Genomic DNA, 55,612 nt, shown 5'->3' on the forward strand with positions numbered 1-55,612 from the left:
CGACCTCACACATCCCTGGGGTTCATGACACCGACCGAATTTGCTTCATCGGCCGGGGTTAACCCCGGCCGATGAAGCGCCAGATCTCTCCTTCTGGCCGGATACAAATCGGGACCAGGGTCAAAAATCGTGCGCGGCTTGAAGGGCTGGTGCGTCAAGCCGTTGCCCGGTTTGAAACCGATGACGATGAGGGGCGGCAGGAAGAGTTCCGCCAGCTTCTGCGCAGCTACATGCGCTTCTACAGCTTCGTCGCGCAGGTGATGAAGTTGGAGGACACGGGCTTGGAGAAGCTTTATTCCTATGCGGCATGGCTCGCGCGCCTGCTTCCCAACCGGCAGATTCCGCCGGAAATCGAAATCACCGACGACATGCTCAGGCTACAAAAGTTCAAAGTTGAACAGAAGGAGCACGGCAACGCCTCGCTCGTTGCAGGCAACACGGCGGCGCTCGAAGCGATCAGTGAGTTTGGAGCTAAGCCCTACACCGAGGACGAGAAAAAAGAGCTTTCAGAGATTGTTAAGGCGTTCAACGAACGTCACGGAACGCAGTTTACCGAAGCCGACATGCTTCGTTTCGAGCACGTGAACGAAGAGATTTTGGGCGATGATCTTGCAGAAATGTTGCGCAACAACCCCCCAGATGTCGTTTACACCGCCTTTGCCCAAGCCTTCTTCCAGGGTGCGATCCGCATGTTCCAGCGTGACAACGAAATGCGGAATATTGTTCTTACAGACGCGGATGCCCGGGAAAGGGCTACTCGTCACTTCTTCAACCGCGCGCTGAGGGAAGTTCGTCAATCAGCATAAACCACAGTCGGCTTACGCCCTGCCGTACCAAGTACCCTTGCCGGTTCCGTGCTGAATCAGATGGCTAGCTGACACGAGCGATTGCAGATGCTTTTTCACTGTGTTGCGGTTCGCCCCGGTGAGGCTGACGATCTGACTGACCGTAAGCTTTCCATGCTCTTTTGCGAGGTCGAGTATCTGTAGCGACAGGTTGGGCAGCGTATCGATCATGATCCGCTCTCGTTCGATCTTGCCCTCTAGGCGCTTCTTCTGCTGTTGCAGCGCGCGCAGGAAGTACTCAACCCACGGCTGCCAATCGGGCGTGTCCGTGCGGATTGTGCCCTGGGTCCGGCGCAGCGCGAGATAATAGCCTTCCTTGCTTTGCTCGATGACGCTTTCCAGCGAACTATACGGCACATAGGCATAGCCGCTGCGCAGCAGCAGGAGTGTCGTCAGCACGCGCGAGAGCCGCCCGTTGCCGTCCTGAAACGGATGGATTTCAAGGAACACGACGGCGAAGATCGCAATGGCGAGCAGCGGGTGCAGGCTCTGTTCTTTCAGCGTCGCATCGAGCCAGCCAACCAACTCCGTCATGAGACGCGGCGTGTCGAACGGCGTTGCCGTTTCGAACACGATGCCGATTTCCTTTCCATCGGCATCGAACGCGCTGACATGATTGATGTTGGTCTTGTAGCTGCCGCGATGGTGCTCGTCCTTGGCGCTATGCACCAGCAGATCGCGGTGCAGCTGCCGGATATGGTTTTCCGTGGGCGTGATCGCGTCGAAATGCGCGAACACCGTCTCCATGACCTCGGCGTAGCCCGCGACTTCCTGCTCGTCGCGGCTGGCGAACTTCCTGATTTCGAGGTTCGACAGGAGGCGCTCGACCTCCTTGTCGGAAAGCTTGCTGCCTTCGATACGGGTCGAGGAACCGATGCTTTCGATGGTGGCGACGCGGCGCAGAGCCGACAACCGCTCGGGAGCAAGCGTGCCCAGTGCGCGCCACGCGCCCTTGAACTCATCGATCTCAGCGATGAGTGAAAGGATTGCGGGCGTGATGGTCAGGGTATCGGTGTTGAGACTCATACCCAAAAATATACCCAAAAATATCCATAAAGGCAATTGGAGGCGGCAAATAGCCAAAAACTTACCCGAAAATATCCATATCAGCCCGCTCGTCCCTACCGATCTACGCCTCGATCCTTGCCCTGCGATGGTCCGGCTAGTGACTTGAACTCCTTGTTTACGTCGCTGGGTTTGCCAAGTTCGCGGTTCAGCGAAGGGCGCTGTGACGGCGCGTTGTTTTGCTCCCGCGCGGGTGGCGGATTCAAGGACGGGCGAATACCGCTCATGCCTGGCGGGGCTAGACGCGGATTGTCGATGTGCATCAGCGGTTTCGGGCGCGGCTGGGCATTGTCCTTGTCGCGGATCGTCTACTCCGGCTGGCGCTCCGGTGATGGTCTCGTTTTGTCGAATGACTGATCGCGGGCCTGCTTCAGATCGGACACCGCGAACGATGTCCGATCCGGGGCCAGCGAGAACGGATTCTTGGGCCGTTCGCTGCTCATGCTGTTTCACTCCGTAGATGCGAGCGACTAGGTGCGGTGCAGGTTGTGGCCGAGGCATTTCAGCTCGGCATCCTCGAACCACGGCACCTTGGTGCCGATGATCGGGTTGAGGCTTTCGATGAAGATGATCTGCTTGGTCTTGTGCAGCCGCATCAGTTCGTCGGCATAGGCAAGCTGGCGCTGCGCCGCCGCCGCGTTTTGCGTGTGCGTCGTTGAACGATTGGAGGAGATGCCGCCCTTGGGATCGCTCGACGTGCCGAACGCGGTGGCGATGGCGGTGGAGAGATTCCAAACGGTGGTGACGCCGCACAGCGCCTGAAAATACTCCGCCGTCAGCGGACACTTCCCATCCTTGGCGGGAAACACCCCCAGCCGAATACCGGAGCTACCCGTGATGCCGTGCTCTTCGAGATAGGGAAGGCTCGCCCACTCGGCGGAGCCGAAGGTTGTGGGCTTCTGGGCCAGCGCGCGCACCGCGCCGCCGATCCAGTAGAACAGGGCCACGAAGAACGCGGCGAACGAGAAGAGCGAAGTCAGCGTGATGCCGGCGGGACCGGCATCACCGATGGCAATCACCACCAGCAGGGCGAGCGCGGCAATCGCCGCGATCAGGCGAAGCGACAAGGGCGCTGCGCGCCTCTTGTGCTTGCTCACAAGCGCGGCGCTCATGCCGCTCAGGGCCTCAGACTGGCAGCTTGGGCGGCGGCGCGAGGTGCGCCACCATCCTTCCTTTCTTTAGCGGTTAGAGGATCGTCCCTGCCAAGGCTGGTATGCTGGAGAACGGCGTTCCATTCCTCCAAGATACTGAATAGTGAGTTTGAAGGCGCTCCTACAGGGCGCGCCATTATCTGCTTGGGCCTCACGCGCCGGCGCGGGCATCCGCCCGCTTGGCTTTCCTCGCGTAAGTCCGGACGCGCGGTGAAATAGAACAGGCCGGTGACCGCGCCGGTCTCCGCCACGTTCCAGCCCCACAGGCGCTGGAACAGCGGAATGTTCCAGAAGGCCAGCGTGCTGATCGCGAAGTTGCATGACGATCCGGACTATGCGCTCAACAACCAGCGCGTGCAGGCGCGCGACGTGATCCTGCCGCGGGTACGCGCGCTGTTCGCCGGGACGCCGCGGGAGACGCTGATCGCCACGCGCGACCGGCTCGGCCTGCCCTTCGCGCCGATCGCACGCCCGGACGAGCTGGACCGCCGCCGCATGGGCCTGCGCCACGACATCCCGGCAGCGGGGCGCGGACGGCGAGGCGATTACGGCGGAGGCCGGCCCGCTCGCCTGAACGGCTGTGGACCGGCCGTTCCGTCAGGCCGCGACGGCAGCCGCCCCGGGCACCCGCTCGCCGGGCGCCCCGGGCAGGTGCGCGACGGCCCAGTCGAGCGCAAGATCAGCGACCGCTTCCCAGCCCGCGTCGATGCAGGTCCAGTGCGAACGGCCCTTCAGGATGCGCAGCTCGGTCGCGCTCGGCGCGCGCTTCTGGTGGTTGTAGATGGCGCGCGTCATGCCGGCGTCGGCGATCAGATCCTTCTCGCCGCCGATCAGCAGCAGCGGCGGGCGCGCGGGATTGTCCCACCGGATCTTCATCGCGTTGACCACGCCGTTCCAATAGACGCGCCCCGGGGTGGGCACGATGTAGCGGTCGTAGAGCGCGTCCGCCTGGTCGCTGGGCGCCGTCTGGGCGAAGCGGCGGCGGAAGAAGCGGCGCGACATCACCTTGGACTTTCGCCAGCTCAGCGGATCGAGGAACACCGGCAGCGCCGACCAGATGGCATGCGGCCCGAGCGGCACCCCCGGCGTGGGCGCGGGATCGATCGCCACGCCCGCCGCGCCCAGCCCGCGATCCAGCAGGTGCTGCACCGCCACGCCGCCCAGCGAATGGCCGATCAGGATCGGGGGTTCGGGCAGCGCGCGGATGATCGCCTCATAATGCGCGACGATCTGGCGCTGGCTCAGCCGCGCCAGCTCGGGCAGCGGCGACGCGCGCAGCGCCTCCGGCGAGCGATCGTCATAGGGCCAGTCGGGCGCGAGGACGGTGTAGCCCGCCGCCTCATACCGCGCCTTGAATCCTTCCCAGCTCCGAGAATTGAGCCAGGCGCCGTGGATCAGCAGGATGGTCCGGGTCATGGGAACATCTCCTTGATTCGAGGGGATGGCTTCACGCCTTCGCGAAGGCGAGCAGATCGGGGTTCACCACATCGGGGTGGGTGGTGCAGAGCCCGTGCGGCAGGCCCTTGTAGGTCTTGAGCGTGCCGTTCTTCAGCAGCTTGGCGGATAACGGCGCGCTGTCGGCATAGGGCACGATCTGGTCGTCGTCGCCGTGCATCACCAGCGTGGGGACCGTGATCGCCTTCAGGTCCTCGGTGAAATCGGTCTCGCTGAACGCCTTGATGCAGTCGTAATGCGCCTTGGCGCCGCCCATCATGCCCTGGCGCCACCAGTTCCAGATCACGCCCTGATCCACCTTCGCGCCCGGCCGGTTGTAGCCGTAGAAAGGCCCCGAGGGCACATCGAGGAAGAATTGCGCGCGGTTCGCCACCAATGCCGCGCGGAAGCCGTCGAACACCTCGATCGGCAGCCCGCCGGGGTTGGCGGGCGTCTTGAGCATGATCGGCGGGACGGCGCCGATCAGCACCGCCTTGGCCACCCGGCCCGGCTTTGCGCGGGCGACATAGTGCGCCACCTCCCCGCCGCCGGTGGAATGGCCGATATGGATCGCGTCCTTCAGCCCCAGATGATCGGTCAACGCCGCGACGTCGGCGGCATAGGTGTCCATCTCATTGCCTTCCCAGGTCTGGGTGGAGCGCCCATGGCCGCGCCGATCGTGCGCGATCACGCGATAGCCATGCGCCAGGAAGAACATCATCTGGCCGTCCCAATCGTCCGCTGTCAGCGGCCAGCCATGGTGGAACATCACCGGCTGGGCGGTCTTCGGCCCCCAGTCCTTGTAGAAGATCTCGGTGCCGTCCTTGGTGGTGATCGTGCCCATGGTCATGGTTCCTTCCTTCAGGGTGGCTGCAACGAGTTGTGGGGGAAGCGCCGCGATCCCGGCCGCCATGAGGCCGCCGGCAAGCATCGTGCGCCGTGCAAGGGGCAATCCGTGGTCCTGCTGCATCGCTTCGCTCCTGGCTGGGCTCCGGTACGCCCTGTCTGGCACTCCGGACCTGCGCTGCGCCATCACACCTGGGGCGGGCGGCACCATACCTTGGTATGGTGGCTCAGCCCGCCAGCACCGGCACCCAGGCGGGCGGCACGGGCGCCGCAGGCACGGGCCGGACATGCCGGGCCAGCGCCTCATCGATCCAGGCGAGCGCCAGATCGGCCACGGCCTCCCATCCGGGCTCCGCGATCAGCAGGTGCGAACGCCCCGGGAGTAGCACGAAATCGGTGGGCGCGGGAGAGCGCCGCTGGATGCGATAGGCCGCGCGCGAGAGATAGGGCGACACCAGCCGGTCGCGATCGCTGCCGGTGATCAGCAGCGGCTGGCGGCGGCGCGCGGGATCGATCCGGTTGCCCTGCCAGGCGGCGACCTGATGGAATATCCGGCCAGGCGCCGGGATCACATATCCGGCGTAGGCGGCATCGACCAGCGCCTCTGGCGCACCGGTGGCATAGAGCGCGCCGAACCGGCGGCGGCCAAAGGCATAGGGGCGCCGCCACCCTTCGCGCCGCAGCACGATCGGCGCGATCGCGCGCAGCGCAGCCGGCCCAGGAACGATGCCACCGATCGGAACCGGGTTGAGCGCGACGCCCGCCGATCCCAGCCCGCGATCGAGCAGGAGCTGGATCAGCAGCCCGCCGACCGAATGGCCGATCAGCACCGGCTGCTCCGGCAGCGCGGCGATGAAGGCGGCAAGATGATCGACGATCTCGCCCAGCGCCAGCGCGCCGAATCCGGCAGGCACGGCGGCGTTGATCGTCCGGGCGTCCAGCCCCTCGATCAGCGGCCAGGAGGGCGTGTGGACCACATGGCCGGCAGCCTCGATCCGTTGCCGGAACGGCTGCCAGCTCGCGGGCGTTACCCATGCGCCGTGGACGAGCACGATCGTGCGCGGCATGCCAGCGCCTCCGGTCAGGCCGCCACGTCCGCGCGCTGGCGCGTGCGGACGAAGCTCTTGATGAGGTCTGCCACGAATTCGGGCGCCTGGTGCTGGGGGCCATGACCCATCTGGGGCAGCACCATCAGGTGCAGGCTCTTCCACACGCGGTTCAGCGCGAACCAGTTGGGCGTGGGGAACACGATCTCGTGATCCCCGGCGATCACCAGGATCGGGATGCCGCAATTCGCCAGGAAATCGCGATAGCCGCCGGCATCGGGGAACAGGTCCTCCGCGTGGCGATCCTGCAGCAGCGCCAGATAGGTCTCCGGCGCGATCGGCGGGCTGCGGTCTGCCGAGCGCGCGGCGATGCGGGCGTTCGATGCCGCAGCCGCCGCACGGCTGGAGGCGCTGGCGGGCTCGAAGAACAGTATCTCCTCGTCCGCCAGGTCGTTCACCGGCTTCAGCGCATGTTCCAGGAACGCCGCCTCGGACGGATGCTCGACGCGGCCCGGCGGGGTGGTGCCGATCAGCACCAGATGGGTGACCCGTTCGGGCACCATCGCGGTCACCACCTGCGCGGCCATCCCGCCCAGCGACCATCCGCCGACGGCGAAACTCTCGATGCCGAGCGCATCGGCCAGGTCGATCGCGTCGCGCGCCATCACCTCGGCGCGATAGCTGGCCGCGCCGCCAGACTGGCCCAGGCCCGAATAGTCGAAGGTGATGACGCGGAATTCCGCAGCCAGCGCGTCGAGGAACGCCGGGTCCCAGCTATCCAGCACGCCACGAAAGCGCAGGCACAGGATCAGCGGGGTGCCGCTGCCCGTCTCGCGATAGGCGATGCGGCGGCCGTGGCGCTCGACGAAGCGCGTGGGCGCCTCGGCGGCGGCGGGAGCGAGCAGTTCGATGGTCATGGGTGGCCTCCTTTCAGGCGGGTTCGGCGATAGAGAGCGCGGCGATCAGGCCGGCGGTAGGCAGGATCGCGTGCGCGAAGGTCGGGCCGTTGATCTCATGCGCGCAGTGCAGCGCCTCCGGGCTGGCCGCCGCGGTGGCGTCACGCACCAGCGTGACGTGATAGCCAAGCTCGGCCGCGAACCGGCCCGTTGTCTCGATGCAGGTGTTCGCGATCAGGCCGATCAGCACGACATGGGTGATCCCGCGCTGCTTCAGCAGCATGTCCAGATCGGTGTTGGCGAAGCCGCTGCCGCCCCAATGTTCCTTGACGATCGTATCGCCGGGCAACGGCGCGAAATCGGGATGCCATTGGGCGCCCCAGCTTCCCCGCGCGAACGCCTGCGCCCCGGCGGCGCCCAATTGATAGGGCGTGGGATGATCCCATCCGGCGAAGTCGCCCGGCTCCCACTGGCGGTGGGGCACGATGAACACGGCGATGCCCGCGGCGCGCGCGGCGGCCAGCGTGGCGCGCAGGTTGGCGTGCAGGTTCGTCTGCTCGGCCGTGGCGGCCACCAGCGGCCACAGCTTGCCCGCGGGATCGAGGAAGTCGTTGTAGGGATCGACGAACAGCAGCGCCGTGCGCTGCGGGTCGTAAATGGCGGTCGGCGGGGCGTTCATGGCCGGGCTCCGTTGCTGATGCCCCCAAAGCCTATGCCTCGCCCGGCCACTGCGAAATTCAACGATCGCCTGCCCGGGCTATACCTTTGGATGGTGGCAGGCCGATGCTGACGGGATAGCGGGGAAAGACGGGCGGGCCGGCGCCTTGGGGGGGAAAGGCTGCCGGCCCGCCCGGCGGGTGGCATCGGGGGGCACCGATGCGCGTCACGCCCGGCTGGCTTGGGGGTTGGGGAACCAGGCGCGGCGCCCTTGTCGCGCGGCCCCGGCGGCGGCGCCATTATCCGTTCGTATCCCCTCCCCGGGCAGAGCGCGGAGGGCCGCACCAACCTTCGTATAGTTGCCGCGCACGCGCAGGTGCGGGAAACCCCGGGCACCGGCCCCGCCAAGGGCCGGATGGAGCCTTGAACTTGAACATGATTGCCGCCTGGAAGCGAGCTTGACCGATCCGCCCATCATCGCGGTGGTCGACGACGATCGTTCGATCCGAACCGGTGTCGCTCGCCTGTTGCGTTCCGCGGGCTATCACGTCCGCCTGTTCGATTGCGCCGAGGCGTTCCTCGACGACGCGAGCCTGCCCCTGCCGTCCGCGCTGCTCACCGACATCCATATGCCGGGGATGAACGGCCTGGACCTGCAGGCCGCGCTTCGCGGCAGGAATCCCGCGTTCGAAGTGCTGGTGATGACCGCCTATCCCGATCCCGGCGACCTGCGCCGCGCGATCGCCGGGGGTGCGCGGTGCGTGCTGAGCAAGCCCTTCGACGCCGACGAACTCCTCGCCCACCTCGAAGCAGCGACCGGAGGAACCTGATGTATCGCAACATGGATCATCGGCCGGCTTTGCCCGCGTCCCGGCCAGGGGATAGAGTGATGGCGATGGAAGCGACCGCGATGGTCCATGTGATCGATGACGATCCCTCGATGCGGCGCGCGGTATCCGCGCTGCTGCGATCGGTGGGCATCGGAGCAGAGGTCTATGAAAGCTGCGCCGCCTTTCTGGCGACGGTGCCGGCGGACCTGCCGTCGTGCCTGCTGCTCGACGTGCGGCTGCCGGGGATCAGCGGGCTGGATTTCCACGCCCAGCTCGAATCGCACGGCATCCGCATGCCCGTGATCATGATCACCGGCCATGGCGACGTGCCCATGTCGGTCCGCGCGATGAAGGCAGGGGCGATCGACTTCCTGACCAAGCCGTTCCGCGACCAGGACCTGCTCGATGCGGTGGCCGTCGCGATCGAGATCGACGCCCGCCGCCGCAAGGCCGACGGCGAACTGGGCGCCCTGCGCCATCGCTACGACGCGCTCACCCAGCGCGAGAAGCAGGTGATGGCGCTGGTCACCGCCGGGCGGCTCAACAAACAGGCGGCGTTCGACCTGGGGCTGAGCGAGATCACGGTGAAGCTCTACCGCGCCTCCGCGATGAAGAAGATGGAAGCGCGCACGCTGGCCGACCTCGTCAAGATGGCCGAACGGCTGAAGGTCGATTAGATTCCGTCCGCCCTTGGCGGCATCGGCACCAGCGCACTCCCCCGCCCGGCCACCAATAGAATAGCCTGCCGGTGGGGGAGCAGGCCGCGACTAAACAGGTCAGACTCTATCCGCCTGCCAGCGGCAGGGTGACGCGGAAACAGGCGCCTCCAGGGACATTCTCCGCGCCGATGCTGCCGCCGTGCGACTGGACGATCGAGCGGCAGATCGCCAGCCCCATGCCCATGCCGCTCTCCTTGGTGGTGAAGAATCCGGTGAACAGGTGGCCCAGGTCCGTGGGCGCTATTCCCGGCCCGCTGTCGCGCACCAATATCTCCACCGTATCGCCCGCGCCCGCAGCGGTGGAGACCGAGACGCGCCGCTCCTCCCGCCCCGCGCCAGCGATCGCCTGGATCGCGTTCAGCGCCAGGTTCACCACCACCTGCTGAAGCTGCACGCGATCGCCCGAAACCGGCGGCAACCCCTCCGCGAAGCGCGTCTCGATCGCCACATCGCGGCCCAGCGCCTCGTGCCGGACGATCAGCAGCGCTTCCTCCACCATCGCGTTCAGCGCCAGCGGGCGGGGATCGGGATCGCGCTTCATCGCCATGCCGCGGATGCGCGCGATGATGTCGCTCGCCCGGTTCGCATCGGCCACGATATCGCCCGCCAGCGCCACCACCTCGGCCAGATCGGGTTCCGCCCGGTCAAGCCAGCGCAGGCTGGCCTGCCCCGAAGCGGCGATCGCGGCGAGCGGCTGGTTCACCTCATGCGCGATCGAGGCGGTCAGCTCGCCCAGCGTCGATATGCGCGATGCGTGCGAGAATTCGGCCTGGATCGCGCGCAGACGCTCCTCGCTCCGCCGCAACGCCTCGCCCGCCCGTTTGCGCTCGCTGATGTCCACCAGCCCGACGACGTTGAAGCCGCGCTGCATCAGCGCAGGCGGGAAGGCCATGGTGTAGATCACGTCCACCGGGGTGCCGTCCGGCCGGGTGATCACCGTCTCCTCCGAATATTGCCGTTCGCCGCGCAGCCGCGCCGCCAGCGATCGGCGGATCGTCTCCGGCCGTTCGCGCCAGGCCCAGACGATTGGCCCGCGCAGTTCCTCCACGCTGTCCACGCCCAGCAGGCGCAGCCCCTCGATATTCGCCTCCTGGATCTGCGGCAGCATAAGCACCTCGTCCAGGAAGCCCGGCGTATCCTCGACATAGGCGGCAAGATCGGCGACGCCCGCGCGCGCCAGCTCCCCCAGCCGGTCGTACAGCGGCTGCATGTCGAGCTGGAGCAGCGCCACGGGCATATGTTCGAACAGCGTGCGATAGCGCTCCTCGCTCGCCTCCAGCTCCTGGAACGCGCGCTTGCGATCGGTGATGTCGATCACGCCGACCAGCACGGTGCCGCGCGCCTTGTGGTCGGTCGGCCAGCAGACGGTGAACAACCCGTCGATGCGGCGCCCGTCCCAGGTATCGAACGCGGTCTCGACGCTGAAGCTGTCGCGGCGCTCGGCGGCGGCGACGAGCGATTCGGCGAAGACCCAGCGGCTCTCGCGCGGCCAGGCCCAGTCCATCGGCCCGGCCAGCGCCACCTCGCGCGAGGGCAGGCCGTACATCTCCAGCACCTTTTCGTTCACGTCGATCACGCGCACCATCCGGATCGCACGATCGATGAAGTCCGGGTTGGCGCGCAGATAGGCGGGGATGTCCGTCTCCCCCGCCGCGACGAGGCCGCCGATCGCCTTGCGCACGTCCGAGAAATCGAGCTCCCAAAAGGCGGCGGCCATCGCGTGGAACAGGTTGGAGAAGCGATGCGCGGAAATCTCGCCCTCGCTCACCTGATGCGCATCGCGCGCCCATTCGATCGTCAGGGCGCCCCGGCCGTGCGCATCGCGGCGCAGGATACGCCGCACCGACAGGTAGAGCTCCCGCCCCCCGGCGGTGGTGCGGAACAGCTCACCGCTCCATTCGCCATCGGCGGCCAGCGCGTCGGCGATGAAGGACAGCCCGAACGGATGGCTCGTCGCCAGCAATGCGTCCGCAGGCTGGCCGATCGCCTCTTCCGCCATCCAGCCGAAGAGCTGTTCGGCGCCGCGATTCCACAGGCGGATGATGCCGTCCGCATCGAACGCGATGATGCTGTCCGGCACCAGATCGGCAAGCCCGTCCCCAAGCGGCATGCCCAGCCCGTCGAGCGCCGGCGTTGCCATCAGGCGGGCAAGCGCGCGCGGCTTGCGAAAGGCCGGGGACTGAGCAGCATGCCGCGATGATGGCACAGCATGCCTGTCGCGCAAGCCTCAATCGGGGCGTCAGCGGCAGCGGAAGCTGGACGCGAGCGCGGGGTCGCCCCGGCCGCGGTAATAGGGCAGCGCGGGATAGGCGCAGACCGGGCGCGAACCGCCCCGGCCGTCCTTGGCGGCGCGCTCGGCGGTCAGGCCCTGCGGCGGAGCGGCCTTCTCCACCCAGTCCACCAGCGCGTCGAGCATCCGCTCGACCGGCGGCTGCGCCCCCTCCCCGCCCCCGCAATGGCCGGTGCCGGGGAACAGATAGAGCTGCATCCGCGACTGGATGCCGCGCCGCGACAGGCGCATCCGCCGCGCCACCGCCTCATACCAGGCGATCGAACCATGCGGCAGGATGCCGGCGTCGTTGAACCCGTGATAAAGCATCACCCGCCCGCCGCGCGCGAAGAAGCGGTCGAGATCCGGATCGTCCGCGGCCATCACCGGGTTCACCGCCGCCACGCTGCGCGCGAAGAATTCCGGATAGCTCCCGATCGTGACGCCGCGCCAGTCCCAGGCGGGATCGAGATAGACCCAGTAGCGCGGCTGGGCCACGGCATAGGGAAAGGGTGCAGTACCGGCGAGCAGCCCCAGCGGCGCGCCCCGCTCGATCCCGCGCCAAAGCAGCTTGCCGCCGCCATCCTCCGGCCCGCGCCAGATCGCGTCGATCGCGCCTGCCTCAACGGGGCTGAGGCAGGTGCCGTCTCCCGCTGCGCAGCGCTCGCGCACCACCGCGCGGTCCCCGGCCGCGCGATAGCGGCAGCGCCGGGGATCGGTGAGGATGCCGTCCGCCAGCCCGTCGCGCATGTCGCACGCCGCCACCGCGCGCGCCGTCGCCAGTTCCAGCTTGGCGGGCAGCATCGGTCCGCCCAGCCGGTCCTTCATCACTACCTGCGGCCAGAGCTGAAAGGCCATCACCTGCCCGAAATGGATCGCCGGATCGCCCGCCAGGATTCCGTCATAATCCTCCGGATGCTGTCGCGCCGCGCGCAGCCCGTGGCTGCCCTGGGTCGAACATCCGCTCCAATAGGCGTGGCGCACCGGGCTCCCGTAAAAGGCCTGCACCACCTGCCGCGCCACCACCGCCATCAGATGGGCGGAGCGGTGCGCGAAATCCTCGCGGAGCGCGATGTCCGGCACGCCCGGCGCGCGCATCGCAAAGGCGCCGCTGGTCTCGCGCCAGTCATCGGCGGGCGTATCGTCCAGGTCGCGCCGGCCCGCGGGATGGCCGGTGTCGGTCTCCACACCGGCATAGCCCCTGGCAACGGCACGGACGGGCGGCCGTGCCTGCCCGGCATAGCCCCCAGCCCCGCCCGCCAGCAGCCGCCCGTTCCAGCGCCCGTCCATCGGCAGCCCGATCGCGATATTGACGTTGCCCCCCACGCGGACGCGGACCAGGCAATAGCGTCCCGCGCCCTCCGGCAGTTGCTCGATCGCGGCGGACAGGATCGCCACCGGCGCATCGGCGGCGATGCGGCCGATCGCGGCGGGGCTGCAATCGTCCGCCCGCGCCGGGCTCGCGATCCAGCATGCCGCCGCGGCGAGCAACCAGCGCAGGCGCATCAGCCGCGCCGCCGCCGCACCGCGATTCCGTTCACCTCGAACCGCGCCCCACCCATCAGCCCGGCGACGCCCACGAAGCTGCGCGCAGGCAACGGCCCGGTGAAATAGCCGCTGTAGACCGCGCCGAAATCATCGAAGCTCGAAAGATCGGTGGCAAAGACCTGGACCCAGACGAGATCGTCCATCGTCATCCCCGCCGCCTCCACCGAACGCTTGAGCGCCTCCATCACCAGACGGGCGCTCTCCGGCGCGTTGGTGCCGGGCCTGCGCGTCGCGGGATCGAGATCGAGCACGCCCGCAAGATAGAGCGTATCGCCGGCCAGCACCGACGCGCTGAACGGCGCGCGCGCATCGGCGGCGATCCCGGCGGGCTTCGGGCCGGCCGGATCGAAATGGGTGACGCGGGGTCCGGAACAGGCGCCCAGCAGCATCAGCGCGGCGATCGCCGGGCCGCGCATCACCGCTTCTTCGCCAGATAGGCGGACAGCTCGGCCAGGTCCGCGTCGCTGATCTCGGTCTTGCGGAACGGCGGCATCAGCGCGAAGCCGTGGCGGACGAAGGCGGCCGTCGTCTCGGGCGCCAGATCGGTGCGGTCCTCCAGCGCGCCCGGCGGATCGCCCTTGTAGCGAAGCTCCAGCGACTGGGTGCCCGGATGCCCGGGTCCGCGGCCGTGGCAGGCGGCACACCATTTGTCGAACACCTGCTGCCCGCGCGAAGCGGCAGCCACGCCCTTGGCGGCAGTCTGCGGCCCGGCGGCGCGCGGCGCCGGGCGGCTGTACTGGTAGATCGCGATGACGGCGAGGAAGATCGCCCCGGCGAGCGGCAGCAGGCGGTTCATGCGCCCCCTCCCGTGCGATTGCGGCGCGGCCAGATGCCGTAGCGGCCCGGCGAGAGAATGCCGTTCGGATCGATCGCGTCCTTCACCGTCTCATGGAAGCGGCGGAGCGCGTGGTCACCGAACGAATAGGTCTCCATCACCGCGTCGTAATAGGTGACCGGGGTGCGATACTCGCCCCAGCCGCGCTTGGCCGATTCGGCGATCAGCCGCCGCATCGCGCTGCGATATTTACGGTTCGTCTCCGGATCGCGGGTGACCGGGAAGATCACGATCAGCATCGCGGTGCGTTCCCACACGCTGCCCGGCAGGCTGAACGGCGGCACGGGCAGCCCCTCCTCCTTCAGCACGCGCGCGAACAGGCGGTTCGCCTCGATGATCGCCTCGCCCGTGCGCGGGATGACGGGGGAGAAGGCCTGATGCCCCACCAGCGGCTCGGGACGGTTCGGGGTGCGGATGCCGAAGTTGAACACGCTCAGGCTGGGGATGCCGAAGGTCGGCTTGTGGACCTTCTCAAGCTGCGCGTCGGTCAGGGGGAAGCCGTAGATCTCGGGCTTGCCCGCCCGCGCGCCGGGGATCGCGGCGAAATGGCGCTTGGCGATCTGCCATTGCAGCCGCACCAGCTTCTCCGGCCCATAGAATTTGACGAGCGCGCTCCAGCAGGCCCGGCCGGTCTGCCGCACGCGATCGGCGATCAACGCCGAATCGCCCGCGTAGAAGGCGTCGTGCAGCGCCTGGTCCACGGGCGCGGCGCCGTTCGGGTTGTCGCCCTGCGGATCGGCGGGCACGCGGCGCTGGAGCAGCGGACTGCCCAGCCCCGGCATGCCGTTGACGATCCCGGCATTCTCCAGATGCGTCAGGATGCGCACCAGCGCGGGCAGATCCTCATAACGGTCGGCATAGATGCGGCCGATCAGGCACGCCTCGGGCTCGGGCATCATCCAGAAGCCCATCTTGGTGACGATGCCGAAGTTCGATTGCGAGAACAGCCCGTCGATCCACGGGCCGAAGCCGGGCTTGTACTGCTGCCACGTCTTCGCCCCGGGCATCGCGCCCATGCCGGTGCGCAACAGCTCGCCGCTGGGCAGCACCACCTCCATCCCGCAATGCGCGTCGAAATGGTTGCGGAACTGCGCGCGGGTATAGCCGCCGCCGCGATCCAGCGCGTTGCCGATCGGGCTGCCCCAGCCCGGATCGGGGCAATCGATCCACAGCTTCGCGCCCGCCGCGCGGATCTCCCGATACAGGTCGAAATAGCTGACGCCCGGCTCGACCAGGACGGAGGCATTGTCCTCGTCGATGTCTAGCACGCGATCGAGCCGCTTCAGATCGACCACGCAGCTTCCCGAAAGCGCCGGGGCCGATCCGCCATAGCCCAGGTTCTTGCCCGTCGAGATCGGATAGATCGGCATCCGCGCCTGGTTGGCCGCGCGGACCACCGCCTGCACCTCCTCCACATTCGCGGGGGCGACCGCAGCGGACGCGACCCGTTCCTCCGGCTCGCCCCACAAGGGCGAATAGGCGTCGCGATAGAGCGCGACATCCTCTTCGGCGGTGAACACCCATTCGGGGCCGACCGCGGCCTTGAATCCCGCCACCGCGCGATCGAACGCGGCGGGGCTTACGTCATGGGGAAGCTTCATCGGACGTTCCTGGCAATGGGCTGGAGAAGCCATGCGACGGGCAGGTTCGCAGGGCCGGCGGAATCGCGCCGCAGCGGCGCCCCTTCCGCCGCGCCCAGCAGCGCGCGCGCCGCCGCCTCAATCCGGGCGGCGCCCGCCACGGGCAGCGCCAGCCGCACGGTGCAGCAAAGGCCATGGCCGCGGGCGAGCTGCTCAAGACAGAACAGCGCGCCGCCATCGGTGATCCCCGCCACCGGCACCGGGGCCGCCCGCCAAAGCGGCGCGACCAGCTCCAGCCAGGGAACGCCGATGTCGCCGCCGAACGCGGCGGCCGGGACGCCCGCCCCTGCCGCGACCCGCGCGGCGGCATCGGCCCCCGGGATAGCGCCGTCGTAGAGGAACAGCGCCAACGCATGCGCCCGCCCGCCCATCTCCCTGCCGCGCGCGGGCGGTGCCGCCGGCCCCAGCCCCGCTGCGGCCAATCCGCCCCCGCCACCGACGAGCACCTGTCTCCGGCTGATCATATCCCGAACCCTCTCCTGCGATAACCATGCAGAAATCGAGCATGCTCGGCAAGACAAGCGGATCATTTGTCTCATATGGCGAATGCTGCATGCGCGACATGCATGATGATCCTGCCGGGGGCGGCACATACATCTCGCCGAACAATGGGCCGCGACCCGATCCGGCAGCGCCTGCCCGCCGGAGCGGGAACGCGGCTGCCCCAAGGATCGGCATCCGGGGAGCAGGCGGCCGGGCCGCCGCTCGCCGCGCGTCCAGCCGCGGGGCCGGCGCTGCCGGGTTCGGCAGTCCGCGATGCGATGAGAGGAGATTTTGCGTGAGCCTGACCGTCCGCCCGCTCCACCCGATATTCGGCGCCGAGGTTATCGGTGCGGACCTCACCGTCGCCCCCGATCGCGAGCTGATCGAGGCGATCGAGCGGACGATGGCCACCTATGCGGTCGCGGTGGTGCGCGACGTGAACGCATCGGATGCGGATCACCTGCGCTTCAGCCGCGCCTTCGGCCCGCTCGAGCTTCCCCCGGGCATGGATCGCTTCGCGGGCAACAAGCCGCGCCGCATCGCCCGCGAGCTGTTCGACATCTCGAACCTCGACGAGAACGGAGAGATCATCCCCTACAACGACGAGAAGCGGAAATATGCGCGGGCGACCGAGCGGTTCCACACCGACAGCTCGTTCCACACGCTGCCCACCAAATGGTCGCTGCTGCTCGCCCACATCATCCCGCCGGAGGGCGGCGACACGCATTTCATCGACACCCGCGCGGTGTATGACGCGCTGCCCCAGGCGACGAAGGAGCGGATCGACGGGCTGTCCGCCGTCCATGACTTCTGGCGCGGGCGCGAGCTGCTAGGCGCGACGGGCGTGACCGACGAGATGCGCGCGGCGATGCCGCCCGTCACCCATCCGCTGGTGCGTACCATGCCCTATGGCCGCAAGGCGCTGTACATCGGCGGGCACACCGCCGGTATCGTCGGCTGGCCCGACGACGAGGCGCTGGTGTTCCTTGAGGAACTCTATCAGTTCGCCACGCAGGACCGGTTCATCTATGTCCACAAATGGCGGAAGGGCGATCTGCTGATCTGGGACAATCGTTGCACGCTGCACCGCGCGACGCCGCTGCCCACCGACCAGTATAAGCGCGACGTGCGGCGATCGACGGTCAACGAATATGGGCCGGAGGTGTCGGCGGCCGCCGCGTCCTGATGCGGATCGAGGTCACGCGCGCCGGGCCGGCGTTCGAAGGCGCGCCGTTCGGCGACACCGGCCCCTATGAGATGCTCGCCGGGCGCCTGTGGGGTGAGGTGGACCCGGCGCACCCGCTGAACGCAGTCATCGCCGATCTGGGCCTGGCACCGGTCAACGCCGCGGGCCGCGTCGAATATGATTGCGACTTCCACCTGCTGAAGCCCGCCGGCATGCACCGGGGCAACCGGCGCATCCTGTATGACGTGCTCAACCGCGGCGGAAAGGTGGCGCTGCACACGCTCAACGATGCGCCGCGCGACGCGGAGGGGACGATGCGCATGGCGTGCAACGATCCCGCCACGCTGGCCGACGCGGGCAACGGCTTCCTGATGCGCCAGGGCTACACGCTGTTGTGGACCGGCTGGCAGGGCCGCGGCGCGATCGGCGAAGGCGCGATGGCTGCGCGGCTCCCCGTGGCGCAGGGCGTGACCGGCATCAGCCGCGAGGAATATGTGTTCGATCATCCGCGCAGCCCGGTGACGGCCGCGCTGAGCTATCCGGCGGCGGCGATGGAACAGGCCGCCTGCACGCTGACCGTGCGCCAATATCCGGGCGATCCCCGGACGGCGATTCCCGCCGGCGGCTGGCGCTTCGTCTCCGACACGCAGATCGAGATCGACCGGCCCGCGGGCTTCGACGCCGGTGCGATCTATGAGTTCGCCTATCCGGCGCGAGAGGCCACGGTGATGGGGCTGGGATTCGCCGCGGTGCGCGATGCCGTGTCGTTCCTGCGGCACGAAGGCCCCGGCAATCCGCTGACGGGGATCGAGCATGTCCTGGCCTATGGCATGTCGCAGGCGGGGCGGTTCCTGCGCGATTTCCTCCACCTCGGCTTCAACCAGGATCTGGAGGGCCGCCGCGTGTTCGACGGGGTGATGGCGTGCATGGCGGGATCGCGGCGCGCGTTCGTCAACCATCGCTTCGCCCAGCCCGGCCGCTTCGCCCGCCAGCACGAGGACCGGCTGTTCCCGCACGATCAGTTCCCCTTCGCCTACGCCGTCACCACCGATCCGGTGAGCGGACGGACGGACGGCATACTGGCACGGTGCGAGGAGACCGGAACCAGCCCCCGCGTGATCCAGACTGAGAGCAGCGCGGACTTCTTCCAGGGCCGTGCCAGCCTGCTCGCTACCGACGGGCTGGGCAACGACATCCCGGTTCCGGAGAATGTCCGCCTCTATCATTTCGCGGGCATCCAGCATGGCGGCGGCGGCGATCCGACGCTGGACTATGCGCGCCTGTTTCCCTGCGCCGCATATCCGCCCAACCTCGCGGACTGTTCCGGCCCGCATCGCGCGTTGCTGACGGCGCTCGATCGCTGGGTGAGCGGCGATGCGCTGCCGCCGCCCGGCGCCTTCCCCGCGGCGGGCGGCGGCACGCTCGTTCCCGCCGCGCCAGAGCGCTATGGCTTTCCCGCCATCCCCGGCGTGACCTATTCGGGTGCCGTCAACGCGCTGGCCGAGATGGACTATTCGGCCGATCCGCCCCGCGCGATCCCGGGCCGCAACTATGCAGTACTGGTCCCGGCGATCGACGCCGACGGCAACGAGCGCACCGGCGTCCGCGTGCCGGAGATCGCCGTACCGGTCGGCACCCACACCGGCTGGAACCCGCGCCGCCCAGGCTATGCCGGGGGAGCGCTGAGCCCCATCGGCGCCTTCCTGCCCTTTGCCGCCACCCGCGAGGAGCGGATCGCGTCAGGCGATCCCCGCCCCTCGCTCGCGGAACGCTACCCGGAAGACGCGGACCGCGAACGCAAGCTGGTGGAGGCCGCCGAAGACCTGTGCCGGCGCGGCCTGCTGCTCACCGAGGACGCCGCCGGGATCGCAGCCGGCGTCAGGCGTAGGCCGTCTCGAGGAACTTGAGGAAGCTCTTCACCTTGGCCGAGACATAGGGCCGCCGCGGATAGATGGCGTATAGCTTCATCGGCGACGCGGTCTCCTCGGGCAGCACATGCTCCAGCCGCCCCTCGGCCACGTCGCGCTCGACCATCGTCGAGGGCATGAACGCGGGTCCGATCCCCGCGCGCACCGCATGATAGAGCAGCGCCGTGCTGGAGCTGCGCATGATCGGCTTGAAGGTAACGCGGTCACCGCTGCGGAACACCACCGTGCCGTCGTTGGAATAGGCCGAATAATGGAGCAGCGGCCAGCCGTCGACATCGGCCGCCTTGCTCGCCCGCCCGCGCGAATCGAGATAGGCGGGCGTCGCCACCAGCCGGAAGGTGAGCGTCGCGAGATGCTGCGCGATCATCCCCTCCCCCGGCGTGTTGGTGATGCGGATGGCGATGTCCAGGTCGCCATATTCGTGCGATGCGTTGCGCTCGATCCGGTCGATGTCGATGTCGATGTCCACATCGGGATAGGACCGCCGGTAACCCGCCAGCACGCCGACGAAATCGTCGTTCACCAGCCAGGGCGGCGCGCTGATCTTGAGCAGGCCCGAGGGCTTGATCGCGGTGTTGCGGACCGATCCCTCCATCTCGTCGATCGATTCCAGGATGCGCCGCGCCTGCTCCAGATATTGCGCGCCCACCTCGGTAAGGCTCACATGGCGGCTGGTGCGGTTCAGCAGCCGCGCCGACAGCCGGCGTTCCAGCATCGCGACGTGCTTGCTCACCGCGGAATGCGCCATGTTGAAGCGATCGGCAGTGGCGGTGAAGCTGCGCAGCTCGGCGACCGTGCAGAAGATGCGCATGCTCAGCAGGGTATTCATGCTGATCTGTCTCAATTGGAGAACGCTGCATGCGTCACATACATGATGATCTCACCCCGTCAAGAAAATAGCTTCCGGGAAAAGGAAAACCGGCAGCGTTCGATCAAGAAACGCAGCCGGTAGGGAACGGGCCGAACGCGCGAGACAATCGATGGAAGCGGACACCGCGGTAGCGCGGGCCGCCGAAGCATCGCCGCGCCATGACTGAAACAAAACCAACCGATAAAAGGGGAGGAGAAATGTCCAGTTCAACCCATCGCCGCGATCGGCGGCGTGCCGTGATCGGTGCCTCGCTGGCCGGCATCATGGCGCTGGCGGCGTCGCCCGCGTTCGCGCAGGATTCCGGCGCTCAGGCCAAGGACGAGGGCGAGATCGTCGTCACCGCCCAGTTCCGCGAGCAGCGGCTGCAGGATACGCCGCTGGCGATCACCGCGCTGACCGGCGACGCGCTGGAGGCCCGCGGCCAGACCTCGCTCACCGACCTTCAGGCGCCGAACCTGAAGATCGAGCAGGCGCCGGGCATCTTCGGCCCGGCCGCGCAGATCTATATCCGCGGCGTCGGCCAGTTCGATTCCAACTTCACCTTCGAACCGGGCGTGGGCGTCTATATCGACGACGTCTATTACGCGACCGTCTTCGGCAATCAGTTCAACCTGCTCGATCTGGAGCGGGTCGAGGTGCTGCGCGGGCCGCAGGGTACGCTGGCGGGCAAGAACTCGATCGGCGGTGCGATCAAGCTCTATTCGAAGAAGCCGGACGGCACCGGCGACAGCTTCGTCGAGGCGCAGGCGGGCAGCTATCAGCTCGCCGGCGTCCGCGCCGCGGGCAACATCACGATCGCGCCCGACACGGTGTTCGCGCGCATCTCCGGCATGAGCAAGCATGTCCGCGGCTACATCGACCGGATGGACTATAAGTGCACCCATCCCTCGTCGGCGCTGCCCACCTATGTCTCGACCGGCAATAGCTGCCGGCTGGGCCGGCTGGGCGGCAGCAACGAAGGCGGCGTGCGCGGCCAGCTCCGCCTGCTCCCGGCTCCGGGGCTGGAGATCAACCTGTCGGCCGATTTCTCGCACAGCCGGGGCGATCCGGCGCCGAGCGTGCTGATCCAGGCGGTCGCGGCAGCCAACCCCCAGGTCAACGGCGTCAGCTATGGCCCGGCGTTCCAGTCGCCCAATCCCTACACCAGCTATGCGCTGTACCGGGGCACCGCGGCCTCCAGCTATCAGGCGATCGCCAAGAGCGAGCTGACCGCATGGGGCGTCTCGGGATCGATCAGCTATGAGGCTTCGGACGCGATCGCGCTCACCTCGATCACCTCCTATCGCTCGGCGGACGCCTATTTCGTCGTCGACAACGACGAGAGCCCGATCCCCAAGAGCGAATCGATCGGCATGCCGCGGCAGCACCAGTTCACCCAGGAGCTGCGCCTGAACGCCGATGTCGGCAACATCCTCGATCTCACGCTCGGCGGCTTCTATTATGATGGCGACGCGCTGCAGAACGGCCGCAACCTGATCGGATCGATCAATGCGGACTTCCTGACGGCCGACACGATCAAGTCGCGCAGCAAATCGGCCTTCGCCCACGGCGTGGTTCACGTGACCGATGCGCTGAACCTGACCGGCGGTGTCCGCTATACCGACGATCGCAAGGTACTCACCTTCGTCCGCCGCACCGCGGACGGATCGTTCAGCCCCTCGGTGACCCCGATCAACGGCCAGACCGCGACCTTCGCGGCGAAGGTGTGGGATTATCGCGCGGTCGTCGACTATCGCTGGTCGCCGGGCTTCTTCACCTACGCCCAGTTTTCGACGGGCTTCAAGGGCGGCGGCATCAACCCGCGCGTGTTCTTCCCGAACCAGGTGGCGCCGTTCGGCGTGGAGCAGCTCGAATCCTATGAGATCGGCTTCAAGAGCGACTTGCTGGACCGCCGTGTCCGGCTGAATGTGTCGGCGTTCCTGAACAACTACAAGGACATCCAGGTTCAGACGAACACGCCGTTCTTCAACGTGAACCTGCCCGTCCAGCCCGATCCGAACCTGCCCAACTATAACCCCGCAGGCGGCACCGCGCCGTCCGCAGCGTTCCTCAACGCGGGCGACGTCCGCCAGAAGGGCATCGAGGTGGAGCTGAGCGCCAACCCGGTGGAGGGGCTGCAGATCGACGGCAGCCTCAGCTATCTGAAGGGCGAGTATAAGCGGCTATCGCCGCAGGCGCTGTCTTCGGGCCTGACGATGGCGATGGAGCTGCCCTTCGCGCCGCGCTGGCAGGGCAATTTCGGCATCCAGTACGAGCTCCCGTTCGCGGGCGGCACGCTGACGCCGCGGCTCGACTATCAATATCAGTCGACCAGCTATGCCACGGCGGTGAACCACCCGCGCAACCGGATCGAATCGCGCAACGTGTTCGACGCCCGGCTCAGCTACCGCACCGGCGACTGGGAGGCGGCGCTGGCGGTGACCAACCTGACCGACGACTTCTTCTACTATTCGAAGTTCGACATCATCGCGGCCGGCGGATACCTGACCGGTGCGCCCTCGCGGCCGCGGGAATGGTCGATTTCGCTGAAACGGAACTTCTGACGCCGCCCAAAGCGGCCAAGCTGCCTCCGTGACCTGGCGCCGCGCCCTCCCCCGGAGGGCCGGCGCCATCCTTTCAACTCTGCCGGAGGACACGCATGGACGGCACCGCAACCCGAAGCTTTCCGCAGACGATCCATTTCACCGGATCGAACCTGCCCCGGCGGATGGAGATTTCCGTCCGCGACCTGGCAGTGGAAGGCACGATCCCGCCGGAGATCGACGGCGCCTTCTTCCGCGCCGTGCCCGACAATGCCCATCCGCCGATGTACGACGACGATATCGCGCTCAACGCCGACGGGATGATCGCCCGGTTCGATATCCGCGGCGGCACGGTCGATTTCGATATCCGCTATGTCGAGACAGACCGCTATCGCGCGGAAAAGACCGCCCGGCGTGCGCTGTTCGGCCGCTATCGCAACCCCTTCACCGACGATCCCTCCGTCGCTGGCATGGACCGCACCGTGGCCAACACCACCCCGGTGTGGCACGCGGGCCGGCTGTTCATGACCAAGGAGGACGGGCTGGGGCATGAGATCAATCCGCACAGCCTGCGCACCATTGGCAAATGGAGCTATGGCGGCGCGCTGCGTTCGCCCACCTTCACCGCCCATCCCCGGATCGACGATGCGACCGGCGAGCTGTTCTTCTTCGGCTATGAGGCGGGCGGGCTCTGCTCCACCGACGTCGCCTATTGCATCGCCGACCGGAATGGCGAGCTGGTATCCGAGCAATGGTTCCAGCAGCCTTATTGCGCGACGATCCACGATTTCGTGATCACCGGCCGCTACGCCATCTTCCCGATATTCCCCACCACCGCCGATCTGGACCGGCTGAAGGCCGGCGGGGCGCATTGGGCGCACCGGCAGGATTTGGAAAGCTGGATCGGCATCATGCCGCGCTATGGCAAGGTGGAGGAGATGCGCTGGATCAAGGGTCCCGTGGGCGTCTCCGCGTTCCATGAGGTCAATGCCTTCGACGACGGCGACCTGGTCCACATCGACATCTGCCTGACGCACACCAACGCCTTCCCCTTCATGCGCGAGGCGGGCGGCATCCACATCGCGCAGCAGGAGGTGCGCGGCGCGCTGACCCGCTGGACGATCGACATGGCGAGCGCCGATCCCCGCATCGAGGAACGGCCGATCGGCCCGCCCGGCGATCTGCCGCGCATCGCCGACAGCGATCAGGGTCGGCCATATAACCACGCCTGGTACGTCAGCATGAACCCGAACGGCGGCCCGCCGATGCCGGGCGGCCCGGTGGGCGCCAACTTCAACTGCCTGATCCGGCTGAAAACCGGCAACGGCCATGTCGAGTTGCTCGGCCTGCCCCCCGGCGCCGCGATCAGCGAGCCGGTGCATGTCCCATCGGCCCGCGCCGGGCACGACGGCTGGCTGCTCAGCGTGGTCGATATCCCCGTCGATCCCGATCCGGCGCGGCAGGTGCCCGGCGAATACCGGTCGGAGCTGTGGGTGATCGACGCGGGCGACGTCGCCGCCGGGCCTGTGGCACGGGTCCGCACCGGAATGGCGCTGCGCAGCCAGGTCCACGGAACCTGGGTGAGCCGCGCCCGGCTGGACAACTCGGTGCTGCGGCCGGATTGATGCGCGATGGTACCGGCGTGAAGGGCGACACGAAGGGCGATTGGCAGCCGGCGACCATCTATTCGCTCGGCTTCCTCACGCTGATCGCCACCTTCAACTATCTCGATCGCTCGCTGCTGGGCCTCGCGCTGCCCGCGATCAAGGCGGAGATGCATGTCTCCGATACGGTGCTGGGGCTCGTCTCCGGGCTGGCCTTCGTGCTCTTCTACTCGATCCTGGGCGTGCCGATCGCCTGGGCGGCGGATCGCTGGAACCGGCGCAACATCATCGCGACCGGTTTCGCCTTCTGGAGCCTGATGACCGCGCTTTCGGGCATGGTGGGCAATATCTGGCAGCTCGCCATCGCCCGGTTCCTGATGGGCGCGGGCGAAGCGGCGGGGCTGGCGCCCTCTTCCTCGATGATATCGGACCTGTTCCGCGCGCGGCGCCGCCCGCTGGCGATGGCGATCTTCGGCACCTCCAGCGCGATCGCGGGAATAGCCTTCTTCCCGATCATCGGATGGATCGGCCAGCATCACGGCTGGCGCTCGATGTTCCTGGTGTCGGGCATTCCCGGCGTGCTGCTCGCGCTGATCTTCCTTCTCACCGTCCGCGAGCCCGCGCGCGGCGGCAGGGACGAGGCCGCCGCTCCCGCCCGCCCCGCCGGAATCGCCGAAACGGCGCGCTTCCTGGCCGGTTCGCGCGCCTATCTGCTGCTGGTCGCGGGGGCGACCTTCATGGGCGCCAATCTGTTCGCGGCCGCGGCCTGGGCGCCCACCTTCCTGGCGCGCGTCCACGGCATGAGCCTGAGCGAGATCGCGGTGGCGCTGGGCACGGTGCGCGGGGCGCTGGCGACGCTGGGGATCCTGACCGCGGGCGTGCTGATCGACCGGCTGGGGCGTGACCGGCCGAAGGTGCGCGCGCGCATTCCCGCCATCGCCTGCTTCGTCGCGGGGCCGGCGGAGGCGCTGTTCCTGCTCGGCGAGCCAGGGTGGCTATGGATGACGGGCTTCGCCTTCTCCAGCCTGTTCGTGCTCGCCTATCAGGGGCCGGCCTTCGCGCTGGGGATGAGCGTGGTGCGTGCGCCGATGCGCGCGGTGGCGACCTCGATCATGGTCTTTTCCGCCGCGCTGCTGGGCCAGGTGTTCGGGCCGCTGATCGTGGGCATGCTCAACGACGCGATGGCGCCGGAGCTGGGCGCGAAGGCGGTGCGTTATTCGATGCTGGTCGGTGCGATCACGCCGGTGTTGGCGGGCGTGATGTTCTGGCTGGCGGGCAACCGGATCGAGGCGGACGCCGCCCGCGCCTCGGCCCCGGCCTGACGCACGCGGCGGCGCGGACCCTATGGCAGCGGGGTGACCAGCACCGAAGCGGGCGGGGCATCGTCCGCGCCCGGCTTCCAGCTCAGCTTCACGCGCCGCGTGCGCGATCCGATCTCGCCGCTCGCGTCGTCCATCGTGCTTTCGTTCAGCTCCAGCGTGACCTGCCCCGGCGCTTCGGCGACCACGCTATAGTCGAGGAAATCGCCGATCTTGAACACGCTCCAGCCATCGGCGGGCGATCCGAAGAAGGCGATATAGGTGTAGAGCCCGTTCATCGCCGGATCGCCGCCCGCGGTGCCGAACAGCTTCACGGTCGTTTCCTGTTTTTCCAGTTCGGTAAGCTTCACCACTGCGGCGCTCGACTGGAGCGTCTCGTCGGTGTCGGGGGCCAGGTTTTCGGAGCCGGTCTGCGCCCATGCGGGCAGCGGCGCGGCGATGGCGGCGGCGGTAAGTGCGATGGCAAGGCTAAGCATCCGATCTCCCCGATTCGGTCGTGACGCAACCGTCATAGCATGGGCTCAGGCCAGAAGCCCCGCATAGCGCCGCGCCAGCAGCGTGCGGTGCGTCACCCGCCCGCCCAGCATCGCCACAATCGTCTCCAGCGCCGCCTCGATCCCGTCCGGCCGGCCGCACATGAAGATATCGACGCAGGCGGTGCCATATTCGGGCCAGCTATGGATCGAGATGTGCGATTCCGCGAGCAGCGCCACGCCCGTAACCCCCTGCCCCGCCCCGAAGGCATGGAGCCGGACCTCGAGCAGCGTCGCGCCCGCCGCCGCGGCTGCTTCGGTCAGGCAGCGTTCGATCCAGGCCGCGTCGTCCAGCCGGCTGCAGCCCGCCAGGTCGGCGATCAGATGTTGGCCTTCGCGGGGCGGGGAAACGGTCACAGCAAAGTCTCATGGGCATGGCCGAGGTGCGCCATCGCGGCCTCGGCGGCGTGGACGCCGCGATAATGCGCTTCCTCGAACAGGGACAGCCCGCTGATGTCGCTATGCGCCAGGAACAGCGGCGGTGCGGGCGGCGCGGCGTCAGCGCGATCGAGGAAACCGGGCACCGGGCGGATCATCGCATGACCCCAGCGCCACAGGTCGATGCGGCGGATCGCGCCCTCCAGCTCCGGGTTCGACACCAGCAGGTCGTCGCGCACGATCCGCTTCCATTCCTCCGCCGGCCGATCGACCAGCAGGCGGCGCGCATCGGCGGGCGCCATATCCGACAGCGGCAGATACCAGGTCAGCACCGTCCCCGCGCTGATCGCCGCGGGCCCCTGATGCGTCGCGACGACATAGCCCAGCGCCTCGCTCGCCGCCGAGACATTGTCCCAGGCCAGCGGCACGCCCCGGCCGCGCGGCATCCGGTCCACGGTAACGTTGGCGACCAGCCAGGGCGCATAGCCGAAGCCCTCCGTCCCGCCCGCCTCCGGACAGACGCGCGCAGCCACGAAGCGCGGCATCGCCAGGATCGCGGCGCGCGCGCTCAGCCGCACCGTATCGCCGCGCCGCGCGTCGAAGGCGTCGATGGCCAGGCCGTCGCCGTCGCGCGCGACACGGTGGACGATCATCCCCGGCGCGATCCGCCCGCCCAGCCGCTCCGCCATGCCGCGCGCCAGCCGGGCGTTGCCCTCCGGCCAGGTCAGCTCGTTGCCGCCTGCCCCGTCCGCCGCCCAGCCGCGCCGCGCCGCGAAATAATGGATTCCGGCCCAGGCGGAGACGTCCCCCGGCTCGGTGCCGTAATCGTCGCGCATCGCATAGCGGACGTGCGCCCGCAGCACCGGCGAGCGCCAGCCCTGCGCATCGAGCCAGGCGGCGAAGCTCTGCCGGTCGAGCGCGCGCAGCTCCGCATCACGCGAGCTATAGGCCATGGGCACGGCGAAGGCGGGGCGCCCGTCGCTGCCCGTCCGCGCGGAGAACCCCGCCATCGCCTGCTGGAAGGCGGCAAGGTCGCGCCGGTCGGCGGGGCTCAGGCCGGTGCGCGGGATCAACCCTTCCTGCCAGCGTCCCTGCCAGAAGATCCGCTCCTGAAGGTCGGCGCAGAGCTGGGCGGGATCATAGACGGGCACGCCGTCGCGATCGCCCGTGATCATGCCGAGCTGGCGGAGCATCAGCCGCAGCGCCCCCGCCTCGCGGTTCGGCACCGGCAGATAATGGGCGCCGAGCGGATAGGCGGAGACTGCGTTGGCCCCGCCGCGCGCGTTGCCGCCGATACTGTCCTCCAGCTCCAGCAGCCGGAAGCCGCCGAACTCCGCCTCCGCCAGCCGCCACCCGGCCGCCAGGCCCGCGATGCCGCCGCCCGCGATCACCACCTCCGCCTTCTCGAACCGGCCAGGCGCCGGGAAGCCGCCGTCGCGCAGCCGGTGCCCGCGCACCATGTCCGCGCCCGCCAGCTCGCCGGGCGGCAGCGGCGGATCGCGCAGCGCCAGCGCCCCCGCGCCGCCAGCGCAGACCACCGCCCCCGCCCCGATGCCCAGCACCGCGCGCCGGTCAGCCTTCATATTTGCCCCAGGCCTCGGCGAACTCGCGCACCAGTATCTGGTTGTCGAGCCGGTTCACCCCGGTGGGGCGCCGCGCCATATCCGGCGGGAAGTCATAGAGCTGCGGCTCGGTCGCCGCGGTCAGGAACCGGCCCTCGGGGAAGCGCGCCTGGGCGGGAATCGCGCCCCTGGCCGCCAGGATGAAACCCCATTCGCCGAAGCTGGGGACATAGGCGTGATAGCCCCGTGCCGTCAGGCCTGCGGCCTCGATGGTGGTCGCCACGGTCCAATATGCCTTGGGCGCGACCAGCGGCGAGGTGCTCTGCACCACCATCATCCCGCCGGGCGCCAGCAGCCGCGCGGCGGCGCGATAGAAAGTCTCGGTATAAAGCTTGCCGATCGAATAATCGACGGGATCGGGGAAATCGACGATGATCGCGTCATAGCTGCCGGTCGCCTCGCGCGCCCAGCGAAAGCCGTCGGCGTTGATCACGCGAGTGCGCGGATCGGTAAGCGATCCCTTGTTCAGCGCGGTCAGCATGCCGCTCTTCTGGAACAATCCGGTCATGCCGGGGTCCAGGTCCACCAGCGTCAGGCTGCGCACCTGGGGGTATCGCAGCACCTCGCGCGCGGCCAGCCCGTCGCCGCCGCCCAGGATCAGCACGTTGCGCGGGTCCGCCACCCGCCCCATCGCCGGATGCACCAGCGCCTCGTGATAGCGATATTCGTCGCGCGACGAGAATTGGAGGTTGCCGTTGAGGTAAAGCCGCAGGTCGGCGTCGCGCCGGGTGATCACGATCCGCTGGAAGCGCGTCGATTCGGCATAGATCACCGGCTCGCCATAGCCCGCCACCTCCGCCCAGCGCTGGAGCCGGTCCGAAGCCGCGAAGCCCGCCGCCAGCGCGATCAGGATCAGCACCGCCGCCACCCTCTCCATCCTCAGCCGCCCGCCGCGCGGCAGCACCATCAGCAGCGCCAGCGCGACCGCCGCGTTGAGGAACCCGAAGGCGAACCCCGTCCGGATCATCCCCAGATAGGGCATCAGCACCAGCGGGAAGAGCAGCGACGCCGCCAGCGCGCCGACATAATCGAAGGTAAGGACGTTGGAGACCACCTCGCGGAAATCGAAGCCGCGCAGGATTCGGATCAGCAGCGGAATCTCCAGCCCCACCAGGAAGCCGATCGCCAGCACCAGCCCATAGAGCGCGACACGGAAGTGATCGACGATCGGAAACAGCAGGAACAGCCCCGCCGCCGAGAATCCGCCCAGCACCGCGATCAGCAGCTCGACACGGACGAACAGCCGCAGCTCGTCGCGCTTCACATAGCGCGAGCACCAGCTCCCCATGCCCATCGCGAACAGATAGCTGCCGATCACCGTGGAGAACTGGGTGACGCTGTCGCCCAGCAGATAGCTGGCCAGCGTGCTCGCCAGCAGTTCGTAGATCAGCCCGCAGGTCGCCACCACGAAGGCGGATGCGAGCAGCGCCGCGGCGGGCGCGGACGCGAAGGTGCGGGTTGTGGCCGGATCGCCTTCAGCCATGAATCGCGGCGGCGACGATGATCGCCAGCCCGATCGCCACCGCGCCAGCGAAGATCGCCACCGCGACATTCTGCTTCTTCTCGATCTCTTCCCACAGCTTGCCGGGGGTAAGCAGGTCGAGGATCACGAAGCCGATGACGAAAACCACCATGCCGACAGCGGCATAGAGCAAGGTGCTGAGAAAGGCCGGAAGCGTGGTATCCATGTCCAACTCCTATTTGTGGGTGGGGCCGTAGATGCCCGCGCGCGCGCCGCCATGCGCGCGTCCGCCCTCGGCAAAGGGCGAGTAGCCGAAGATGCCCGCGGCCAGGAAGCCGGCGATCACCGCCAGACACCATAGCGCGTAGAAGAAGGTGCCGCGGCCCATCAGTCCTCCTCATCCTCACTCGTCCGGAACAGCGCGGCCGCGCCGGTCGGATCGAAATCGCTTTCGCCCTGGCGCGCCTGCTCGAAGCGGACATGACGGAACAGGCCCCACAGCAGCGGCAGCAGCAGCAGGATCGCGGCGACGATCAGGTTGGCGCCGTAAAGGCCGCCGGTGCGCACCAGGATGCCCACGCGCGGCGCATTGCCTGCGTCCATCCATCCGTCGAACGTCTGCTGATAGCCGCCGTCCCACTTGTTGCCGCGATATTCGACGATCAGGTCGTATTCGCCCCGCGGCACGCTCGCCATCGAGACCTGCGAAGCGCGCGATCCCTCGCTCCACGCCCCGTCGGAATCGACACCGTTATAGCGTTCGGCGGCGCCATAGGCCTCGTACACCTTCTGGTCGGCGCGGTTGACCAGCGAATAATCCAGATCGAGCCAGCCGTTCTCCAGCCGCGGCACCTCCGCGCGGATCTCGACGCGCTGATAGGGCCGGTCGAAACGCAACGGCCCAATGGTCACGGTCTGCTCGCCGGTGACGCCGGCGGAAACGGGAAACCATCCCGCATCGCTCCAGCGTCCGCCCGCGAAGAAGACCATCAGCAACAGCAGGAAGCCGAGCGCGGCGCCCGCGACCTTCAGGCCCGTGCCGAGCCAGGCGCGGTGCGGCGAAACCATGTGCGGCGGCGGCGGCCAGGGCCGGCGCGGCACCCCGCTTACGCCGAATTCCGCCATCTCGGCGGGCGTCAGCAGCTTCAGCAGCGTCCAGCTCACCTCATTGGCGTTGCTCTCGCGCGAGAGCATCCAGCCCGGGCCTGCCCATTCGGCGGACGCGACCCGCTCGCCCGCGGCGACCCGCCAGTAGAATTCGCCGATCACGCGATCCACCTGCACCTCGCGCTCGGCGAAGAAGCGGCGGAACTCCATGTCGCCGATGCACAGCGTGTCATAGGTCAGGTAACCCGGCGTCATCGTCAGCAGCTCGCCGAAGCTCCAGCTCTGCCCGTCGGTGACCAGCCAGCGATAGCCGTAATAGGGATTGAACAGCAGATATTCTTCCCACGGCCAGGCGCCGTAGATCGAACGATCGAGGTGCCCGATCACCTCCCATTCGATGCCGTCATAGGTGCCACGCGTGCCGAGCGGGATGTCCAGCCCGGCGGCCATCTCATGATATTCGGTGATCAGCTTCACCGCGGCGTCGTTGACGTCCAGGATGCTGCCGCACGAGGGGCAGCCGACCGTGACCGAATATCCGGCCGCGCGCAGCGTTACCGCCGATCCGCACGACGGGCAGTTGAGCGCACGCACCGCGGGCTGCGGCCGCGGCGGGATCGCGTCAGCTTGCATAGGCCGGCATCCCCCAACCCTCTATCGCGCGCAGCCCGGAAGGTTCCAGATCGCCGAGCAGCACGTAGCGGCCGGTGTAGAAGGTCGCCTCGTCGCGGTCGCGCTGCAGCGTGGCGCATTCGCCCGCCGGCCCCTTCAGGTCCACGCTATACACGCGCCAGCCCGGGGGCGCGGTGAAGGGCAGTTCCCCCTCGGCGGCGATGCACAGCACGTCGCGCGCGTCGCTCACCTGGTATTTGACGCCGCCATGCTGGGCTTCGACGCCCGGCACTGCCTCGCCACCCTCGATCACGCGGCGCAGCGCCTTGGCCCGCACGCGCGCAACCGGCTCCTCGCGCAGCAGCATGAACAGCCCCATGGCGTCGCCCAGCCAGCCATAGGATCCGTCCTGGAACAGCAGCAGCCATTCGTTCCACGATCCGTCGGTCCATGCCCAGCGCACGCGGCCGACCACCTCGAACCCGATGCCGTCCGCGCGGCCGCGCATGCCGATCCGCACCGGGCTGACGTCGAACGGCAGCGCCGCCGCCTTGCCCACGGCGGATACGCCCGCGTCGTTGCGGACGAGCAGCGACTGGCAATAGTCGCATACCCGGCACGGCAGCGCCGGCGAACGGAACACGGCCTGAGCGCCGCAGTTCGGGCAGTTTAGGGTCAGCGTCATCGGTGCTGAGGCTTAGCGGATGCGCCCCAGCAGCTCGGCCTTCTTCGCGTCGAACTCGGCCTGGGTGATCGCGCCCGCCGTCATCAGCTTGTGCAGCTTCTCGATCTGGGCGAACGCATCGTCGCCACCACCCGCTGGCGCAGCCGCCGCGCCGCCGCCGATGCCGCCCGCCATCGCCTGACCGATCGCCAGCCCCGCCGCGGCGCCCGCGCCAACGCCCGCCACGCCGCCAGACTGTTCGGCCGCCGTTTCGATCGCCCGGGCGCTCTGGAAGCGGACGAAGCGGTCCAGGTCGCCCACCACCCGCATCGAGCTGGCCTTGTCGAGATGCGCCTGCACCTCCTCGGGCAACGACACGCTCTCGACGAAGAAGCTGGTGCAGGCCAGGCCCCATTGCGCGAAGGCGGGCTCCACCGCGGCGCGCAGCCGTTCGGAAAGCGCGGCCTGGTTGCCCGCCAGATCGATGAACGCGATCTCCCCGCCGCCCAGCGCGCTGGCCAGCGCGGTGGCGATCACGCCGCGAAGCTGGGGCTCCAGATCGGACACGGTCAGCCGGTCGAGCGATCCCATCATCTTCGTGGCGAAGGCGGCGACATTCTCGACGCGGAAACCATAGCTGCCGAAGGCGCGGATGCGCAGCGGCCCGAATTCCTTGTCGCGCACGGTGATCGGCTGCTGCGTGCCCCATTTGAGGCCCGCCTGCTCCTTCTGCGAGAAGAAATAGACATCGGCCTTGAACGGGGACTTGAACGCCTTGTCCCAGTTCATCAGCGCGGTCAGCAGCGGGAGGTTCGCCGTTTCCAGCTTGTGCAGGCCGGGGAAGAAGGCGTCGGCGAGCTGGCCCTCGTTGTAGAACAGCGCCGTCTGCCCCGCACGCACGGTGAGCTGCGCGCCGTTCTGGATCTCGCGGTCCTGCATCGGATAGCGCAGCGCGAGCACGCCGGGCTCGTCCACCCAGTCGATGACGTCGACGAACTGCTTCGACAGGAAATCGAGAATGCCCATCAATCTTCTCCCTCAGCACCGAAGATTATCGCGTTTGCGGGCTGACAGAAACAGTAATCGGACGGGCGGCCCGGCAAATCGGCGGGACGCGGGCGGCCCGGGATAGTTGTGGCGAGGGCCTGCGCGAAGCTTTATGTCTCGGTTGAGGGATCGGGGCGCCGGCCATGGTTCCGTACCCAAAGGCGAAGGGCCAAGGCGGAGGACAAAGCGCATGGATGGTCTGCGGCGGTTCGGCTGGGCATATTTCGCGCTGTTCGTGGCGGTGGTGGTCAGCGGCTTCGTGCCCGCGTTCAACGATGCCGAGGGGCGGCAGTTCGGGCTGTTCACGCTCGATCTCTACGATCATGCGCTCCACCTCTTCTCCGGCCTGTGGGCGGGGATCGCAGCGCTGGTCTCGCGCGGGGCCACGCGCTCCTATTTCCGGCTGTTCGGCCCGCTCTATTTCCTGGACGGCGTGCTGGGGCTGGCGACGGGCAGCGGCTATCTGGACCTCGGCATCTTCCTCTACGGCCCGCTCGATCTGCCGCTTGAGACGCGCTTCTTCGCCAATCTGCCGCATCTGGTGATCGGCGGGTTCGCCGCCTGGGTCGGCTATATCTACGCGCGGGAACGCTGATGCTGCTGCGGCTGCTGCGCTGGACCGGGGGGCTGCTGTTCGGACTGCTGGTGCTGGGCGCGATCCCGATCGTCTATGTCGAGACGCAATGCACCGCCCCGCCCAATGGCTGGCAGGCGGCGGCGCCCTATCGATCGGTACTGCCCAGCGACACCGGCAAGCGGCCGGAGGCGCGGACCTGGCTGACCTATCCCGAATGGTACATCGTCTATTCCGCGGAGAGCTATGGCCGCTACCTCGCCGCCGGAAAGCCGCCGAGCGGCTTTTCCTACCTGCGCCAGATCGGCGGATTCTGGAGCGGGCTGTGCGCCGTCAATCGCGCCGCGGGCAGCGCCGAGGCGGGCGATGCCAAGGTGATGCTCTACACCATCGGCCTCAGCTTCACCGCGGAGATGGCGATCAAGGGCGCCTATGAGAATGTCTTCGGCCGGATCAGCGAATGGATCGGCGGGTGGAAGAGCGCCAATGATCGCTATTCGGCCGAGATATGGCAGCGCTACGGCGCCTTCATGCACGAGACGCCCTGGTATCAGTTCGGCTTTCTCGATGCGCTGAAGGGGCTGTGGCGGACCGAAAGCGCGTCCGCGCCCTATCGCAACTGGGAACGGCGGCTGGCGCTTTCCACCGAGTTCGGGATCAAGTCCGCCTATGGCGGCGCGATCGGCTTCGCGTCGAACAACGCGCTGGGGCCGGCGCAGCTCAGCGTCCCGCTGGTGCTGGGCGGCACGCCCCAGGCGATCGCCGCCGCCGATCCGCGGCTGAAGCTCAACGGGCTGTTGCCCGGCGGCCTCGCCGCGGTGGAGGCACCGCGCTACGCCCAGCTCACCGATGCGCTGGTGAAGCTCTCCGCCACGCCGGTCGAGCTGTTCGAGATCGCAGGCAACGACGATGTGCTGCTGACGGTGATCGCGCCCGATGCCGCCGCTGTGCCCCAGGGCAGCCACGGGCTGTTCGCCGAACCGCTGGACGACCGGCCCGGCTGGCGGCGGCTGGGGCTGGCGGTGAAGGTGCCCCGCCTGCTCGCCACGATCCGCGAGGCGCGCGCCGCCGGGATCGAGATCGAGCATGTCTACGACTATTGAAGACAGTCCGCCCTTGTTGGCGGAACCCGCACCTGCCCGCAGGAACCGGACAGGCTCCGGGAACCAGGCCGCGCTGCTCCTGCTGGTGCTGCTGGTGTGGGCGCTGATCCTGCTGGCGCTGCCCTTCGTCGGGCCGGCCGGACGGCAGGTGGCGGTGGTGGGCGATGCCGCGCGCAGCCTGAACGCCATCCGCACCGCAGGCGGCGAGGTGGTGGAGATGCGCGAAGGCGCGATCCTGGCGCGATCGGATCGCCCCGGCTTCGCGCTGGCGCTCTATCGCGCGGGGGCGCCGCTGGTGCTGGAGGGCCGCATCGGCGCGAGCTGCTTCACGACGAAGCCGGGGCGCTGAACGCGGGCGCATAGCGCGCGTACCAGCTATTGGAGAAGGCCTCGCCCGGATCCCACTTGCGCTTCGCCGCGAAGAAGTCGCGGATCTCCGGATAGCTCCGCTCAAGCTGCGCGGGGGTATAGTGGAGCTGATAGGGCAGGAAGAAGCGCCCGCCGTTCGCCGCGGAAAGATCGATCAGGTCGCTGGTGATCTTCGCCATGGCCGCCTGCCCCTCCGGCGAAACCGGCTGGTTGATGTACAGCACCACCGAAAAGGCCGGCGCGGGGGCATAGCTCAGCGCATTGTCCTCGGTGTCCACGACGCGGATCGAGGCGTTGAGCAGGTTGGTCTTCTGCTCCCGGAACAGCGCGCGCATCCCGTCGACAAAGGGGATCAGCCGGTCGCGCGGGATGAAATATTCGTGGAGGATGTCGGTCTCGCGCGGCAGGTTGTTGCGCAGATAGGCGACGCTGTCGTGCATCGGATCGTTGCGCGACACCAGGCACGCCTCCCCGCTGCCGCTCGCCTGGGCGCGGGTGACGGTGCAGCTTTCGAACCGGTGCTCCAGATTCTTCTCGGACCACCATTTGAACGACGCGAACAAGTTGCCGCGCTTGGCCAGGTTGATCGTCAGGCGGCGCATCTTGGTCGACGCCACCTCGCTCAGCGGCGGGCGGACCAGCCCCGCGCCGTCCACCTTGTGATAGCTGTAGACGAGCGCTTCCTGCAGCAGCGATCCCGGCGCGGTGGAAAGATGGGTGTAGGTAAGGCCCACCCCCGGATCGCCCTGAAGCTTCGCGAAGACTTCCGGGAAGTCGCGATAGCCGATCAACTGGCGTTCCGAACGATAGATGTCGTTGGGCACCACCTCCAGCTCGGCCGACAGGATCAGGCCGAACAGCCCGTATCCGCCCACGACATGGCGGAACAGATCGGGCTCCACCTCGCGCGATGCGGTGACGATGCTGCCGTCGGCCAGCATCACGCGCAGGCTGCGGATCGAACGCATCAGCGCGCCCGCCTGATGATCCATCCCGTGCGCGTTGACCGATATCGATCCGCCCACGGTGAAGATGTCGGTCGACTGCATCGACTTGACGGCGAAGCGCGGGTGGATCGCGTTCTGGATGTCGTGCCAGGTCGCGCCCGCGCCCACGGTGATGGTGCGCGCCGCGGCATCCAGCCGGATCGCGTTCATCGATCGCATGTCGAGCATCACCCCGCCCTTGCGGAACGCCTGCCCGCCCATGCTGTGCTTCACGCCGGCGGCGGAGACGGTGAGCCCCTTGGCCCGGGCATAGGCCAGCGCCTCGCCAACCTCCGCCTCGCTGCGCGGGCGCACCACGCCGGCGACTTCGGTGCGGCTGAGGCAGCTCGCGTCGTTCACGGTGCCGCCCCGCTGCGCCCATCTGGGCTCCGCCACCTTGTCCGCGACGGGCTTCAGCGCCGGGACATCGGGCAGCCCGGCCATGCAATCCTTCTCGCCCTCCGGATCGGCGGCGAGAACCATCAGCCAGGGCGTGACCCCTGCGATCGCGATCGCCAGCGCCGACGCGGTGATCAGCAGGGCCTTCTTCATCGCGCTTCCTTCCCCCCTGGGTGCGGCTGCCCCGCGACTATGCGGAGCCGCCAACCGGCGCGCAAGCAAGCACGATCCGGAAACAGGCCCCCTTCGCCACGGGATCGAGCGCAATCCGCCCCCCGGTCGCCGCCAGCAGCGAACGCGCGATGGGCAGGCCCAGCCCGGTGCCGCCCTTCTCGCGGTTACCGGTGAAGAAAGGCTCAAAGATCCGCTCGCGGTCCGCCTCCGGCACGCCGGGGCCATCGTCGGCGACGCGGATCGCCAGCGCGCCGCCCTCCTCGGCCAGCGCCATCGTCACCCGCGTCGCCCCGGCCTGGCGGCTGTTGCCGATCAGCGTGGCGAGAACGGTTTCCAGCGCATCCTCGGTCACATGCGCGGGCGGCAGGAGCGGCGGGGCCTTCACCGTCACGCGCAGCCGGTCGTCGCCCAGCAGCCGCGCGACGCGCCGTGCGGCGGCGGCGGCCTCGGCACGCGCGCCCGCCTCCACCGCGATCATGTCCGCCCGCGCCAGATCGAGCAGGCTCTGGACGAGGCGCGACAGGCGCTCCGCATCGGCATCGGCATTGGCCAGGAACCGCTCGCGCTCGGCAGGCGACATCTCCGCCCCATGTTCCTGCAACAGCTCGATCGCGCCGCGGATGCCGGTGAGCGGGGTCTTGAACTCATGGCTCACCGCGGCTGCGAAATCCTGGAGGTAGCGCTGGCGGGTGTCGATCCGCTCGGCCATCGCGGCGAAGTTGACGTAGAGCTCGCGGATCTCGTTGGCGGCGGTGACGGGCGGATCGGGAATTTCGATGCGGCCCAACGCCACGCCCTCGCTCGCCGCGGCCAGCGTGCGGATCGGCCGGGCGATGCCGCGCGAAAGCACGCCGACGATCACCAGCAGCGTGAGCAGGATCAGCACGATCCCCAGCACGATCTTGCCGCGATCCTGATAGATGCCCAGGAACAGCCCGCGCGGGCTGCGCGAGACCATCACCGCGCCGATCACCCTGCCCCCCGCGATCACCGGGCGGACGTGGTGGACGCGGATGCCCGCCGCGCTGCTCAGCATCTCGGTCAGCGTTACCGATCCGTAATGCTCCTCCACCTCGCGCTCGCGCAGCACGGTGGCGCTGCTTCCGCCCAGCGCGCGGCGCACCTCGGGCAATCCGGCATAGCTCCGCCCCATATCCTCGCGCCCGCCGACCACCACTCCGCGCGCATCGAGCAGCCGCGTGGCGGAGAGCGTGACGGCGGCGGCATCCTGGACGATCGGCGCGATCGCCGCCGCCGCGCGCACTGCCCGCGGATCGGCCGGCGCGGCGGGAGCCCCGTCCGGCTGGGGCGGCAGCACGGGATTGGACTGTAGGTCGATCTCCGGCGGCTCGGGCGCGGGCGCGCGCGGCTCGGGCGGGGCGCCCCAGGCGCTGCGATAGGCGGCGGCCAGCACCGCGCTCTGCGCGATCAGCTCGGCCTCGGTCTGCTGGACCAGCGTGTTCTCATAGACGCGCAGGCCCAGCGCCGCGACGCCGGGCAGCGCGGCGACGAACAACAGCGTACCGAACAGGATCGTGCGCAGGCTGAGCGGCGGCCAATAGCGCTTGAGCCACTCCTTTGCGGCGCGGATCAATCGCAGCCGCCGATGCGATAGCCGACGCCGGCGCGCGTCTCGATCAGCCCGGCGCAGCCCGCCGCAGCGAATTTGGCGCGCAGGTTGCGGACATGGCTGTCGATCGTCCGGTCGGTGACGGCGAAGCCCGGCCCGCGCAGCCGGTCTATGATCGCATCGCGCGAGAATACGCGCGAGGGCGTGGAAGCCAGGATCAGCAGAAGCTGGAACTCGGTGGCGGTGGTCGAAACCGGCGTGCCGCCGATCCGCGCCTCCCAGCCGTCGCGATCGAGCGTCAGGCGGCCGTGGACCACCTTGCTCCCCTTCTCCGCCGCGGGCGCGGGGGCGCCGCGCTTCAGGATCGCGCCCACCCGCGCCACCACCTCGCGCGGGCTGAACGGCTTGCACACATAATCGTCGGCGCCGATCTCGATGCCCACGATCCGGTCCACCTCGTCATCGCGTGACGACAGGAACAGGATCGGCAGGTTCGCATGCGGCCCGCCCCCCGCGCGCAGGCGGCGGCACAGCTCCAGCCCGTCCAGCCGGGGCATATTGATGTCCAGCACCATCAGGTCGGGCGGATCGATCGCGATGGCGGCCAGCGCCTCCTCGCCGTCCGCCGCCTGGCTCGCGGTCATCCCCGCCTTGCCCAGCGCGAAGGCCAGCAGGTCGCGGATATGCGGGTCGTCATCGACCACAAGGATGCGGCGGTTCATCGCCGCCATGGGTGCAACCATATGGGGGACGCGGTCAACGGGCTGGCGGACACGGGCTGCGGCGGACATCGGCACTCCTGATCGGAACGATGCCCGATCGATCGCATGTCTGCTTCCAGCCCTGATCCGGGCGGTGTGGAGATTTGGTGCAGGCCGGGGCCGCCCGAAGCACCCGGAACTAGCGGCGCGTGCCCCGCCAATAGAGCAGCGCGGCCACCACCGCGGCAGAACCCACGCCGATCGCGGCGCCCACGCCGATCTGCTTGGCGTTCGGGCTCCAGCGCTTGCGCGCCTCGGCCATCTCGCGGGCTACGGCAACGGCCTCGCTGGCTTCTTCCTTCACGGCGGGTGCGCGCGGGGCGGCCTTGGCGGGTGCCCTGCGGGGCGTGGCGGGCTTGGCGCGCGGCTTCTTCGGTGCCGGGGTTGCAGGCGGCTTGTTCATGACTCTCCCAATCTATCGCGGCAACTCTGAACGCGCCGCTAACGATCGGGTTGCGTGCTGGCAATTCGCGCTTTCCCGAACGCCCGCGCCGATGCAGAAGGCCCGCCATGCATCCCGTATACGCCGCCATGGGCACCACCATCTTCGAAGCCATGTCCGCCCGCGCGCGGGAAACGGGCGCGATCAACCTGGGCCAGGGCTTTTCGGACGGCCGCGGGCCGGAGCCGGTGCTGCAGGCGGCGGCGCGCGCGCTTCTGGAGAAATCGAACCAGTATCCGCCGATGCCCGGCCTGACCGAGCTCAGGCAGGAGGTGGCGAACCACTATGCCCGCCACCAGGGGCTGAACCTGGCCGCCGAGGAGGTGATCGTCACCTCGGGCGCGACCGAGGCGCTGGCCGCGGCGATCCTGGCGCTGGTGGAGCCGGGCGACGAGGTGATCTGCTTCGCGCCGCTCTACGACGCCTATGTGCCGCTGATCGAGCGCGCGGGCGGCGTGGCCCGGCAGGTGCGGCTCGCCCCGCCGCACTGGCGCATCGATCGCGCGGCGCTGGAGGGCGCGGTGAGCGGCCGGACGCGCATCCTGCTGCTCAACAACCCGCTCAATCCGGCGGGCAGCATGTCTTCCGCCGAAGAGCTGGCGATGATCGCCGATTTCTGCGTGAGCCACGATCTGATCGCGATCTGCGACGAGGTGTGGGAGCATGTCACCTTCGATGGCGCGCGCCATCTGCCGCTGATCGGCTTTCCGGGGATGCGCGAACGCACGGTGAAGATCGGCAGCGCGGGCAAGATCTTCGCGCTCACCGGCTGGAAGGTCGGCTGGATGTGCGCCGCGCCGGAGCTGGCGCGCGGGCTGGCCAAGGCGCACCAGTTCCTCACCTTCACCACGCCTCCCAACCTGCAATGGGCGGTGGCCGAGGGGCTGGCGACGCAGGACGGCTGGGTCCAACAGGCCCGCCACGGTTTCCAGCACGGCCGCGATCGGCTGAAGGCCGGGCTGGAGGCCGCCGGGCTGGTGACGCTGCCAAGCGCGGCGACCTATTTCCTCTGCGCCGACCTCGCCGCCTCCGGCATCGACATGGACGACGTGACCTTCGGCCGCCGGCTGATCGAGGAGGCGGGCGTGGTGACGATCCCGGTCTCCGCCTTCTATTCCGAGGCGCCGGTCACCAACGTCGTCCGCTTCGCCTTCTGCAAGCAGGACGCGGTGCTCGACGACGCCATCGCGCGCGTGGGCGACTGGATGCGCCGCCGCAACGGCTGAGCAGGGCGGAGCTAGGCGCCGGCAGCCCCGGTGCCGGGCCGCGCCGCATGCGCGAACAGCCAGGCGGCGGCCAGCCACAGCGCGGCGAACACCCCCGTCGCGCCGATCACGTCGCCCGGCCAGGAACGGTCCCCCGCCCCCATCCCGCCGCCGAGCGCGATCGCGCCCACGGCAATCTGCGCCACCGCCGTCGCCGCCATCGCGCGTGCCATGCCCGCCGCGCGCAACCGGGCAAGCGTGGCTCCGGCCACGCCGGTCGCCAGCACGCCCGCGAACATCAGGTTGGCGGGATCGTCCTCCGATCCGATAATCCCCACCGCGCCGTTGACCCAGAACAGCAGCACCGCCCCACCGATCGCGAATGCCGTGCCCGCGCGATAGGCCGCGCCGCTCCCGGTCCGCGCGAACAGCTCGAACCCGCCGATCGCCGCCGCCAGCATCGCGGCGAAGACCGCGAAGTCCGCCACCGTCCAGCGCACCTCGTCCGTAAGGCGCATCGCCGCCAGCGGCACCAGCATCAGCGCCCCGGCGATGCTCCAGGCCGCGATCCTCCATTGCTTCGACATGCCGTCCTCCCGTGAAACCGCCTTGCGCCTAGCCGCGCGGCGAGCAGCGCTGATCCGCACGGCAAGGAGAAACGGTGCAGGCCGGCGCCTCAAACCTTGTCCAGCACCCCGCGCTCGGTGATGTAGGCGGTCACCAGCCGGGCGGGCGTCACGTCGAACGCCGGGTTGGCCGCGGGCGATCCGGTTACGCGCACGGTGCGGATCATGCCCTCGGCATCGGGGCCGGTCAGCCACTTCACCTCGTCGGCGCTGCGTTCCTCGATCGGGATATCGGCGCCGGTCGCGGTAGCGGGGTCGAAAGTGGTGTAGGGCAGCGCGACATAGAAGGGCACGCCGTTGTCGTGCGCCGCCAGCGCCTTCAGATAGGTGCCGATCTTGTTGCAGACATCGCCGTTGGCGGTCACCCGGTCGGTGCCGACGATCACGGCGTCCACCTGCCCCTCCATCATCAGCAGCCCGCCGGCATTGTCCGCCACCAGCGTGTGCGGCACGCCATGATTGGCCAGCTCGAACGCGGTGAGCAACGCGCCCTGGTTGCGCGGCCGCGTCTCGTCCACCCACACATGGATCGGGATGCCCGCGTCATGCGCGAGATAGATGGGCGCGGTGGCGGTGCCGTAATCCACCGTCGCCAGCCATCCGGCGTTGCAATGCGTCAGGATGTTGAGCGGGCGATGCGGGTTGCGGGCGTGGAGCGTCCGCAACAGCGCCAGCCCATGCTCGCCGATCGCGCGGCACAGCGCGGCGTCCTCATCGGCGATGGCGTCGGCGCGGGCGAAGGCGGCGGCGGCGCGCTCCGCCGGCGCCAGGTCCGCGACATGGGCACGCACCGAATCGAGCGCCCATCGCAGGTTGATCGCGGTCGGCCGGGTCGCCACCAGCAGGTCATATCCCGCCGCCAGCCCCGCGTCGGAGGGATCGTCCGCCAGCGCCATCGCCAGGCCATAGGCGGCGGTGGCGCCGATCATCGGCGCCCCGCGCGTCCACATCTCGCGGATCGCCGCGGCGGCGGTGGCGGCGTCGCGCAGTTCGACCCACTTCACCTCCCAGGGCAGCAGCCGCTGGTCCAGGATCGCCACGCCCGCGCCGTCGGCGGTGCGGGCGATCGAACGGCGGTGCGCGCCCTCCAGGATCACGGCAGCACCTCCGCCAGCGAGTGGACGTCGCCGCCCTGCCCCTCGCGGTCGATCAGCAGCGCCTGCATCCCCGCCGCGCGCGCGGCCGCGATCTCGGCCGCGGCGTCGGAAACGAACAATATCTCGCCCGGCGCCAGCCCCAGCGCGGCGGCGATGCGCGTATAGGATTCCGCCTCGCGCTTCGGCCCGGTGGTGGTGTCGAAATAGCCCGACAGCATCGGCGTCAGGTCGCCCGCGGTCGAATGGCCGAAGATCAGCTTCTGCGCGGCGATCGATCCGGAGGAATAGATGTGGACGGGGATGCCCCGCCCGGTCCAGCGCCGGATCGCCTCGGGCGTGTCGGGATAGACATGGCCCGAAAGCTCGCCATCGGCATAGCCCTGCGCCCAGATCAGCCCCTGAAGCGTCTTGAGCGGGGTTTCCTTGCGGTCCTCCGCGATCCAGCTCAGCAGCGTACCGGCGGGATCGGGGCCGGGAACCTGTGCCAGGATCGGCGCGGTCTCTTCAGGATGGGCGGCAACATAGGCGCGTAAATGCCTGGCCGCATAGGGAAACAGCTCGTCCGCGACGAAGGAGATGCTGCTCGTCGTGCCCTCGATATCGAGGAGGATTGCCTTCACGCTGGTCATGCTTGGTCCGTGCTGGGAATGCGGCGTCAGGCAGCGACCGGCTCGTGGCGCGGGAAGCGGCCGGCGATGGTGTCACCGGTGAACTTCGCCACCCATCCGTCCGGATTGGTGAACAGGCGGATCGCGGTGAAGCGCGGCGCCGGCCCCATGTCGAACCAGTGGCGCATCCCGGCGGGCACGGAGATCAGGTCGCCCTCCTCGCACAGCACGGCATAGACGCGCCCGTCGTCGCCGTGGAGCGTGAACAGCCCCTCGCCCTCGACGAAGAAGCGTACCTCGTCCTCCGAATGGCGGTGCTCGGACAGGAACTTGGCGCGCAATTCGTGCTTCTGGGGATGATCGGGCACCATGCGGATCACGTCCACCGACTGATAGCCGTTGGCGGCGCACAGCCGCTCTACCTCCGGCGCGAAGGCGGCCAGCACCTCCTCCTGCTCCGCCGCCGCGTCGATCGGGCGCGACGGCCATTGTTCGAAACGCACGCCCAGCGGCGCGACCGCCTGGGCGATCGCGGCCGGATCGGTGATGTCTGCCAGCGGCTGGCCGCCATCGCCCTCGGCGAAGATCCGCAGTCTCGTCATCGTGCCGCTCCGTTCCTGAATCCGATCTCGGCGAGTTCGGCGGCGATCAGCCACTCGGTCGCCTCCAGAACATGCTCTGCCTCGGCCACGCTGGCGCCCCAGGAATAGAGGCCGTGGCTGCGGATAAGATAGGCCGGTATCGCCCCCGGCGCCAGCAGCGCGGGCGATACCGCGGCCTCGATCACCGCCATGTCCTGGCTGTTGTCGACGATCGGCAGCCGCGCCTGTGCCTCATGCGTGTCGATGCCCGGATAGATCTTCAGCATCTCATGCCCGCGGAACACCCATTCGCGCGCCTGGGGATAGGCGCGGCTCAGCCCCACCGCCTCGGGCGAATGGCCGTGCAGCACGCCATTGGCTTCGGGGAACAGGCGATAGATCGCCAGGTGCAGCGCGGTCTCCGCCGATGGTTTGCCGGGGGTCAGCGGCGTGCCGTCCAGCGCCACGCGCATGATGTCCGCGGGCGTCAGCCGTCCCTTGTGGCGGCCGGAAACGGTCAGCGCGATGCTGCCGTCGTCCAGCCGCGCCGAATAATTGCCGCCCGTCGCGGGCGCCCAGCCGCGGAAATCGAGGCGGCGGCCGGTTTCCACCAGCGCGCGCGCGGCGTCATCGAAGCCCATGGTTCCCATGGCCGCGCTCCCTACCGGCGGAATGTTGCGAAGGAAATCGCGATCAGCGCGCCGCGGGAGAATCCTTCGCCGCAACCTCCTTGGCCGGGCCGGTGACCCAGGAAGAGGTGGCCGCGGGCTGCGATCCGTCGCCGCTCACCGGCACCAGCGCCGGGGGCGGCGCCACGCTGCCGCCCGCGCTGGTGACGACATTATATTGTTCGGACGCGAACTGGCTGGGATCGGCATAAAGCGTCGGCGGCGCGGTGCGGCGCTGGATCGGATCGTCGATCGGCCAGTCCACCACCGATACGCCGCCGCCCATGCGGGTGAGCTGGAAGAGCTGCTTGGCGAATTCGGCGGGCAGGCGGATGCAGCCGTGCGACGCCGGATAGCCCGGCAGGCGCCCCGCGTGCAGCGCGATCCCGTCCCAGGTCAGCCGCTGCATCCAGGGCATCGGCGCGTTCGAATAGAGGTTCGAACGGTGGAACGGCTTCTTCTGCAGGATGGTGAAGTCGCCGGTCGGCGTGTCTTTGCCCGGCTTGCCGGTGGAAACCGTGCTGACCCCGATCAGCACATCGCCGCGATAGACATAGGCGAGCTGCGCCGGGATGCTGACCACCACCGTCACCTCGCCCACCAGCCCCGCGCTGGCGGGCGTCAGGCTGTCGGCACCGAACCACACGAATTCGCCCGGGCGCAACGCCAGCCGTTCGGAACTGGTGGCATAGCCCTGTGCCAGCACCGGCGCGGTCCAACAGCAAAGCAGCAACGCGATAACGAGCCGGACGGCCCTCATTCCCATCTCCGTTCGATACGGCACGCCTTATGGTTAACGCGAAAGTTAACGGACCGTTAGGCATATTTCGGCATATTACGGGTGCGGGCGATTCCCGGGGTGCGCACCGGACAAACGCTTGGCAATGTTCGGCTATTGGCCGGCCGCATCGGCGAACCGGGGCGAAAGTGCGACGATTCGTCCGATTTGGGACACTTGTTGCACAAGCCGAAGCGCAGGCTTCTGCTATAACGTCTTCCACGGGGAAGAGATTGGGCAAGGTGGAGTGTGAAGGACACGCTTAACTCGGCGCAGACGCGCCGTGCGCTTATCAAGTCGGCCTTGGTGATGGCGGGCGGCGTTGCCGTAAGCGCTTGCACCACGCGCGGAGTGACGGCCTCGGTGCAGATGCCGAAGCCTGCTCCGGCAATTCCGGTTCCTGCCGTGGTGGCGCATCCGGTGGCTCCGGCCCCGGCGGTCGCGCGCCGCGCCGGAATGGCGCCCGCCGGCGTCCGGCCAGAGCTGTTCCGCCGCGCCGTCGCCGCGCTCGACCGGCATTCGATGTCGATCGCGTCGCACGATCGCATCGCGATCGCGGACTTCTCGGTCTCGTCGTCGCTGCCGCGCTTCTTCCTGATCAACATGGGCAACGGCCAGGTCGAAAGCCTGCTGGTATCGCATGGCAGCGGTTCGGATCCGGCGCACACCGGCTGGCTCCAGCGCTTCTCGAACGATCCTGGCTCGAACGCCACCTGCGAGGGCGCGTTCGTCACCTCCGACTATTATTTCGGCAAGCATGGCGCGTCGCAGCGGCTGATCGGCCTGGATGCGACCAACAACAACGCCCTCGATCGCGCGATTGTGGTGCATGGCGCCAAATATGCCACCGCCGAACATATGGCGACCTATGGCAAGCTCGGCCGCAGCCAGGGCTGCTTCGCGGTCGGCCCCAACGAGCTGGACATGGTGTTCCTGCGCCTCGGGCCGGGCCGCCTGATCTTCTCGGCGAAGGTCTGACGACCGCTTCCGGCGCCGCCCGCGCGGCCGCCGGTCGTACCCGCACGGGGCTGGCCCCCGTGCGCGTGCGCGTCTAGGAATGCGGCCGATGGCAAAGGCGCACCCCTTTTATTCGATCCACCGCCACGGGATGATCCGGGCGGGCGTGTGTACGCCGCTGGCCACCGCGGGCGATCCCGCTGCCAACGCCGCCGCCGCGATCGCGCTGGCCCGTCAGGGCGACGGCGAGGCGGCGGACCTGCTGCTGTTCCCCGAGCTGAACCTATCCAGCTACGCGATCGACGACCTGCACCTTCAGGACGCGCTGCTCCACGCGACCGAAAAGGGGCTGGCGGAGATCGCCGCGGCCAGCGCCGGCCTGCGCCCGTTGCTGCTGCTGGGCGCGGCGTTGCGCCGCAACGGCCGCGTCTACAACTGCGCCGTCGCGATCCATCGCGGCCGCATCCTGGGCGTGGTGCCGAAGAGCTTCCTGCCCAACTATCGCGAATATTACGAAAAGCGCTGGTTCGCCCCCGGCGCGGGGCTGACCGGGCTGGAGATCGCGGTGGCCGGGCAGACCGCCCCCTTCGGCACCGACCTGATCTTCGCCGCCGCCGATCTGCCCGATTTCGTCGTGCATGCGGAAATCTGCGAGGATTATTGGGCGCCCGCCCCGCCCTCCACGCTGGGGGCGCTGGCGGGTGCGCTGGTGCTGTGCAACCTCTCCGCCTCCAACATCACCGTGGGCAAGGCGCGCGAGCGGGCGCTGCTCTGCGCATCGCAATCGGTGCGCACGGCTTCGGCCTATCTCTACTCCGCCTCCGGCCCCGGAGAGAGCACCACCGACCTTGCCTGGGACGGCCAGGGCGAGATCTGGGAGCTGGGCGAGCTGCTCGCCACCTCCGAACGTTTCGAGCTGACCACCGAGATCATCTACGCCGATCTGGACCTGGAGCGGCTGCGCCAGGAGCGGATGCGCAACGGCACCTTCAACGATGCCGCCGCCGCCGCGGGCCATCCGGAAACGCGCTTCCGCCGCATCGCCTTCGCGCATCAGCCCGATTACGCCGATGTCGGCCTCGTCCGCCCGCTGCGCCGCTTCCCCTTCGTGCCCAACACGCCCGAACGGCTGGCCGAGGATTGCTACGAGGCGTTCAACATCCAGGTGGAGGGGCTGCGCAAGCGGATCGCCGCCACCGGGGCCAAGCGGCTGGTGATCGGCATCTCCGGCGGGCTCGATTCCACCCATGCGCTGATCGTCGCGGCAAAGGCGATGGACCGGCTGGGCCGCCCGCGCTCGGAGATACTGGGCTATACCATGCCCGGCTTCGCGACCGGCGAGGAGACGCGCGCCAACGCCTGGGCGCTGATGGACGCGATCGGCGCGACGGGCGCCGAGATCGACATCCGCCCCGCTGCCAACCAGATGCTCGCCGACATGGGCCATCCCTATGCCAAGGGCGAGCCGGTGTATGACGTGACGTTCGAGAACGTCCAGGCGGGCCTGCGCACCGACTATCTGTTTCGCCTCGCCAACCAGCATGACGGCTTCGTCGTCGGCACGGGCGACCTCTCCGAAATGGCGCTCGGCTGGTGTACCTATGGCGTGGGCGACCAGATGAGCCATTATGCCGTCAACACCGGCGTGCCCAAGACGCTGATCCAGTATCTGATCCGCTGGACGGTGCGCGCGGGCCAGTTCACGGGCGAAGCCGCGGCGGTTCTGGAGCGTATCCTGGCGACCGAGATTTCGCCCGAACTGGTGCCCGCCGGCGCCGATGGGAAGATCCAGAGCACGCAGGACCGCATCGGGCCATATGAACTCCACGATTTCTTCCTCCACTACACGATCCGCCACGGGCTGCGGCCGTCGAAGATCGCCTTCCTGGCGTGGCATGCGTGGAAGGATGCCGGGGCGGGCCGCTGGCCGCTCGGCTTCCCGGAGGACGCGCGCAACCAATATGACCTGACCACGATCGCGAAGTGGCTGGAAACCTTCCTGTTCCGCTTCTTTCAGATCAGTCAGTTCAAGCGATCGGCGATCCCGAACGGGCCGAAGGTTTCGGCCGGCGGCGCGCTGAGCCCGCGCGGGGACTGGCGGGCACCTTCGGATGGGGAGGCCACCCCATGGATCGACGAATTGAGGGGGGAATTGCCGTGAAGATGCTGACATTGCTCGCCGGCGCCGCCGCGCTGGCCGCCATCGCCGTGCCGGCGCATGCGGATTGGCCGCCCACCGCCTGGGGCATGACGGTGAAGCAGGTCCTCGCCGCCGTTCCGGGCGCTCAGGAGCTCGCCTGGCAGGGCACCGAACATGACGTATGGGGACAACGCAAGCTGGCCGAGGCGCCCTCCACCGACGGGGATGTCGCCGTGCGCGCCGAATTCTATTTCGACGCGGACAAGGGCAAGCTCGGCTTCGTGCGGCTGGTGGCGAGCGACAAGGGCCAATGCGTGGCATGGGAGCAGAAGCTGGTCGCGCGCTATGGCGCCGGATCGGCCAGTAAGCCGTCGGCGACGCTGCTGGGCGAGATGGTGAACCATCGCTGGGTCGATCCGAAGGGCAAGGACCGGCTGCTCTACCTCCGGCTGCACGACAGCGCCGGCAAGCCCGATTACTGCCACCTGATCCGGCAGCAGCCGGAGTGAGGCCGCCGCCGCTGCGCCCCGGCTATGCGCTGGCCGCGGCGGCGATCTTCGCGGTGGAGGTACTGATCGCGCTGTTCGTGCGCGACCGGTTCGTGCGCCCCTATCTTGGCGACGTGCTGGCGGTGGTGCTGGTCTATGCCGGGCTGCGCGCGATCACGCCGTTGCGCGTGGTGCCCGCGGCGCTGGCGGCACTGGGCGTGGCGTTCGCGGTGGAGCTGGGGCAGCTTGCCGGGCTGGTCCATCTGCTCGGGCTCGGCTCCAGCCCCGTCGCACGCACGGTGCTGGGCACGGGCTTCGATCCCGCCGATCTGCTCGCCTACACGGCGGGGGCCGGGATCGTGGTGGTCGCGGAGCATCTGCGCGGCGTCACCGCCCGCGAAGGATCTCGCGCAGCGCCCTGAGATTGTCCGGCGTGTTCACATTGTGGAGCATGCCGCCCAGCTCGACCGGCTTCACCCCGGCATGCGCGGCCCAGGCGCGCACCGAATGCCCCGTGGCAGTGGTGGCCAGCCAATCGTCCAGCACCGGGGCGAGCGCGCTCGGCCAATAGCCGATCACCGGCATCTCGGCGGCATAGGCGCCCTCGGCCTGGCTCGCGAGCTTAGCGCGGAGATCGGTTTCCAGCCACGGCGCGTCGCAGGGATAGGTCAGCACGCCGGCATATCCGCGCGCCGCCGCGGCATGGATCGCGGCGTTGATCCCGCCCAGCGGCCCCATGTCCGGCCCCGGCCGGTCGGGCACCCAATCGTCCCATTCGCGGCCCGCCACGATCACCCCGTCCGCCTGGCGCGCCAGCGCGGCGATGGCATGCGCGATCAGCGGCCTGCCGTTCAGATCGGCGAGCGCCTTGTCCGACCCGAAGCGGCTGGACCGCCCCCCGGCCAGCACCGCGCCCAGAATCCTCACGCCACGCTCCACAACAGCGAATCGCGCCGCACCAGCACCGCCAGCGCCAGCCCCGCCTCCCGCGCCGCCTCCACCGCCAGCGCGGTGGGCGCGGAGATCGCGGCGAGCAGCGGACATCCCGCCAGCACCGCCTTCTCCACCAGCTCATAGGAGCAGCGCGACGAGAGCAGCGCGAAGCCCCCGTCCCACTCCAGCCCCGCGCGCGCCATCGCGCCGATCAGCTTGTCGAAGGCGTTGTGGCGGCCGACATCCTCGCGCACCAAACGGATCGTGCCATCGGCGGCGCAAAGCGCGGCGGCATGGTGCGCGCCGGTGACCGCGTTCATCGGCTGGTGCGCGCGCAAACTCTCCGCCGCCCGCAGCACGGCATCGCCATCCGCAGAAGTGACCGCGGTCACCTTAGGCAGCGGACGCAGCGCCGCCTCCAGATTCTCGATTCCGCAGAGCCCGCATGAGCTGTCGGTGGTGCGGTGCCGCACCCGCTCGATCACCACCGCGGGATCGGCCAGCGTGATCCGCAGGATATGGCCCCGCGCCGCCGCATGCGCCTCCACCTCCACCGGATCGCCCAGCCGCTCGCTGCGCAGGAAGCCGTGGGCGAAATCCTCCAGGTCGGCCGGCGTCGCCATCATCACCGCATAGCCGATGCCGTTCACTTCGATCGCGACCGGCACCTCGTCCGCCAGCGTGCGCGATACGGGCGCACGCGCGCCGCCGGGCGCGATACGGAGGAAGCTGGCGTCCATGGCGCGGTGATAGGCGCGCGCGATGCCGCCGAACAGCCCCGCGCTACAGCCCCCGCAATATGGCGGCCGCGCCGCCCGTGGGCGCCAGCTCCAGCGTCAGCTTGTCGCGCGCGCTCACCGTGCGCACGCCCTTCGCCACCGCGTCCGGTGCCGCGCCGTCGGTCCACAGCGTGGCCTCCGCCGAGCCTCCGCCCAGGAAATCGAGCGGCAACACCAGCTTGCGCTTCGTACCGGCGTTGAGCACGCCGATGTACCAGTCACGCCCCTTGCGCCGCGCCACGGCGACATATTCGCCGATGGCGCCGGCCAGGAAGCGCGTCTCATCCCAACTTGTCGGCACCGCCTTGATGAACTCGAACCCCGCGGAGCTGGCGGCATAGGTGTCGGGCGTGTCCGATACCGCGGCCAGCGGGCTATCGAACACCACATACAGCGCCAGCCCGTGCGCGCGCGTCGTCTGAACGAACGGCAGGTCGAAACGGGGATAGAATTTGTCCGGCGCCACGTTGCGGAAGCCGCCCGGCGTATAATCCATCGGCCCGATCAGCCCGCGCGTATAGGCGAGCATCACATTGTGGGTCGCGGTCACCCGGCGGCTCCACTTGTTGTACTCGGCGCCCATCACGCCTTCCTGGGTCATGAAGTTGGGCCAGGTCCGCGCCAGCCCGCGCGGGGGGTAGGCGCCGTGGAAATCCACCATCAGATGGTGGCGCGCCGCCGATGCCAGCACCTTGGCGTACCAGTTGACCATCCACTGGTCGTCGCGGTCCATGAAGTCGATCTTCACCCCCGCGATGCCGAGCTTCTCATAGAAGGCGAACGCCTCCTCCATCTGCTCGTCCAGCGCCTCCCAGTGCATCCACAGCCACAGCCTCACGCCCTTCGACCGGGCATAGCCGGCGAGCTGATCGAGCGCGATCGCGTCGTTCCAGCGAGCGATATCGACGCCGGGGCGGCGCACCCCGCCCCCGCCCGCGCCGGCGTACCAGCCCTCGTCGATCATCGAATAGGGGAAGCCGTTGGCGGCGGCGAAGTCGATCAGCTTGCGCGCGTCGGCGGTGGTGGTGCGCAGGCCGCTCCACCAGTCCCAGGCGGTCAGCCCCGGCTTGATCCAGCTCGTGTCGGCGATGCGGCTGGGGCTGGCCAGATCGGTGATCAGCGTCGATCCGATCAGGTCGCCCGCGCGATCGCCCAGCATCACCACGCGCCAGGGCGTGACGATCGGGCTGCCCACCCGCGTGCGCACCGCCACGCGGAAATCGGCCAGCGAGGGGGAGAGCTTGAGCTGCAGCCCCGGCCCGCCGTCGCCTCGCCCGGTCAGATACATGCCGGCGAAGTCGATCAGGTCCGCTTCGGCGATGGCGAAGGCCGCCTTTCCGGTCTCGCAGACGAACGGCAGGCTGAACAGATTATGCTCGCGCAGCCGCGGCACGTCGACCGGATCGAACTCCCCCTCGCTGCTCGATCCGAACTTGCCGACGTTGAAGCCCCAGCATTTCGACGATGACGGAAAATAGAATCCCGTCCGTTCATACCGCACCAGCGCGGCGGAGGTGGCAGGCTGGACCGGGATCACCGAGCGGAAGGCTACGCCGCTGTCATATGCGCGCAGCACGACGTCCATCTTGCGCCTGGCGCCCTTGCGCTCCTGAAGATGGACGGTGACCTGGTTATAGCGGTCGCGCCCCTCCGCCGCGCGCCCCGCGACGATCGGATAGCGCGTGTCGGCGGAAGCGGTCTCCGATCCGGTGAGCGCGAACTCATAGCCGAGCGTGCCCGAATCGAGGTCGATCAGGATCGGCGACGGCGCCATCACCGCCTCGCCGCGCCGCGCCACCTGGTAGGTGGGCGTGCCCTGCCAATCGAGCTGGAAGGTGATGACATTGGCCCCATCGGGCGATCGGACATCGACCGGCTGGGCCAGCACGGGTGCGGACAGGAACAGCGCCAGCAGCAGCGCCAGCGCGCGGGTCAGGGTCATAGCTCCTCCAGCATCGTGCAAACCGGCTCGCGCAGCCGCGACTGTAGCGTCACGCCGTGCGCATCGAAAAGCACGTGGCGGCGCTTTTCGCCATCGAACCTCGGCCATTGGGGCTGGCCGCCGCTATTGGGATCGCCGGTGACGGCGAAGCGCGTCCAATAGCGCTGGAGCCACACGCCATCGCCGAAGCGCTTGTCGTTCATCACCCAGGCGACGTCCGCCGCATGCGCGGTCAACGCGCCGCCATCCGCCAGATCGAACTCGTAACGCCAAACCGGCGCTCCCCGCCCCGCCAGCAGTTCCGCCAGCCGCCCCGCCGGGCATCGGAACATCCAGTCGGTCCAAAACTGCATCTCCGGATGCGCCAGCCGCTGGTCCTTCTCCACGGCCGCACCCAGATAGAGGTCCCGCGCCCGCGCCGCGCCCGCCCCGAACTTCGCCGGCAGTTCCTTGTCCCACTCCACCCCGCCCGGGCCGGGGCCGAACTCGACCCGGTTCGATCCGATCAGCACCGGCCGCACCGGCGCCTCGGCCAGCAGCGCGCGCGGGCTCTTCGCCAGCACCGCGCCGTCGATGGTGGTGCGCAGCCATACGAAATCATTGCCCGGCGTGGCCGGGTCGGCCAGCTTGCGGTCCACCTCCAGCAACGCCGTGGTCGATCGCGTCCGCAGCGCGTCGGTCGATCCGCCGCCGTCGAGCAGGCGATCGGCCTGGTCGCCCACCGCCAGCGCTTCCTCCAGCGGGCGGAAGGGCATGCCGAAGCCCGGCGTCCCGCTCTGCAGGATCGCCTTGTGGAACAGCCCCCGCGCGCCCGGCGCGGCGAGCAGCAGCGATACGTCCTGCGATCCCGCGCTCTCGCCAAAGATGGTCACATTGTCCGGATCGCCCCCGAACGCGGCGATGTTCTCCCGCACCCATTTGAGCGCGGCGATCTGGTCCATCAGGCCATAGTTGCCCGATGCCCCGCCCGCCTCCGCCGCCGCGCCCCGGTGCGACAGGAAGCCGAAGATGCCGAGCCGGTACTGGATCGCCACCAGCACCACGCCCTGATCGGTGATCCGCGATTGCACCATGCCGCGCGCCGATCCCGCCCGGTTCGATCCGCCATGGATCCACACCATCACCGGCAGCCGCCCGTGCAGCGCGGGGGTGCGCACGTCGAGCGTCAGGCAATCCTCCGCCGATCGCAGCCATTCGCCGCGGTTCCAGCCATAGTCGTTCTGAAGGCACGCGGGCGGGTCGCGCTGGTCGGCGCGGGTGCCCTGCCACGGCGCCACCGGCTGCGGCGCGCGCCAGCGGAGCGGCCCGATCGGCGGCGCGGCATAGGGGATGCCGCGAAACAGGATCGCGCCGCCCCCCGGCGCCTCGCTGCCGCCCACCATCCCGCCGGCCACGCGCACCTGCGCCTCCACCTGCGGCGTGCCGGCCATCAGCACGAACAGGGCGAGCGCGAGCAGGGTCCGCATCATCGCGCACCTCCCCGCCACGGATCGGACGCAAGTTCTGGCCGATCCGGCCGTTTCAGGGCGCGGGCGGCGTGTTGCGCGCGGATGCGCCGCCCGGGTTCCGATGCGTCACGCGCACCAATCCTGCCTTGCCGCCGGCCCCGGGGGGGAAGCCGGCGGCAAGGACAGGAGCCGGTCCCCTGTCCCGCCGCCGTCAGGAATCCGCTCCCAGCCAGCCGGTGATCGCCGCGAAATCGGGCGCCGCGGCCGCAGCCGCCGCCACCTCCGCTTCGGTCGGCGCCACGCCGTCCACCGTCGCGCCCGCGATCGCCCCGCCGAAATGCGCGAAGCCCGCCAGCCTGGGCGCCAGCGCGATCCGCGCCGGCACCGGGCCGGACCGGATCGGCGTGCTGCCCGCCAGCTTGCCGCCGACATAGAGCCGCAGCGTCGCGCCGTCCGAAACCATCGCGACATGCGTCCACTTGCCCGCCGCCAGCCGCTTGCGCGCGGTAATCGTGGTCGGCCCGTCCAGCACCATCGGATAGCCCTGGTGGATCGCCAGGCAGCGGCACTTGCCCGCCTCGTCGCCCAGCACGATCAGCATCGCCATCCCGGCCGGCTTGGCGTCGGGCCGGACCCAGCCAGAAATGCCGTACCGCGCGCCCGCGGCCACCAGTTCCTCCGCTCCTTCCAGCGTCCGCGCCAGCCCGCCGCCGTCCGCCGTGAACCGCGCGTTATACGGCCCGCCGTTGCCCGGTATCGCCGCCAGCGCCGGCAGTGCCAGCATCGCCACGATCAGTCCGGCCAGTTTCGCCATGCGCATGTCCCGCTCTCCTCCCGTCGCCGCGGGCCGGCCTCAATGCCCTCCCGCACCCGCAGCCGCGTCCACGCCGCGCACCACCCGCGCACGGGCGGCGGCGATCGCGAACAGGCACAGCACGGCATAGCACAGCGCCGGGACGATCAGCGCAAGCAGATATCCGAAATTGTCCGAAACCAGCCCTGCCAGCAGCGGGACGAACGCGCCGCCGATGATCGCGAAGCACAACAGCCCCGATGTCGCCTCCGCGCTCGCGGTCGATCGCTCCAGCGTCAGCGTGAAGATCACCGGGAACATGATCGAGTTGAACAGCCCGATCGAAAGCGCGACGAAGCCGGCGTCCACCCCGCCCGCGAACGCCGCATAGAGGCACATGCCCGCCGCAACCGCCGTGAACAGCGCCAGCAGGCGCGTCGCACGGAAGAACGCCAGCAACAGCGATCCCACCATGCGCCCCACCATCGCGCCGCCCCAGTAAAAGGCGACCGCCTTGCCCGCCTCCTGCAGCGATACGCCCGCCACGCCGTCGCTGCCCATCGCCAGCCCCAGCAGCGGCACGGCGAACGGCGCGTCGGATCGGCCCCACACCGCATCGTCGTTCAGGAACAGCGCCATCTGGGTGCCGATCGCCACCTCCGCGCCGACATAGAGGAAGATCGCCAGCCCGCCGAGCAGCGCCCAGCGCGACGAGAATGCGTCGGCGATCAGCGCGGTCAGGCTGCCGCGCGCCTCCGCCGATGGCGCGGGCGCGGCATTCTCCACCACCCGGCGGCTCAGCCAGAAGAACAGCGCCAGCGCCGCGATCAGCCCGCAGATCCAGAAATAAGCCGAATCGATCCCCGCCAGCGCGTTGGCGCGCACCGCCTGCGTGATCTCCGTCCCCGGCTTCACCTCCACTCCCGCCAGGAACAGGTGCGCCCCCAGCAGCGGGCCGATGAAGGTGCCCAGCGAGTTGAACGTCTGGCTGAAGGTCAGCCGGAAATGGCTGTACCGGGGATTGCCCAGCGCCGCCGCCAGCGGGTTCGCCGCCACCTGCAGGATGGTGATC

At 68.9% G+C, this 55,612-nt stretch carries 56 protein-coding genes (1 of these 56 cut by a window edge); 16 read left to right on the top strand and 40 right to left on the bottom strand.

What is annotated here, in order from left to right; genetic code table 11:
- Positions 1-71 precede the first annotated feature (71 nt).
- A complete protein-coding gene (locus OM513_RS19435; protein WP_264946440.1) occupies positions 72-806 on the top strand; it encodes a hypothetical protein in 735 nt (244 codons plus the stop codon).
- A gap of 12 nt (positions 807-818) precedes the next feature.
- Here OM513_RS19435 and OM513_RS19440 read toward each other — a convergent pair whose 3' ends face one another.
- The 8 genes from OM513_RS19440 to OM513_RS19475 form a co-directional block, all read right to left on the bottom strand.
- Positions 819-1,871, bottom strand: coding sequence for a Fic family protein (locus tag OM513_RS19440; protein ID WP_264946441.1), 1,053 nt, complete (start codon positions 1,869-1,871; stop codon positions 819-821).
- A gap of 347 nt (positions 1,872-2,218) precedes the next feature.
- On the bottom strand, positions 2,219-2,353 hold the full coding sequence (locus OM513_RS19445; RefSeq protein WP_264946442.1) for a hypothetical protein: 135 nt from the start codon (positions 2,351-2,353) through the stop codon (positions 2,219-2,221).
- Positions 2,354-2,380: 27 nt separating this feature from the next.
- On the bottom strand, positions 2,381-3,022 hold the full coding sequence (locus tag OM513_RS19450; protein WP_264946443.1) for a type IV secretory system conjugative DNA transfer family protein: 642 nt from the start codon (positions 3,020-3,022) through the stop codon (positions 2,381-2,383).
- 636 nt (positions 3,023-3,658) lie between these two features.
- Positions 3,659-4,477, bottom strand: coding sequence for an alpha/beta hydrolase (locus OM513_RS19455; RefSeq protein WP_264946444.1), 819 nt, complete (start codon positions 4,475-4,477; stop codon positions 3,659-3,661).
- 31 nt (positions 4,478-4,508) lie between these two features.
- Positions 4,509-5,339 (bottom strand): alpha/beta fold hydrolase, encoded by an 831-nt coding sequence (locus OM513_RS19460; protein WP_264946494.1) that lies wholly within the window; start codon positions 5,337-5,339, stop codon positions 4,509-4,511.
- A gap of 229 nt (positions 5,340-5,568) precedes the next feature.
- Positions 5,569-6,408 (bottom strand): alpha/beta hydrolase, encoded by an 840-nt coding sequence (locus OM513_RS19465; RefSeq protein WP_264946445.1) that lies wholly within the window; start codon positions 6,406-6,408, stop codon positions 5,569-5,571.
- A gap of 14 nt (positions 6,409-6,422) precedes the next feature.
- A complete protein-coding gene (locus tag OM513_RS19470; protein WP_264946446.1) occupies positions 6,423-7,304 on the bottom strand; it encodes an alpha/beta fold hydrolase in 882 nt (293 codons plus the stop codon).
- Between the two features lie 13 nt (positions 7,305-7,317).
- Positions 7,318-7,962, bottom strand: coding sequence for a cysteine hydrolase family protein (locus OM513_RS19475; protein WP_264946447.1), 645 nt, complete (start codon positions 7,960-7,962; stop codon positions 7,318-7,320).
- Between the two features lie 436 nt (positions 7,963-8,398).
- On the opposite strand from OM513_RS19475, the gene OM513_RS19480 reads away from it, so the two are divergent.
- Complete coding sequence (locus tag OM513_RS19480; RefSeq protein WP_264946448.1) at positions 8,399-8,770, top strand: response regulator transcription factor; 372 nt, start codon at positions 8,399-8,401, stop codon at positions 8,768-8,770.
- Between the two features lie 59 nt (positions 8,771-8,829).
- Positions 8,830-9,447, top strand: coding sequence for a response regulator transcription factor (locus tag OM513_RS19485; RefSeq protein ID WP_319951628.1), 618 nt, complete (start codon positions 8,830-8,832; stop codon positions 9,445-9,447).
- 106 nt (positions 9,448-9,553) lie between these two features.
- Here the strand turns inward: OM513_RS19485 and OM513_RS19490 are convergent, their stop codons facing one another.
- From OM513_RS19490 to OM513_RS19515, 6 genes are all read right to left on the bottom strand, one after another.
- A complete protein-coding gene (locus OM513_RS19490) occupies positions 9,554-11,629 on the bottom strand; it encodes a PAS domain-containing sensor histidine kinase (protein ID WP_264946449.1) in 2,076 nt (691 codons plus the stop codon).
- 99 nt (positions 11,630-11,728) lie between these two features.
- Positions 11,729-13,264, bottom strand: coding sequence for a tannase/feruloyl esterase family alpha/beta hydrolase (locus tag OM513_RS19495; protein WP_264946450.1), 1,536 nt, complete (start codon positions 13,262-13,264; stop codon positions 11,729-11,731).
- The gene (locus OM513_RS19500) at positions 13,264-13,722 is read right to left on the bottom strand and encodes a RidA family protein (protein WP_264946451.1); all 459 of its coding nucleotides are present in this window, start codon (positions 13,720-13,722) and stop codon (positions 13,264-13,266) included. The genes OM513_RS19495 and OM513_RS19500 overlap by 1 nt, the downstream gene beginning before the upstream one ends.
- Positions 13,722-14,102, bottom strand: coding sequence for a c-type cytochrome (locus OM513_RS19505; protein ID WP_264946452.1), 381 nt, complete (start codon positions 14,100-14,102; stop codon positions 13,722-13,724). Before OM513_RS19505 ends, OM513_RS19500 begins: the two co-directional genes overlap by 1 nt.
- On the bottom strand, positions 14,099-15,742 hold the full coding sequence (locus OM513_RS19510; RefSeq protein ID WP_264946453.1) for an FAD-binding oxidoreductase: 1,644 nt from the start codon (positions 15,740-15,742) through the stop codon (positions 14,099-14,101). The genes OM513_RS19505 and OM513_RS19510 overlap by 4 nt, the downstream gene beginning before the upstream one ends.
- Complete coding sequence (locus tag OM513_RS19515) at positions 15,739-16,245, bottom strand: hypothetical protein (RefSeq protein WP_264946454.1); 507 nt, start codon at positions 16,243-16,245, stop codon at positions 15,739-15,741. Before OM513_RS19515 ends, OM513_RS19510 begins: the two co-directional genes overlap by 4 nt.
- A gap of 314 nt (positions 16,246-16,559) precedes the next feature.
- Between OM513_RS19515 and OM513_RS19520 the strand changes: the two genes are divergently transcribed.
- Together OM513_RS19520 and OM513_RS19525 are read left to right on the top strand one after the other, a co-directional pair.
- A complete protein-coding gene (locus tag OM513_RS19520) occupies positions 16,560-17,450 on the top strand; it encodes a TauD/TfdA dioxygenase family protein (RefSeq protein WP_264946455.1) in 891 nt (296 codons plus the stop codon).
- Entirely contained in the window at positions 17,450-19,357 is a 1,908-nt protein-coding gene (locus OM513_RS19525) for an alpha/beta hydrolase domain-containing protein (protein WP_264946456.1), read from the top strand. The genes OM513_RS19520 and OM513_RS19525 overlap by 1 nt, the downstream gene beginning before the upstream one ends.
- Here the strand turns inward: OM513_RS19525 and OM513_RS19530 are convergent.
- Positions 19,329-20,207 carry a LysR family transcriptional regulator gene (locus OM513_RS19530; RefSeq protein ID WP_264946457.1) on the bottom strand — a complete coding sequence of 293 codons (879 nt, stop codon included), beginning with the start codon at positions 20,205-20,207 and terminating at the stop codon, positions 19,329-19,331. The genes OM513_RS19525 and OM513_RS19530 overlap by 29 nt on opposite strands.
- Positions 20,208-20,446: 239 nt before the next feature.
- On the opposite strand from OM513_RS19530, the gene OM513_RS19535 reads away from it, so the two are divergent.
- From OM513_RS19535 to OM513_RS19545, 3 genes are all read left to right on the top strand, one after another.
- The gene (locus OM513_RS19535) at positions 20,447-22,792 is read left to right on the top strand and encodes a TonB-dependent receptor (RefSeq protein WP_264946458.1); all 2,346 of its coding nucleotides are present in this window, start codon (positions 20,447-20,449) and stop codon (positions 22,790-22,792) included.
- 95 nt (positions 22,793-22,887) lie between these two features.
- Positions 22,888-24,396 (top strand): carotenoid oxygenase family protein, encoded by a 1,509-nt coding sequence (locus tag OM513_RS19540; RefSeq protein WP_264946459.1) that lies wholly within the window; start codon positions 22,888-22,890, stop codon positions 24,394-24,396.
- Entirely contained in the window at positions 24,396-25,697 is a 1,302-nt protein-coding gene (locus OM513_RS19545; RefSeq protein WP_264946460.1) for a spinster family MFS transporter, read from the top strand. The genes OM513_RS19540 and OM513_RS19545 overlap by 1 nt, the downstream gene beginning before the upstream one ends.
- A gap of 20 nt (positions 25,698-25,717) precedes the next feature.
- On the opposite strand, the gene OM513_RS19550 is transcribed toward OM513_RS19545, so the two are convergent.
- Genes OM513_RS19550 through OM513_RS19590 form a run of 9 tightly spaced genes read right to left on the bottom strand, consistent with a single transcriptional unit; the run spans position 25,718 to position 33,098 of the window.
- Positions 25,718-26,170: a hypothetical protein gene (locus tag OM513_RS19550; protein ID WP_264946461.1), complete on the bottom strand. Its 453-nt coding sequence runs from the start codon at positions 26,168-26,170 to the stop codon at positions 25,718-25,720.
- 45 nt (positions 26,171-26,215) lie between these two features.
- Complete coding sequence (gene speD, locus OM513_RS19555) at positions 26,216-26,584, bottom strand: adenosylmethionine decarboxylase (RefSeq protein WP_264946462.1); 369 nt, start codon at positions 26,582-26,584, stop codon at positions 26,216-26,218.
- Complete coding sequence (locus tag OM513_RS19560; protein ID WP_264946463.1) at positions 26,581-28,188, bottom strand: FAD-dependent oxidoreductase; 1,608 nt, start codon at positions 28,186-28,188, stop codon at positions 26,581-26,583. Before OM513_RS19560 ends, speD begins: the two co-directional genes overlap by 4 nt.
- A complete protein-coding gene (locus tag OM513_RS19565) occupies positions 28,178-29,710 on the bottom strand; it encodes a polyamine aminopropyltransferase (RefSeq protein WP_264946464.1) in 1,533 nt (510 codons plus the stop codon). The genes OM513_RS19560 and OM513_RS19565 overlap by 11 nt, the downstream gene beginning before the upstream one ends.
- Positions 29,703-29,915, bottom strand: coding sequence for a DUF350 domain-containing protein (locus OM513_RS19570; protein WP_264946465.1), 213 nt, complete (start codon positions 29,913-29,915; stop codon positions 29,703-29,705). The genes OM513_RS19565 and OM513_RS19570 overlap by 8 nt, the downstream gene beginning before the upstream one ends.
- A 9-nt stretch (positions 29,916-29,924) precedes the next feature.
- A complete protein-coding gene (locus OM513_RS19575; RefSeq protein WP_264946466.1) occupies positions 29,925-30,077 on the bottom strand; it encodes a hypothetical protein in 153 nt (50 codons plus the stop codon).
- On the bottom strand, positions 30,077-31,429 hold the full coding sequence (locus tag OM513_RS19580; protein WP_264946467.1) for a DUF4178 domain-containing protein: 1,353 nt from the start codon (positions 31,427-31,429) through the stop codon (positions 30,077-30,079). Before OM513_RS19580 ends, OM513_RS19575 begins: the two co-directional genes overlap by 1 nt.
- A complete protein-coding gene (locus tag OM513_RS19585; protein WP_264946468.1) occupies positions 31,419-32,093 on the bottom strand; it encodes a DUF4178 domain-containing protein in 675 nt (224 codons plus the stop codon). Before OM513_RS19585 ends, OM513_RS19580 begins: the two co-directional genes overlap by 11 nt.
- Positions 32,094-32,105: 12 nt before the next feature.
- Positions 32,106-33,098 carry an SPFH domain-containing protein gene (locus tag OM513_RS19590; RefSeq protein ID WP_264946469.1) on the bottom strand — a complete coding sequence of 331 codons (993 nt, stop codon included), beginning with the start codon at positions 33,096-33,098 and terminating at the stop codon, positions 32,106-32,108.
- 211 nt (positions 33,099-33,309) lie between these two features.
- Here OM513_RS19590 and OM513_RS19595 point away from each other — a divergent pair, with 211 nt between their 5' ends.
- The 3 genes from OM513_RS19595 to OM513_RS19605 are packed head-to-tail and all read left to right on the top strand — an operon-like array spanning position 33,310 to position 35,145.
- Positions 33,310-33,714 (top strand): hypothetical protein, encoded by a 405-nt coding sequence (locus tag OM513_RS19595; protein WP_264946470.1) that lies wholly within the window; start codon positions 33,310-33,312, stop codon positions 33,712-33,714.
- Positions 33,714-34,796: a hypothetical protein gene (locus tag OM513_RS19600; protein ID WP_264946471.1), complete on the top strand. Its 1,083-nt coding sequence runs from the start codon at positions 33,714-33,716 to the stop codon at positions 34,794-34,796. Before OM513_RS19595 ends, OM513_RS19600 begins: the two co-directional genes overlap by 1 nt.
- A 16-nt stretch (positions 34,797-34,812) precedes the next feature.
- Complete coding sequence (locus OM513_RS19605) at positions 34,813-35,145, top strand: hypothetical protein (RefSeq protein ID WP_264946472.1); 333 nt, start codon at positions 34,813-34,815, stop codon at positions 35,143-35,145.
- Here the strand turns inward: OM513_RS19605 and OM513_RS19610 are convergent.
- From OM513_RS19610 to OM513_RS19625, 4 genes are all read right to left on the bottom strand, one after another.
- Positions 35,123-36,703 (bottom strand): FAD-binding oxidoreductase, encoded by a 1,581-nt coding sequence (locus tag OM513_RS19610; RefSeq protein ID WP_264946473.1) that lies wholly within the window; start codon positions 36,701-36,703, stop codon positions 35,123-35,125. The two genes, OM513_RS19605 and OM513_RS19610, sit on opposite strands and share 23 nt — an antisense overlap.
- A gap of 37 nt (positions 36,704-36,740) precedes the next feature.
- Positions 36,741-38,318: a sensor histidine kinase gene (locus tag OM513_RS19615; RefSeq protein WP_264946474.1), complete on the bottom strand. Its 1,578-nt coding sequence runs from the start codon at positions 38,316-38,318 to the stop codon at positions 36,741-36,743.
- Positions 38,315-39,085, bottom strand: coding sequence for a response regulator transcription factor (locus OM513_RS19620; RefSeq protein WP_264946475.1), 771 nt, complete (start codon positions 39,083-39,085; stop codon positions 38,315-38,317). Before OM513_RS19620 ends, OM513_RS19615 begins: the two co-directional genes overlap by 4 nt.
- Positions 39,086-39,194: 109 nt before the next feature.
- Positions 39,195-39,458: a hypothetical protein gene (locus OM513_RS19625; RefSeq protein ID WP_264946476.1), complete on the bottom strand. Its 264-nt coding sequence runs from the start codon at positions 39,456-39,458 to the stop codon at positions 39,195-39,197.
- 107 nt (positions 39,459-39,565) lie between these two features.
- On the opposite strand from OM513_RS19625, the gene OM513_RS19630 reads away from it, so the two are divergent.
- On the top strand, positions 39,566-40,723 hold the full coding sequence (locus OM513_RS19630; RefSeq protein WP_264946477.1) for an aminotransferase: 1,158 nt from the start codon (positions 39,566-39,568) through the stop codon (positions 40,721-40,723).
- Between the two features lie 11 nt (positions 40,724-40,734).
- Here the strand turns inward: OM513_RS19630 and OM513_RS19635 are convergent, their stop codons facing one another.
- The 6 genes from OM513_RS19635 to OM513_RS20785 all read right to left on the bottom strand — a co-directional run bounded on the left by OM513_RS19635 (position 40,735) and on the right by OM513_RS20785 (position 45,042).
- The gene (locus OM513_RS19635; protein ID WP_264946478.1) at positions 40,735-41,289 is read right to left on the bottom strand and encodes a hypothetical protein; all 555 of its coding nucleotides are present in this window, start codon (positions 41,287-41,289) and stop codon (positions 40,735-40,737) included.
- Between the two features lie 89 nt (positions 41,290-41,378).
- Entirely contained in the window at positions 41,379-42,425 is a 1,047-nt protein-coding gene (gene mtnA / locus OM513_RS19640) for an S-methyl-5-thioribose-1-phosphate isomerase (RefSeq protein WP_264946479.1), read from the bottom strand.
- Positions 42,422-43,054 carry an acireductone synthase gene (gene mtnC / locus OM513_RS19645; protein ID WP_264946480.1) on the bottom strand — a complete coding sequence of 211 codons (633 nt, stop codon included), beginning with the start codon at positions 43,052-43,054 and terminating at the stop codon, positions 42,422-42,424. The genes mtnA and mtnC overlap by 4 nt, the downstream gene beginning before the upstream one ends.
- Before the next feature lie 26 nt (positions 43,055-43,080).
- Complete coding sequence (locus OM513_RS19650) at positions 43,081-43,635, bottom strand: 1,2-dihydroxy-3-keto-5-methylthiopentene dioxygenase (protein ID WP_264946481.1); 555 nt, start codon at positions 43,633-43,635, stop codon at positions 43,081-43,083.
- Positions 43,632-44,264 (bottom strand): methylthioribulose 1-phosphate dehydratase, encoded by a 633-nt coding sequence (gene mtnB, locus OM513_RS19655; protein WP_264946482.1) that lies wholly within the window; start codon positions 44,262-44,264, stop codon positions 43,632-43,634. The genes OM513_RS19650 and mtnB overlap by 4 nt, the downstream gene beginning before the upstream one ends.
- 43 nt (positions 44,265-44,307) lie before the next feature.
- Complete coding sequence (locus OM513_RS20785; protein WP_319951629.1) at positions 44,308-45,042, bottom strand: L,D-transpeptidase family protein; 735 nt, start codon at positions 45,040-45,042, stop codon at positions 44,308-44,310.
- Between the two features lie 267 nt (positions 45,043-45,309).
- Between OM513_RS20785 and OM513_RS19665 the strand changes: the two genes are divergently transcribed.
- The 4 genes from OM513_RS19665 to OM513_RS19680 all read left to right on the top strand — a co-directional run bounded on the left by OM513_RS19665 (position 45,310) and on the right by OM513_RS19680 (position 49,067).
- A complete protein-coding gene (locus OM513_RS19665) occupies positions 45,310-46,038 on the top strand; it encodes a murein L,D-transpeptidase catalytic domain family protein (RefSeq protein ID WP_264946483.1) in 729 nt (242 codons plus the stop codon).
- Positions 46,039-46,126: 88 nt separating this feature from the next.
- Positions 46,127-48,178 carry an NAD(+) synthase gene (locus OM513_RS19670; protein ID WP_264946484.1) on the top strand — a complete coding sequence of 684 codons (2,052 nt, stop codon included), beginning with the start codon at positions 46,127-46,129 and terminating at the stop codon, positions 48,176-48,178.
- Entirely contained in the window at positions 48,175-48,666 is a 492-nt protein-coding gene (locus OM513_RS19675; RefSeq protein ID WP_264946485.1) for a hypothetical protein, read from the top strand. Before OM513_RS19670 ends, OM513_RS19675 begins: the two co-directional genes overlap by 4 nt.
- Positions 48,663-49,067: a ribosomal maturation YjgA family protein gene (locus OM513_RS19680; protein ID WP_264946486.1), complete on the top strand. Its 405-nt coding sequence runs from the start codon at positions 48,663-48,665 to the stop codon at positions 49,065-49,067. The genes OM513_RS19675 and OM513_RS19680 overlap by 4 nt, the downstream gene beginning before the upstream one ends.
- Here OM513_RS19680 and mobA read toward each other — a convergent pair.
- From mobA to OM513_RS19710, 6 genes are all read right to left on the bottom strand, one after another.
- On the bottom strand, positions 49,033-49,572 hold the full coding sequence (gene mobA, locus OM513_RS19685) for a molybdenum cofactor guanylyltransferase (protein ID WP_264946487.1): 540 nt from the start codon (positions 49,570-49,572) through the stop codon (positions 49,033-49,035). The genes OM513_RS19680 and mobA overlap by 35 nt on opposite strands.
- Positions 49,569-50,318 (bottom strand): formate dehydrogenase accessory sulfurtransferase FdhD, encoded by a 750-nt coding sequence (fdhD, locus tag OM513_RS19690; protein ID WP_264946488.1) that lies wholly within the window; start codon positions 50,316-50,318, stop codon positions 49,569-49,571. Before fdhD ends, mobA begins: the two co-directional genes overlap by 4 nt.
- A 43-nt stretch (positions 50,319-50,361) precedes the next feature.
- Positions 50,362-52,299, bottom strand: coding sequence for a glycoside hydrolase family 97 protein (locus tag OM513_RS19695; protein ID WP_264946489.1), 1,938 nt, complete (start codon positions 52,297-52,299; stop codon positions 50,362-50,364).
- On the bottom strand, positions 52,296-53,768 hold the full coding sequence (locus OM513_RS19700; protein ID WP_264946490.1) for a carboxylesterase/lipase family protein: 1,473 nt from the start codon (positions 53,766-53,768) through the stop codon (positions 52,296-52,298). The genes OM513_RS19695 and OM513_RS19700 overlap by 4 nt, the downstream gene beginning before the upstream one ends.
- Positions 53,769-53,958: 190 nt before the next feature.
- A complete protein-coding gene (locus OM513_RS19705; RefSeq protein WP_264946491.1) occupies positions 53,959-54,567 on the bottom strand; it encodes a LamG domain-containing protein in 609 nt (202 codons plus the stop codon).
- Between the two features lie 33 nt (positions 54,568-54,600).
- Positions 54,601-55,612: the 3' portion of an MFS transporter gene (locus OM513_RS19710; RefSeq protein WP_264946492.1), read on the bottom strand. Its footprint extends 344 nt past the window's final position; only the last 1,012 of its 1,356 coding nucleotides appear in the window; its start codon lies beyond the right edge, outside the window; it ends in the stop codon at positions 54,601-54,603.

Source organism: Sphingomonas canadensis (assembly GCF_026013525.1).
Taxonomy (GTDB): domain Bacteria; phylum Pseudomonadota; class Alphaproteobacteria; order Sphingomonadales; family Sphingomonadaceae; genus Sphingomonas; species Sphingomonas canadensis.

Excerpts from the sequence above, each read along its gene's own strand:
- OM513_RS19435 (WP_264946440.1), top strand. The coding sequence starts at position 72 with ATGAAGCGCCAGATCTCTCCTTCTGGCCGGATACAAATCGGGACCAGG.
- OM513_RS19440 (WP_264946441.1), bottom strand. The coding sequence starts at position 1,871 with ATGAGTCTCAACACCGATACCCTGACCATCACGCCCGCAATCCTTTCA.
- OM513_RS19445 (WP_264946442.1), bottom strand. The coding sequence starts at position 2,353 with ATGAGCAGCGAACGGCCCAAGAATCCGTTCTCGCTGGCCCCGGATCGG.
- OM513_RS19450 (WP_264946443.1), bottom strand. The coding sequence starts at position 3,022 with ATGAGCGCCGCGCTTGTGAGCAAGCACAAGAGGCGCGCAGCGCCCTTG.
- OM513_RS19455 (WP_264946444.1), bottom strand. The coding sequence starts at position 4,477 with ATGACCCGGACCATCCTGCTGATCCACGGCGCCTGGCTCAATTCTCGG.
- OM513_RS19460 (WP_264946494.1), bottom strand. The coding sequence starts at position 5,339 with ATGGGCACGATCACCACCAAGGACGGCACCGAGATCTTCTACAAGGAC.
- OM513_RS19465 (WP_264946445.1), bottom strand. The coding sequence starts at position 6,408 with ATGCCGCGCACGATCGTGCTCGTCCACGGCGCATGGGTAACGCCCGCG.
- OM513_RS19470 (WP_264946446.1), bottom strand. The coding sequence starts at position 7,304 with ATGACCATCGAACTGCTCGCTCCCGCCGCCGCCGAGGCGCCCACGCGC.
- OM513_RS19475 (WP_264946447.1), bottom strand. The coding sequence starts at position 7,962 with ATGAACGCCCCGCCGACCGCCATTTACGACCCGCAGCGCACGGCGCTG.
- OM513_RS19485 (WP_319951628.1), top strand. The coding sequence starts at position 8,830 with ATGGCGATGGAAGCGACCGCGATGGTCCATGTGATCGATGACGATCCC.
- OM513_RS19490 (WP_264946449.1), bottom strand. The coding sequence starts at position 11,629 with ATGGCAACGCCGGCGCTCGACGGGCTGGGCATGCCGCTTGGGGACGGG.
- OM513_RS19495 (WP_264946450.1), bottom strand. The coding sequence starts at position 13,264 with ATGCGCCTGCGCTGGTTGCTCGCCGCGGCGGCATGCTGGATCGCGAGC.
- OM513_RS19500 (WP_264946451.1), bottom strand. The coding sequence starts at position 13,722 with ATGCGCGGCCCGGCGATCGCCGCGCTGATGCTGCTGGGCGCCTGTTCC.
- OM513_RS19505 (WP_264946452.1), bottom strand. The coding sequence starts at position 14,102 with ATGAACCGCCTGCTGCCGCTCGCCGGGGCGATCTTCCTCGCCGTCATC.
- OM513_RS19510 (WP_264946453.1), bottom strand. The coding sequence starts at position 15,742 with ATGAAGCTTCCCCATGACGTAAGCCCCGCCGCGTTCGATCGCGCGGTG.
- OM513_RS19515 (WP_264946454.1), bottom strand. The coding sequence starts at position 16,245 with ATGATCAGCCGGAGACAGGTGCTCGTCGGTGGCGGGGGCGGATTGGCC.
- OM513_RS19525 (WP_264946456.1), top strand. The coding sequence starts at position 17,450 with ATGCGGATCGAGGTCACGCGCGCCGGGCCGGCGTTCGAAGGCGCGCCG.
- OM513_RS19530 (WP_264946457.1), bottom strand. The coding sequence starts at position 20,207 with ATGAATACCCTGCTGAGCATGCGCATCTTCTGCACGGTCGCCGAGCTG.
- OM513_RS19535 (WP_264946458.1), top strand. The coding sequence starts at position 20,447 with ATGTCCAGTTCAACCCATCGCCGCGATCGGCGGCGTGCCGTGATCGGT.
- OM513_RS19540 (WP_264946459.1), top strand. The coding sequence starts at position 22,888 with ATGGACGGCACCGCAACCCGAAGCTTTCCGCAGACGATCCATTTCACC.
- OM513_RS19545 (WP_264946460.1), top strand. The coding sequence starts at position 24,396 with ATGCGCGATGGTACCGGCGTGAAGGGCGACACGAAGGGCGATTGGCAG.
- OM513_RS19550 (WP_264946461.1), bottom strand. The coding sequence starts at position 26,170 with ATGCTTAGCCTTGCCATCGCACTTACCGCCGCCGCCATCGCCGCGCCG.
- OM513_RS19560 (WP_264946463.1), bottom strand. The coding sequence starts at position 28,188 with ATGAAGGCTGACCGGCGCGCGGTGCTGGGCATCGGGGCGGGGGCGGTG.
- OM513_RS19565 (WP_264946464.1), bottom strand. The coding sequence starts at position 29,710 with ATGGCTGAAGGCGATCCGGCCACAACCCGCACCTTCGCGTCCGCGCCC.
- OM513_RS19570 (WP_264946465.1), bottom strand. The coding sequence starts at position 29,915 with ATGGATACCACGCTTCCGGCCTTTCTCAGCACCTTGCTCTATGCCGCT.
- OM513_RS19575 (WP_264946466.1), bottom strand. The coding sequence starts at position 30,077 with ATGGGCCGCGGCACCTTCTTCTACGCGCTATGGTGTCTGGCGGTGATC.
- OM513_RS19580 (WP_264946467.1), bottom strand. The coding sequence starts at position 31,429 with ATGCAAGCTGACGCGATCCCGCCGCGGCCGCAGCCCGCGGTGCGTGCG.
- OM513_RS19585 (WP_264946468.1), bottom strand. The coding sequence starts at position 32,093 with ATGACGCTGACCCTAAACTGCCCGAACTGCGGCGCTCAGGCCGTGTTC.
- OM513_RS19590 (WP_264946469.1), bottom strand. The coding sequence starts at position 33,098 with ATGGGCATTCTCGATTTCCTGTCGAAGCAGTTCGTCGACGTCATCGAC.
- OM513_RS19595 (WP_264946470.1), top strand. The coding sequence starts at position 33,310 with ATGGATGGTCTGCGGCGGTTCGGCTGGGCATATTTCGCGCTGTTCGTG.
- OM513_RS19600 (WP_264946471.1), top strand. The coding sequence starts at position 33,714 with ATGCTGCTGCGGCTGCTGCGCTGGACCGGGGGGCTGCTGTTCGGACTG.
- OM513_RS19610 (WP_264946473.1), bottom strand. The coding sequence starts at position 36,703 with ATGAAGAAGGCCCTGCTGATCACCGCGTCGGCGCTGGCGATCGCGATC.
- OM513_RS19620 (WP_264946475.1), bottom strand. The coding sequence starts at position 39,085 with ATGTCCGCCGCAGCCCGTGTCCGCCAGCCCGTTGACCGCGTCCCCCAT.
- OM513_RS19625 (WP_264946476.1), bottom strand. The coding sequence starts at position 39,458 with ATGAACAAGCCGCCTGCAACCCCGGCACCGAAGAAGCCGCGCGCCAAG.
- OM513_RS19630 (WP_264946477.1), top strand. The coding sequence starts at position 39,566 with ATGCATCCCGTATACGCCGCCATGGGCACCACCATCTTCGAAGCCATG.
- OM513_RS19635 (WP_264946478.1), bottom strand. The coding sequence starts at position 41,289 with ATGTCGAAGCAATGGAGGATCGCGGCCTGGAGCATCGCCGGGGCGCTG.
- mtnC (WP_264946480.1), bottom strand. The coding sequence starts at position 43,054 with ATGACCAGCGTGAAGGCAATCCTCCTCGATATCGAGGGCACGACGAGC.
- OM513_RS19650 (WP_264946481.1), bottom strand. The coding sequence starts at position 43,635 with ATGACGAGACTGCGGATCTTCGCCGAGGGCGATGGCGGCCAGCCGCTG.
- mtnB (WP_264946482.1), bottom strand. The coding sequence starts at position 44,264 with ATGGGAACCATGGGCTTCGATGACGCCGCGCGCGCGCTGGTGGAAACC.
- OM513_RS20785 (WP_319951629.1), bottom strand. The coding sequence starts at position 45,042 with ATGAGGGCCGTCCGGCTCGTTATCGCGTTGCTGCTTTGCTGTTGGACC.
- OM513_RS19670 (WP_264946484.1), top strand. The coding sequence starts at position 46,127 with ATGGCAAAGGCGCACCCCTTTTATTCGATCCACCGCCACGGGATGATC.
- fdhD (WP_264946488.1), bottom strand. The coding sequence starts at position 50,318 with ATGGACGCCAGCTTCCTCCGTATCGCGCCCGGCGGCGCGCGTGCGCCC.
- OM513_RS19695 (WP_264946489.1), bottom strand. The coding sequence starts at position 52,299 with ATGACCCTGACCCGCGCGCTGGCGCTGCTGCTGGCGCTGTTCCTGTCC.
- OM513_RS19700 (WP_264946490.1), bottom strand. The coding sequence starts at position 53,768 with ATGATGCGGACCCTGCTCGCGCTCGCCCTGTTCGTGCTGATGGCCGGC.
- OM513_RS19705 (WP_264946491.1), bottom strand. The coding sequence starts at position 54,567 with ATGCGCATGGCGAAACTGGCCGGACTGATCGTGGCGATGCTGGCACTG.